Genomic DNA, 57,671 nt, shown 5'->3' with positions numbered 1-57,671 from the left:
CAAACCACGATCCCACCTTCTGCCCCAACGACGAATTCTGCCCTGACACGAAAGACCCACGCCCGTCGATAACCACAATGTCACCTCGGCCAATAGAACCTGTTAAAGCGTCAGGCCGCCACACAGCGATCCGCTGATCCACGGAAATCGTGGGCTCCATAGACTCACTGGGAACCGTGAAAGTCTGGACCACCAGCCCGCGCACCAACCCGGCTAGCACCAGCGCGGCCACAACAACTGCGGATAACAAAAACCACGGGCGTCGCCTCAAAGGCACACCCGTGGTTGTTTGTGTCATTCGACCAGAAATTAGCGCTTCTCGCGAATACGAGCAGCCTTACCGCGCAGATCGCGCATGTAGTAGAGCTTCGCACGACGGACAATACCGCGGCTCAGAACTTCAATCTTGTCGACAACAGGTGAGTGGATGGGGAAAACACGTTCTACCGCTACACCAAAGCTAATCTTGCGGACGGTGAAGGTTTCGGAAACGCCGTGGCCCTGGCGTCGGATAACGACACCTTTGAACACCTGGATACGTTCGCGGTTACCTTCAACAACGCGAACGTGAACGTTCACGGTGTCACCGGCGCGGAATTCCGGCAGGTCCGACTTCATTGACTTTGAGTCAAGAGCATCAAGCTTCTGCATTGTTTTTCTCCTACTTGCAGTGCCCCGGATCACTCAAGCACGATCAGTCTAGGTATTGGACCCTAGAGAGATGGAGTCGTCTGCTCACTGGGACTTTCTTGCCCTCCGAGGCAGGCGAAAGTCGGCAAACGCAAGGCACCAGTTTAGTCGCGGGTGGGCGCGGTGGCAAATGCGAGTGGACGCGCTGTTATGCGTCGCGACCGTCGTTCGCCTCGCGCTCCTCCCGTGCTTTCCGCACAACCTCCAGGTCGTGCGCGTCGAGGTCGTCCGGGCTCAACTGTTCGATCAAGTCCGGCCGTACCCGCAAGGTGCGTTCCAGACGCTGATCGCGTCGCCACCGTGCGATCGCCCCGTGGTTGCCTGACAGCAGAATCGGCGGCACCTCGTGCCCGCGCCATTGCGCCGGCTTGGTGTACACGGGGTATTCCAGCAGACCGTCTTCGTAGCTTTCCTCATCGAGTGACCCAGGGTTGCCAATGACTCCGGGAATCAGCCTGGCAATTGCTTCGACCATCACCATTGTGGCGACCTCACCGCCGTTGAGCACATAGTCGCCAATCGAGAACATCTGCACGCGCGCCTGCTCGCCGGCCCAGTCGATCACGCGCTGGTCGATCCCTTCGTACCGTCCGCACGCGAACACCAGGTGATCTTCTTCCGCAAGTGCCCGCGCGTGTGCTTGTGTGAAAGGGGTTCCAGCGGGGCTGGGAACAATGACCGTCGCCGAGGTGTCCCCCACCTGATTCTGTCCCTCGCCTTCGCGTGGTTCAGGGCGAGTGTTTAACACGGAATCGAGCGCTTCACCCCAGGGCTCCGGTTTCATGACCATGCCCGCTCCCCCGCCGTAGGGAGTGTCGTCTACTGTGCGGTGACGGTCGTATGTCCAGTCGCGCAGGTCGTGAACATTGACCTGCAACAGGCCGTCTACCTGCGCTTTGCCAATCAGGGAAAGCTGAAGTGGCGTGAGGTATTCGGGGAAAATCGAGAAAACGTCAATGCGCATGTCACATGTCCAGAAGGCCCGCGGGCGGATCGATCTCCACACGGTTGTTATCCAGATCCACCACAGGCACGATCTCTTCAACGAACGGGATCATCACTTCCCGGCCGGAATCTGCAAGCTCCACGTGGATGAGGTCTTGAGCCGCCCCTGGAGTCACCGCGCTCACAGTGCCAATGACAGATCCACTGTGGACAACCTCGGCGCCCACAAGGTCGTCAATGTACCACGCATCTTCGTCATCAGTTTCGCTCACGTCCACAGTGATCAGGGTGTTGCGGATTTCTTCAGCGCGGTTGCGGTCCGGCACTTCGTCGAACGTCAACATGAGGCGGTCGCGGTGCCAGCGAGCGCGCGTCAGCGTGAGGGTGCCAATGTCGGGGTCGGTGCCAAAGGTCGCGCCTGGCGTGAAGCGTTCGTCGGGGTCGTCGGTGCGGACCTCGACGGTCATCTCACCGCGGATTCCGTGGGGTTTGCCCAAACGGGCGACAACTTGGCTCATGGTCCTCTTTCACGTCCGGGAACAGTTAAAGGGTACTAAACGCCCTGACAGCTCTTTCGAAAGATAAACTAAATACACACAGTTAATTTTAAGAAAGACACGTCATGAGCCGGTTCAGCGCCTTCATGTCCACTTACACAGTAACCAGACGTCGCTATACACACGTGATGACAGCGTTAGCTGTGCCCTGACTGCATGCGCTGAGGGCTCAGGCGACTTTGGGGCATGGAAACTCACGGTAGCGGACAAGGCAAGGTGTGCATCCTCTAAAAGTACACTCGGCACCCGGGCGCCGATAACCAGACTAACCGTCGACTCGCACCCAACAACCCGCTCATCTTGGGGTGGTCATCGACCTTTGACACGGACGGACCATCCGAATGCTTCGGTGTATCGAACGCAGAAAAAGATGAAACTGCCATGAATTTTGGAATCGACCCTGCCACCGGTGAACAGCAGTGGGCGCTCAACGCTACACCAAACCTCTACTCATACAACGGCTATGCACCAGACCCGTTGGGTAGGTATCTATACATGTTCTGGGACCTGCGTGGACGAGCACATGTTTCGCGCATTGACATCACAACAGGTGACATGACAAACGACGCAGCACCTGGGCTGTCGCCCGATTACCTGTGGCCACTCGACTACCCCGCTTTCATCGCCGTGGGAATCAACGAGTTTGTCATCATCAATCAGGACGTGGCCGCGCGCGCACGAACACTAGAGTATGTCGACAATTATGAACGCGGAGAACTCAGGGTCCAGAAAGAGAAATCCCAGAACCCGTGGGGAACTCAGCATCACGCTGACCGGCACCGGAGTTGCGTATAACCTCCAGGAACCTGCAGCACCCGGAGAAGATTATGTTGCCAAGCTCATCGCCAAGCCAGGCGACGGAGAAGACGCGAAATACTCGGAGTGGAAAGCACCAGCACCTGACCTCACTGATAACGACGCAGAGGTCCCGCAACTTGCGTACTTTAAGTAACACCCAATAAGCGGGAAGCAAACAAAGTCCTACTGAAGCCGAAAACCCCATCTTGTAGTTTCAGTCACTACAGTTAGCCGTTTCCACTCGAGATAACTATCTGGTCCAGCAAGCCCGGAAACGCTTTCTCAAGATCAGCTCGACGCAGACGCGTCATACGCCCATTTCCCACGTCGCGCTGCCAGACCAAACCGGCATTACGCAGAACTTTGAAGTGATGCGTTCGCGTCGAAGGCGCCCATGGGGTACCAAATTCTGAACAGAATTGTTCAGTGCCATCCGGCTGTGCAGCCAGTTTTACAATTACTTTACGCCGGTTAGTATCCGACAACGCATGCAAAATCTTAGAGAGGTCAAACTCATCGACACTCGGGTGGCCATCCTGATCAGCCATAAAATCTCCTTTCAGAGCATAAAGCAACTAGTAAAATAGTAGCTGCTCAAAATCTTTCGGAACCATTCCAGGTTATATAAGCCATGCGAGTGAACTAACGAAAGGAAAAAGTTTAATCACAGGTAGCGACACGGGGCGATGCACCATCACTTCCGCATCCCACATGATGTTCTCAAGAGGTATTCTCAGGGATAACGTTGACAGCTGTTCAGTCAGCGCTCCCACCGGCCCGCCAATGACGATCCGCGCCAAGACACCCAGAAGCAGTATTCGCCTTGATGGCGACTGACGCAATCACGTCGGCCATCAAGTCAAAGCTCTCGGAATCATCGATTCGCTCCAGCTAAACACGGAAGATGTCGTGGACTCATGGCGCAAATTCATTCATGGAATTTGAACTACAAGAAGTTGCGACACAACGCTTAAGTCGACCATGAGCTGGGTGTTCAAGGTTATGAGGCATATCATTGGGCATGCCGCGGGAAGAAAACTCCGCATATCCTCTGCGCTTGTCGCACTTAGAATGAAGGAAGTGTCCATTGGAGATTTATGGACTTCCATGTATGAAGTGGGATGTATGGCGACATACCCGGTCGATAAAATCACCTGACCTAGACGCTCGGTAATTTACTAGGCATGGGTGTAGTCATCAAAATATGCGAGAGACCGGAAACGTCTCGGACATCAAAAGCCTGTTCAAGGGAGTGATTGGTTGTGTTCATTATTACTTACTCCTTCCCATTCTGCTGAGGGCTGGAACTACGCCTTGCGAGCAAGACAGACACAGTGACCAACGAGACAAGAAGCGTCAAAGTGAGCGCGGTTGTGCCGAAAGCGTCGGCATAGACATCTGGATAGCCCGGCTGCCCAGCCGCGGTACTTGTCGCAGCTTCGCCGGAAAGCTGTTGTCGAATTTGCATAGAAAGTATGACCGCGTATCCAGCTACGAACAATGCCTCACTACCCACACGGAAAAAATTGAGCACGCCAGCAGCTGTGCCAGTCCTTTCAGGAGGAACAACCTCCAGTGCGTGTCCATCTACAAGTCCAATGGGTAGGCCGAAGCCCAGTCCAAGCAAGATCATCGGAAAAATGACAAGCCCGGTTGAGCCTTCGGGTGTGAGCAACACAAGACCAAGGTCCCCGACAATAAGGCAGATCAGGCTAGAGTACACCACAAAGCCAACCGTGATCCACGAGACCTTTTCAACCAGTTTGGCCACCAGAACTGGTGCGGCAACAACAGGGATTGTCATCGCAAGCATGATCAGACCAGCTTTTCCCGCACCGATACCTTTAATGCCGCTGAAGGCAGAAGGTAGATATGTCAACATCGTGACGAAACCAATTGAACCCGCAACCGGAACCAGGCACATGGCGAGGAACTCTCTGTTTTTAAGAATGGAAAGATCTAGCAAGGGTGTCTTCGTCCTGTTTGTGACCTGCGTAACGTCGGCAGCTACAGGAAGGATTCTTGTATTCAATGTAACCAACGCAAGAATTGCACCATGAACAGCAAAAACTCCTCGCCATCCAAAGCCCGAAACCAACATTCCTGAGATAGTTGGGCCTAAAGTCAAGCCCAATCCGTTGATGGTTCCAAAGAGGGCGAATGCCCGGCCCCGCGCACTACCTTCATAGGCGTTAGAGAGAATAGAGCTAGCTCCAGTGAGGACGGCCGCCGCTCCAAAACCTGCAATAACTCGCATGAAATCAAGCAAAAGTAGCGACGGGCTAGCAGTGCTTATCAGACTGGACACCGAGAATAGCGCTGATCCGATAGCAAACGTCATGCGATAGCCAATACGGTCACTTACGGGCCCCCAGCCAAGGACACCCAGTGCAAACGCCACGTTGAAACCATTAACGACCCATTGAAGTGCTGTCGTGTTTGACCCAAGATCAGTGGAGATCTGTGGAAGGGCGATACCCGTTCCGGAAATTGACATCGGCGTAATGAACTGCGCCACAAGGACTATAGGCAAAGTCCACCGACTTGGAGAGGTATCCGTCTCTACCCTGCCTTCTGACGTAACTCTTTTCATTCTGCTCCCTCCATTAGTTACTATACATATAGTATCTACCAATACTTTAGTACCTACGCAAGTGGAGGACATCTTTTTATGAGGCGTCAGCAAGATTCATTCGATGTTGCGATTGTTGGCGGTGGCCCTGTCGGCATGCTCATGGCAGCTGAGCTGTCATTACAGGATCTAGAAGTAGTGCTCTTCGAGCCCCGACTAAGCGTAGACCGCCGTCCACGAGCCGGCACGATTCATGTGCGTTCGCTCTCACACCTAGTCCGACGTGGATATATTTCACTCACAGACCCCCGTCTACTTCGAAAACGTTCCGAGCAAAAGAACGTTGCAGGTTTTCAGCTAGCCGGAGGGATCCCACTACAGCTTTCAGCTCCTGCAACGGAACCTTTCCCCTTAGCCAGCATTCCGCAAGCAACCTTAGAATCCGCTTTTGAACAACGAGCACGCCAGCAAGGAGCTGAAGTGCTCAGAGGAACCCGAGTCACCGAACTACGCGGTAATAAGGATTCGATCACTGTAGAGTTTGAGCACAGCAATAAGACTCAGCTAACGATAAACGCTTCTTATGTCGTAGGTGCAGACGGAGCACGAAGCCTCGTGGCAAAGTATGGCGATTTCCCTACGGTAGAGACGCCTCCAACAATGCAAGCAATGTCTGCTCTCGCTCAAACCAATGATCCTCTCATCCCACCAGGCTGGAACCCCACCCAGCACGGCTGGACCATGCATAACCCAGGATTTGAAGCTCCGGGAAGAGTTATCGGAATGGATTTTTCCGGCCCTGTCATGAATCGAACGAGTCCAACTGAGGCAGAATACCGTGATCTCATCAAACGTGTTTTAGGTCGTGAGCCTGAGTTGTCGGACATCTCCCATATCACTCGTTTTAGCGACTTCTCTAGATACCGACTAATGATGCGCAGCAAAAGGCTGATCTTGGTTGGCGATGCCGCACACATCCACTATCCCTTAGGAGGACAGGGCCTGAATACGGGCATTCAGGATGCTTTCACTCTTTCCTGGAGACTGGCTCTAGTCATTAGGGAAGAACTACCCGAAAAAGTTCTCAACGAATGGTCGAAGGCTAGAGCAAAGGTGGCATCAAAGGTCGTCGCTAACACTCAGATTCAATCGAGGCTAATGGATCCCAGGAACAAATCACTACGGGAATCTTTCGCTGAACTCATGGAGCTTCCTAATTTTCACGAGGCCATAAGCAAACTGGTTTCAGGGCAGTTTCAAGATGGTTTTGTTAATGACCGACTTATCCGCCCATTCGACCCCTCGCTCAGAGAAACGAGTCTTTCCATGGAACTAGCGGAAGGGCGAATCGTTGAGCTGCGCACTACACCTATTCCCATAAAAAACGATCGTCCTTCTCTTAAGAAGAAAGTTGTTGCCGGATCCTTCTATCCGCCATTAGAAAGTGATGTTGTACTCATTCAGCCTGATGGTTACGCAGTTCCTCAAACAGATCACGCACTCTACCAATAGACTGTTGCGTGTCGATGTAAAGTTCAACAACGAATTGTCTCCGTTCGCGATTAGTCGCAGGGAGGTCTTACCATCATTGGCCGAAATAGCTTTCAGCCAATGATCTATCAACTTCTGGATACTACTTTGCGATGTACGTGTGTTGTCTTTCGACCCACTCTTCCTCGCGTAATAGTCTAGGTTCGATGGGTGCAAAAGTTAGAGTTGCCTTGCCTCTGAAGACAGCACGCTTTCAAAGTCAAACTAAATGAGAGTATCTCCACTACTCATTGGACCATCGCCCAGGTGTTCGCAGAACGAAAACTCAAGTGAACGTCACCCAGAGTAATATTCTGTGAATCTTGTGAATGCACAAACGATACAATCTCAACCCATACAACCATCACAGTCAAGTCCTGACCGGGCGAGGACTGTCAGAAAATGGCCAATGCTTAATATGTTTGCACCCCGAGCATTTGCCGACTCTATCTGCTGAACAGGCGCCTGACATCACTCGAACTGCTCGAGAGTATGGCCGGACGTACACCCCGCATGACCCGAACGCAGAACGGCACCATCGTGAACGAGAGCTGAATCGCACGGAAGAACATCCAAACACAGATCTGGTCCGTGGCGACGACTTTATTAAGGTCACTGCAGGCAGGTGTTGGTGCCGCATCCTGTGAAAAAGCAACACGCGCAAGAGGTGATTGCACTTTTGGAGTCATTTATAGGTCCTCACCAGAGGATCTGGTTGCTGGTCCTGGTATGGCTGTTTTCCCTTACCGGACGGCGGTGTGGTTGCCTGACTGAACTTAGGAGTGGAAATCCCCAGGCGAAAAGCCTGGCTCACGTCCGTCTTACTCCGCAAACCGGGCCATGTGAATACAAAAGTGCCACCTCATACGAGGTGGCACTTTTATTAGGCTTCGATCAGATCCACGCGAACGCGTTCGCCGTGACCAGCGAGCGCCCCGATGACCGTGCGCAACGCTTTTGCCGTGCGCCCAGAGCGTCCAATGACGCGCCCGAGGTCGTCCGGGTGAACGCGCACCTCCAGAGTCAGGCCCCGGTGAGTGTTGCGCTCACGCACACTGACATCTTCAGGGAAATCAACAATCCCGCGGACCAAGTGTTCCAAAGCCTGCTGCAACACGATTAGGCCTCAGTCTTTTCTTCTGCGTTGTCAGCTGGAGCTTCCTCAGCGGCCGCATCGTCAGCAGACTCTTCAGCTTTGTCTTCGCCACCCTTAGGAGTAATAGCTTCCTTGATGACGGACTTAGCTTCAGGAGCAACAAAAGCTTCCTTTTCAGGCTGTCCCTTAACAGTGTTTTCGGTCGAGCCTTCGCCCTTGAACTTGCCCCAGTCTCCGGTGAGCTTTAGCAGTGCCTTGACCTGGTCAGTGGGCTGTGCACCCACAGACAGCCAGTACTGAGCGCGTTCAGAGTCGATCTTGATAACCGAAGGGTTTTCGGTTGGGTGGTACACGCCGATCTCTTCGATTGCGCGGCCGTCACGACGAGTGCGTGAGTCAGCTACAACAACACGGTAGAACGGCTTACGGATCTTACCCATACGGGTCAGACGAATTTTGACTGCCACGGTGGTGGTGTCTCCTTTTTCACATCAATGTTTCGGAAGTTCTCATTCGTGGGGTTAAATCAGTTCTTCCGAATGAACTTCGGCCGGCTCGAGGTTGAGAGGGTCCTGTTCACCGGTCAAGTACAAGCCAATATTTTGCCAAACTTTTTGCGTTGTTTCCAATTAGAGCGGAAACGAGGTAAGTACCCCGTGCCCCAGCTTTAGCGGCCGAACCCGCCGCCGAACCCCTTAGGCAACTTTGAAAAGTCGATTTCGTCGTCATCGAGGTCGATTCCGCCAAAGGACGCGCCTTGCTTCTTAGGCAACTTGCCTTCGCGCCGCAGTTGCTCGTCGCGTTCTGCCTGCGCGCGCTTCGCCGGGTTACCTGATTTGGCTTTGCCCTTCTTTTTAGCCGGGCCCTTCTTGCGTCGGCTCGAACCTCCAGGCCCGCCACCGCCAGGCATTCCGGGCATGCCAGACATTCCGGGCATACCTCCACCTGGCATCCCAGGCATCCCTGGCATTCCACCGCCAGCACCTCCGCCACCTGGCATTGCGGGCATTCCCGGCATGCGACGCCCACCACCGAACTGCTTCATCATCTTCTGAGCTTGAGCGAAACGGTCCATGAGCTGGTTAATGGTGGTCACAGAGTTACCCGAACCGCGAGCAATACGCGCCCGGCGCGAACCGTTCAGAATCTTGGGGTTAGCGCGCTCTTGGGGAGTCATCGACCGAATGATTGCTTCAACACGGTCAATCTCACGGTCATCAAACGCGTCGATCGCTTCTTTGTACTGTCCCATGCCAGGCATCATGCGCAGCATTTTCTTCAGCGAGCCCATCTTCTTGATGGACTCCATCATGCTGAGGAAGTCGTTGAGGTCAAAGGACTCACCCGACTGCACCTTCTTAGCAAGCTTCTCTGACTGCTTCGCGTCAAAGGTCTTTTCAGCCTGCTCAATGAGGGTGAGAATGTCACCCATATCCAAGATGCGGTCGGCCATACGGTCCGGGTGGAACAGCTCAAAGTCTTTGAGCCCTTCACCCGTGGACGCGAACATGATGGGCTTCCCGGTGACTTCAGCAACCGAAAGCGCAGCACCACCTCGGGAGTCACCGTCAAGTTTCGACAGGACCACACCGGTGAAGTCGACACCTTCGTTGAACGCCTGAGCGGTAGTCACCGCGTCTTGACCAATCATGGCGTCGATGACGAAAAGAACTTCATCCGGGTTCACAGCCGCGCGAATATCGGAAGCCTGTTGCATGAGCTCTTCGTCAATACCCAAACGACCAGCCGTGTCGACGATCACCACGTCATACAGCTTGGACTTCGCAACCTCCATGGAGTCGCGAGCGACCTTAACCGGGTCACCAACACCGTTACCGGGTTCAGGCGCATACACATACGCACCCGCACGCGATCCCACAACCTCCAGCTGGTTCACCGCGTTGGGGCGCTGAAGGTCAGCTGCCACCAGCATGGGGCGGTGCCCGTCACTCTTGAGCCAGTGAGCCAACTTTCCAGCCAGCGTGGTCTTACCGGCACCCTGCAGACCCGCCAACATGATGACGGTAGGTGGCTTCTTCGCAAACTGGATCCGACGGGTCTTCCCACCCAGAATCTGCACCAGTTCGTCATTCACAATCTTGACGACCTGCTGGCCAGGGTTGAGCGCCTCGGACACTTCTGCCGACAACGCGCGCTCACGCACACGACCCGTAAACGCCCGCACAACGGGCAACGCGACGTCAGCGTCAAGAAGCGCCCGGCGGATTTCACGGATGGTTGCGTCCACGTCCGCTTCAGACAGGCGGCCTTTGCCGCGCAGGTTCTTAAAAGTGGACGTCAGCCTGTCAGACAGAGAGTTGAACACGTAGATTTGCTTTCGTCGGTGGTTTCGTCAGTCTCTTAGGATACCAACCAGGCAGACACGCCCGGAAATGCACGACCTCGGCTAGTCCTCAAGGAGCGCATCAACAAAGTCTTCAACAACGAACGGTGCGAGGTCGTCAGCCCCTTCACCCAGGCCAACCAGTTTGACGGGCACGCCCAGTTCGCGTTGCACCGCAACCACAATCCCACCCTTGGCAGTCCCGTCCAACTTGGTGAGAACGATCCCAGAAACATTTACGACCTCGGCGAAAACCTTGGCCTGCTGCATCCCGTTCTGCCCGGTGGTGGCGTCAAGAACCAGGAGCACTTCATCCAGTTCGTGCCCCTCCCCCAGCGGACGGGTGGCCACTTTTTTGACCTTGCCGAGTTCGTCCATGAGGCCCTTTTTGTTCTGCAGACGGCCCGCCGTGTCGATGAGCACGACGTCCACATTGTCCTTCAGGCCGCGTTCCACAGCACTGTAGGCAACGGATGCGGGGTCGGAGCCTTCGGGCCCGCGCACGGTTTCAACGCCCACGCGTTCACCCCACGTGGTGAGCTGTTCGGCGGCGGCAGCGCGGAATGTGTCAGCGGCACCCAGTAACACGGTCCTGTCCGAGGCGACCAGCACACGTGCGATCTTGCCCACCGTGGTGGTCTTACCTGCCCCGTTCACGCCAACAACCAGCACAACAGACGGTTCGTCGCCGCCGGTTTCGGTGCGCAGGGTGCGGTCCATGGTGGGGTCGACGACCTTGATGAGCTCTTCGCGCAGAAGTGCGCGCACGGTGGACAGGTCGCGGGTGCCCAAAACGCGGACGCGCTCACGCAGGTTGTCGACAAGTTCCGTTGCCGTGTCTACGCCTAAGTCCGCGACGATGAGGGTGTCTTCGATTTCTTCCCACGTGGCTTCATCCAGGGTGTCGCGCGAAAGCAGAGCCAGCAGACCACGGCCCATCGCGTTGTTTGATTTGGCGAGCCGGTTGCGCAGTTTGGCTAGGCGCGTTGTGGGTTCGGTGGGAACTTCCCGAGGTGGTTCGTCCTGGGCGGGTTCCTCAGGCGCGGGTGCGCCTTGGGTGCTGCCTGTGGTGTCATCAGGAAGCGTGTGTTCGGGTTTCTTTGGTTTCCGTGGGACCAGGAAAAACAGTCCCAGCGCAACAAGGACTACGAGCCCCAGAATCCCGTAAACAATCTGCGCCTGTAAATCCACAATCAACTCCTATTCGTGCTCACACACCACAATAAACGGTCATGTTGAGGATCAAGAATCAGGCGGCGCGATATAAAGCGTGCGGGCCCCACGCGGATGAGTTAGCGGAACAGCAGGTGGAAGGCGGTGCGCATGCCGGTTCCGGTTGCGGGTATTTTCCAGTGCCGGGTCCGAGGTCGCAGAGTGAAGATCGACGGGGCGGCATGGCGACGAGGTTGAGGGTGCAAAATGTAGGACTCGTCGCGCATCGCGGTGACGGCGGCCTGTTCGCGGGTGGCCAGGTGCGAGTGGTCGTCGTCATGGCCAAAGAACCCGTAAACGGATTTGTCGTGCCCTAAGAACTCCGCGGGTAGGCGAAAGCGTTGCGGTGTGTGTGCCTGTTTGTTTTGTCCAGAAGCGGACATGGCGACAAGGATCACGATGACAAGACCGATTCCAACGGTAATGCCGAGCCCCAAAAGGACGACGATGAAACCACTCATGTACGTCGCACCTGATTTCTCATTTCGAGGCAACCGCTCCCTTCGAATCTCTGACCACTCAAGTTTATAGGTTGACGTCTGTGTCACCTGGTAGGGGCGGTTAACAAATCTGTCACGAACTAACCCGTTTTATTACAACGGCTCAACATTTCGGTGTCGGAACAGCAGTGAGCGCGACCCAGGTCACACTCAGTATCAGTGGGCCGAGGTGGTTTCCCGGCTGAGCTTTTGCGAGATGACTTTCGAGATTCCGTCCCCACTCATGGTCACTCCGTAGAGAGCGTCTGCGATTTCCATGGTGCGCTTTTGGTGAGTGATGACGATGAGCTGCGACGCTTCTTGCAGTTCTTGGAACACGGTAAGGAGGCGCGAAAGGTTGACGTCGTCCAGGGCCGCTTCGACTTCGTCCATGACGTAGAACGGTGAAGGGCGGGCTTTGAAAATTGCTACCAGAATGGCCACGGCCACCAGCGAGCGCTCCCCACCTGAGAGCAGTGAGAGCCGTTTGACGCGTTTTCCAGCAGGCCGAGCAAAGACTTCTACCCCGGTGGTCAGCATGTCGTTCGGGTCGGTCAGAGTGAGTTCGCCTTCACCACCGGGGAACAGGCGTTGGAAGATGCGCTCAAATTCGCGCTTGGTGTCTGCGAAAGCTTCAGCGAAAACATCACGCACGTGCGCGTCAACTTCGTCAACGAGCTTCAGCAGTTCCGCGCGGGATTTCTCAATGTCGTTGATCTGGGCTTCTAAGTAGTCGTGCCGTTCTTTGAGCGCGTTGTATTCTTCAAGCGCCAGCGGGTTGACCGCACCAATTGCCGTGATTTCCTTCTTGGCTTGTTTGGCGATCTTTTGGATGTCCGCCCGCACATATGGCACGGGGTTCTCCCCCTCAACTGGCACGGGCACGTGGGGGCCAAACTGTTCGATGAGGTTCTCCACGCCTAGGCCCACTTCTTCATTGGCCCTGCGGGTGAGTTCTTCAAGTTGCAGCACGTGTCGTTCACGCGCGAGGTTCGCGGCGTGTTGAGCTTCTTTGAGTTGCGCCAGTTTCTCCATGGCTTGTGCGCGTTGCTCATATGCCTGGTCGAGTTCTTCACGGTGTGTGTGCCGTTGGTGTTTGAGCGCCGTGAGCTGTTCAGTGAGTCGTTCTTCCACACCTGAAAAGTGGTCGGCCAGCTGCGTCGCAGTTTCGCCAAGGGTTTTCGCCTCGTGGGCCATGCGTGCGCGCCGTTCCTTTTCTTCTTTGGCTTTTTCGCGCGCTTCACGTTCGCGTTCCGCCTGCCGGTTCAGTGCTTGAGCACGGTCGGTGAGGAACTTGACGCGGTCCCCTGCGGCTCGCACCGAAACTTTCAGTTCCATGACTGTTTCGTTGAGTTCACGGTGTTCAGCCGTAAGCGCCTCAACCACGCTGGTGTCCGGTTCAGTGTCGACGCTTTGCGTGTTGCTGTTGAGTTTTTCAGAAGCGTCGTGTGCCCGCTGGGTTGCGGTCGCGATGTGATCCTTCAGCACTTTCATCCGCGAATCACGGGCATTGATGCGTTCGTGGACGTCGTTAAGTGTCGTGGCCGCTTTTGTCACCTCAGCTTGTGCCGCCATGATTTTTGCATCGGACTCATACAGCGCATCCAGTGCTTCATTCTCAGCGGTTTGTGCCTTTTCGAACTCTGCCTGCGTGGTCTGTTCGTTTTTCTCCAAAGCCGCAACCGCCTCGGTCGCTTCCACCTGCGTGCGTTCTGCTTTCTCAAGCTCCGCTTTTGCTTGCATGCGGGCAGAATCTTCGCCACCTGCTCGCCGAATACGGTGTTGCGAGAACACTTCCCCGCGCGAAGTCACGAACGTACACGCGGGGTGCTCGTGCATCCACGTGTGGGCAGTCGTACTGTCTGGTGCTTCGTAAACTCCTGCAAGCGCATGGTCCAAGAGGTTGTTCATGACCGCGGAGTCAGACGTCACGTATTCCCTCACCGGGTGCTCGCCTGCCGGACCGCGCAGTGAGGTGCCGTCGGGGGCGGGGGTGGGAACGACCTCGGCGTCCTCTCCCAAAACCACCAAGTCAACGTCCCCGTCAAACTGCGTCAGCACCTGCTGGGCCGTGTCCATGGTCGACACCACCACTGCCGTCGCGAGGGACCCCAGCACCGCGGTCACGTGGGGTTCGTGGCCGGGGGTGATGGTGAGCGACTCGGCGACGGGGCCGCCCACTCCGTCGATTCCGCTTTCGCCGATGTCGTGTGACGCGAACGTGGCGGCCAGCGTGAGGGCTTCGATGCGGGCTTGGATTTGGCGCAGGTTGGTGCGGGCTTCGGCGAGGTTTTCGCGCACGTTGGTGAGGTGGTCGCGGGCCTTCTGGGTGGCTGCGCTGGCGGTTTCGTGCTGGGAGTCCAGGTCGGTTTCGCTGTGTTCGAGTTGGCGTGCGCGGGCCTGGGCTTCGGTGAGTGCTTTTTCCTCCGCCGAGGTGTCAGTCTGTTGGTCCTGTAGCGTCGCCAGTTCTTTTTTGGCTTCTTCGAGTGCACGGGTGGCGACGGTGGCTTCGGATTCGAGGCTGGCGCGTTCGCGGAGGTGGGTGCGGATGAGTTCGCGTTGTTGGGCGAGTTCCGCGTTGGCTGTGGCGAGTTCTTGTTCTGCCTGTTGGCACTTTTCAAGTGCGTCTTGGAGTTTCTGTTCGCGTTGCTCTAGGTCTTCGCGTGCGGTGTCGCGTTCGCGGAGGTAGTGGGCGGCGCGGTTTTCAAGTGCGCGTGGGTCTTCGCCGGTCTGGCTGGATGGTTGGACGGACAGGAGGAGTTCGTTGCGGTCTCGGGCACGTTCTGCCAGGGCTTTCGCTTTGCTCACGGCTTTTGTCACGCGTGCCAACATTTTTTCAGTCTGTTCAGTGTGGGCTTCGTGTTGGGACACGCGTGAGGTGAACTGTTCGATGTGGGTTGCCAGGGTGGCAACGGTGTTTTCGAGTTCCTGGCGGATTGTTTCGTCTTCAGTTGTGTGCGTGGCTTCGAGTTTCGCTTGGACGCGCACGATGTCGTCTGCCAGGAGTCGGGCTGTTGCGTCGCGGAGTTGGGCTTGCACCGTGGCTGCGCGTGTGGCGGCTTTGGCCTGGCGGGCTAGTGGCCCTAACTGTTTGGACAGTTCATGCCGCAGGTCCCCTACCCTGTCGAGGTTGGTCTGAAGGCCGGTGAGTTTGCGTAGGGCCTTGTCTTTGCGGCGACGGTGTTTGAGTACACCGGCGGCTTCTTCGATGAAGCCGCGTCGAGTTTCAGGGTCGGCGTGCAGGATTTCGTCGAGGCGTCCTTGCCCCACGATCACGTGCATTTCTTTGCCCAGGCCGGAGTCGTTGAGGAGTTCTTGAATGTCGAGGAGGCGGGCGGGTGCCCCGTTGACGGAGTATTCGCTTCCGCCGCTGCGGAAGAGGGTTCGGCTGATGGTGACTTCTGTGTAGTCGATGGGGATTGCGCCGTCGGTGTTGTCGATGGTGAGGCTGACTTCAGCGCGGCCCAGGCCCTGTTTTTTGGCAGTGCCTGCGAAGATGACGTCGTCCATTTTGCCGCCACGTAGGTTCTTGGCGCCTTGTTCGCCCATCACCCAGGCAAGGGCGTCGACCACATTGGACTTACCGGAACCGTTGGGTCCCACAACGCACGTGATACCGGGTTCGAGTTCAAGGGTCGTCGCATGAGCAAACGACTTAAACCCGCGCATCGTGAGTGTTTTGAGGAACATAGCCTTCTTATTTTATGTTGTGTGCGATCATCGAGGCATGAGGCCCGCGTTTACTGTGGTTCCGTTTCCATATTTGTTTCAAGCATCACCTACTATTTGGCATTCATTTTGCTGGCAGCGGCTTGTGTCATCTTCGTTGTAAAGGTGTCGCGCTTCTTCGGGTGGTTCGGTAGAAAACACGCTTAGATCACGAAAATTGTGTAGTGTGTGTTTCACACGACGAAGTGTTTTCTAGTGGTTTGGAATTGGCTGGTTCATCTGCACACTCCAGATTCGAATTCTCATAACATGCCCGACTACCTGGACGATCTACGTCCAGACCCTGACAAGGGCCGTGAAGTTGATTACAAGTCACCGGGTGAACGCGCAACCGGGATTCCCGCTAAGACGAACGCATTTCGCTGGGCGGGTTTTTCTATTGGACTCGTTATTGCTCTAGCCCTGTGGTTTCTTCTCCCTGAAACTGTGGGTCACAATGCACGTTTGACCGCTGCGATCGCAGGGCTCATGGCTACCTGGTGGATGACGGAAGCAATTCCAATTCCAGCAACTGCGTTGGTGCCACTCGTTGCGTTCCCGCTTTTCGCACAACCCATCGCTTCAGACGGCGCAGAGCCCAAGCCTCTCACGTTCAGCGAGGTTGGTGCCTCGTACGGAAACGCAACGATCTTCCTGTTCATGGGCGGATTCTTCATTGCGCTTGCCATGCAACGGTGGAATCTGCACCGGCGAATCGCGTTGGGTGTTTTGCGGATCATGCCTAACAGTCCCGGCGCGATGATCGCAGGGTTCATGATCGCGACCGCTTTCTTGTCCATGTGGGTGTCGAACACCGCAACGGCGGTCATGATGCTTCCCATCGGAATGTCAGTGCTCACGCTGGTAAATGAGGCCACCGGCAAGTCGTCAACCACCTCGGTGACGGATGTCGTTCAATCTAAATTTGGTACTGCGCTGATGCTCGGTATTGCATATGCCGCGTCGTTGGGATCGCTCGGGACGCTGATCGGCACTCCGCCTAACACGTTCCTAGCTGGATATATGGCGGAGACCCAAGGAGTGTCCATCAGCTTTGTGGGCTGGATGGCTGTCGGTGTTCCCGTTTCTGCTGCTTTCCTTGTCATTACGTGGTTTCTGCTAGTCAAGGTGCTGTTCAAACCAGAAATTTCTGAGATTCCCGGTGGCAACGAGCTTATTCGCAAAGAGCTAGACCGGCTGGGCCCTATTTCTTCTGGTGAAATACGAGTGCTGAGTGTCTTCATCCTGACAGCGCTCGCGTGGATTACCATTCCGCTTGTTTTCGAAAAACCGCCTATTGATGACGCAGGCATTGCTATGGCCAGTGGCCTGTTGCTGTTCTTACTTCCTGCGGGTGCGGCACGAGGCGTGAAGCTCCTTGACTGGCAGAGCGCTAAGGAACTGCCGTGGGATGTGCTGTTGTTGTTCGGTGGTGGACTTGCGTTGTCGAGCATGTTTGAAAAGTCCGGACTCACCAAGGTAATTGGAGACATGGCTACCGGAATGGCTGAGGTGCCACTGATCCTTGTCATTGCGGTGCTTGCGGGTGCAATTTTGTTCCTTACCGAGCTGACGTCAAACACTGCGACCGGGGCTACCTTCATTCCGGTGGCTGCTGGTATTGCGATGGGCATGGATGTCAATGTCTTGTTGTTCGCCGCTCCGGTTGCGTTGGCTGCGACGTGTGCGTTCATGTTGCCTGTGGCCACGCCGCCAAACGCTGTTGCGTATGGTTCTGGTTATGTGACAATCGGGCAAATGGTCCGAGGTGGTATCTGGCTCAACCTGATCGGTATCGTGCTCATTACGCTGGCGTCGATGACCTTGCTGACGTGGGTGTTCGGTTTGTGAGGTGTCTTGCCGAGGTGTCAGCTCCTTGCCTGGCGTGTGGGCTGGGTCTGGACCTCACTTTGGAATATAGATTTTGTGTTGGATTGCCCGGAGTATCAGCTGGCTGACGCTTTGAGCGTGTAGTTTGGTGCGGAGCCGTTCGGCATGTGTGCGAACGGTCGCCACGGAGCAGTGCTCTCTTTTGGCGATGTCTGCGTAGGTCAGTCCGTCGCATAGGAGAAGGAGGATCTCTTCTTCTTTTTGGGTGAGTTTTTCTGTCAGTGGCGCTGAAGGGTCTGGCCGGGTAAGGATCAGGTCTTCGCGCAGGGTGGCTAAGTAGCGGGCTGGTTCATCATGGACGATGTGCGTTAATACATCGACAAAGCGTTCAGGTGGAAGTGATTTGTTCATGACGGCGACTGCGCCGGATTCGAGCATGTGACGTATGCCTGGACCCGAGGCAGTGGTGGTCAGTGCCACCACAGTTTGGTTGGGGTTGTTTGCAAGGATCTGCGCGGTTGCGGTAATTCCGCTGATTCCCGGTGGCATGGAAATGTCCATGAGGACAATGTCCGGGCGCAATTCGCGGGCGAGGGCTACTGCATCCTCACCTTGTCTTGCCGAACCCACCACGGTGAAGCCTTGAGCCTCGCTAAGCACGTGTTCAAGACCTCTCAGCGCCCATGAATCGTCATCACACAGAAGTATGTCTGTCATGGCACGTGTGGTGAAACCGCTAAGGTCCAGTGTTGCCGTGTACGCGCCGTGATCGTGTCAAACCCTGGAACCTCCAATGTCCGAGTCAACGACCCGTCCTTTTTACTAAACGACTTAATCACGGTACCGTCATCACCCTCGTACAAATAATGAATGCCCTCAGGCGAGAAAGCAGCATTACCAACCGCGAAAAACTGTTCCGACTCCTGAATCTGAAACAACTTCTCGGTCACACCCGTATCAATACTCGTCTGCCAAAACGAACCGTTCACTGCAAGCCACCGAAATGATGAACCATCACGAGAACCAAGCTCATAATAGGGGCTCGTAAGAAACTGAAGATCTTCATAAACAAACGGCGAGCCGTCTGCATTCTTCATGGGGACGTCTTTATGTTTACCTGTCTTGGTGTCCCGAATACGCACAAAAGCCTTATACGTGTACCTAGGCTCACCCGACTTGGACTTCTGAACAATTTCAGTGTCCAACAGTTGAACAATTCTGCCGTTCACACACGGCAACGGCTCGCTCGAAGTCTCAGCCTCATGCGTTTGGGACATTTCAACAATCCGCTGTTTCCCATCAGAAGTGCCACTGGCCTGCACAAGAGCTGTCGCGTTATCACGTAGCTCCGGTGGAGCGTGCTTCACTGTTTCTCCAGTCGCATCACCTAGAGCGTAAAGGACCCCATCACACTCCGAACCAGTCAGAAAAATTCCATCAAGATCCGTAGTCGAATACCCCTGCGGAGTGATGGTTTCCGTATATGCGTGATACGACGACCCATCTTCATTCCATCCATGATTCATCAGCGCAAAAACTTCATCGGAAGTTGTACTCGGATACAAATACGTCGTCACTTCCGTCTTCGGATGATCAACCTTGAGCACCTTGTCCGTGACGAAATAGTCAAACTTCCGATCAATAGCAACAAGCGTGTCACCTTGCCACACAGGAACCGCTATCTCCATCGGTTCGATCTTTAACGCTTGAACAGACCCGTCCCTGTCAAACGTCACCAAATAACTCGTGTTAATGCCAGGAACTGTATCCATTTCCCGTGCAATAGGACTCAGCTGCGTAGCAAAAAGAGTATCTTCTGTGATGCGGAATTCGTCCTCACTGACCACCACACCCGAACGGTCAAACCACGAACACCCCGACAAACCAGCAGCAACAAGCCCCACAACACACACAGAGGCGATTAACTTCTTCATCACACAAGACTCCACTTTTACGGGACATTCGGTGAAACCGCTAGACCCCAGTGCTGCCGAGTACGCGCCGTGATCGTGTCAAACCCAGGAACCTCCAACGTCCGAATTAACGACCCATCCTCCTTACTAAACGACTTAATCACCGTGCCCTCTTCAAGCTCAGCAATAATATGAATACCCTCGGGAGAAAAGGCCACGTTACCAACCGCAAAAAACTGTTCCGACTCCTGAATCTGGAACAACTTCTCCGTCACACCCGTATCAACATTCGTCCGAAAAAATGAGCCATCACGATCCAACCAATTAAAGTTGCGCCCGGCAACACCAACCCGATCGTAATACGGACCATCGAACTTATGCTCAAGTTTGTTTCCATCAGGTTGTCGCAACGGTACGTCCTTGTAGGACCCTTCCCTGACATTTCTGACTCGTAAGTATCCAGTAAGTGGTTCAGGCTGACCAAGAGGAGCTTCATCAAGAATCAAGTTCACAATCGAATCGGAAAAACATGGTAAGGGCGATGAACCGCCTTCGTTGAAAAGGCCCTTCGTGTATGAAATGACGTGTTCCTGATGGTTAGCCGTTCCACTTGCCTGCACCAAAGCTGTTACGTGGTCCCCTAGTTCTTTCGACGCCTGCGCGGCAACACGACCTTCCGCATCACCAATGCCATACAAAACGCCGTCACATTCCGATGTCATGAGGTAAGCACCGTCAAGATTTGTTGTCGTATAACCCTGCGGCGTGATCGTTTCTGTCACAGAACGGTAACCGTCTTCAGTAGCACCATCATTCATCAGCGCAAAAACCTCATCCGTAGTGGAACTGGCGACGATATTCGTCATCACTTCTGTTTTTGGATGGTCAATCATGAGCACCTTATCCGTGACGAAATAGTCAAACTTCCTATCCACCGCGACAAGAGTGTCACCCTGCCAAATCGGCACACCAATTGCCATAGGGTGAATCTTCAACGCTTGAACAGAGCCATCCCGATCAAACGTCACCAAATAGCTTGTGTTAATTCCTGGAGCCGTGTCCATTTCCTGATAAATCGGACTCAGCTGCGTTGCAAAAAGAGTATCTTCTGTGATGCGGAATTCGTCCTCACTGACCACCACACCCGAACGGTCAAACCACGAACACCCCGACAAACCAGCAGCAACAAGCCCCACAACACACACAGAGGCGACTAGCTTCTTCATCACACAAGACTCCACTTTTACGGGACATTCGGTGAAACCGCTAGACCCCAGTGCTGCCGAGTACGCGCCGTGATCGTGTCAAACCCAGGAACCTCCAACGTCCGAATTAACGACCCATCCTCCTTACTAAACGACTTAATCACGGTACCGTCATCACCCTCATACAAATAATGAATACCCTCAGGCGAGAAAGCAGCGATACCAACCGCAAAAAACTGCTCCGACTCCTGAATCTGAAACAACTTCTCGGTCACACCCGTATCAATATTCGTCCGCCAGTAGACTCCGTCATTGTTCAGCCAGTTGAAGCTTCGCCCAGATACACTTTTCAAATCGTAGTTCGGCGCCTCAATGTAAGTTTCGTACCTTGTACCGTCGGGGTTGCGCAGAACTACATCGTGGTGGGACCCATCGCGAACGTTTCTCACACGCACAGATCCAGTAAGCGTAACCGGGCGGTCAGGTTCCGATACGTCTAATGCTAGGCTCGCAATCGAATCGGTGAAACACGGTAATGGGGTTGCCGACCCTTCACCTTCATGAGTCCGTTGATATGAAATGACGTGTTCCTGATGGTTAGCCGTTCCACTGGCCTGCACCAAAGCTGTTACGTGGTCCCCTAGTTCTTTCGGAGCCCGCGCGACGACGCGTCCTTCCGCATCACCAATGCCGTACAAAACGCCGTCACATTCCGACGTCATGAGGTAAGCACCGTCGAGTTTCGTGGTCGTGTGGCCTCCTTGAGTCAAAGTTTCGACGCTCGTCTTATACCCATCCTCAGTATCACCATCATTCATCAGCGCAAAAACCTCATCCGTAGTTGAACTGGCGACGATATTCGTCATCACTTCCACCTTCGGATGGTCAATCATGAGCACCTTGTCTGTGACGAAATAGTCAAACTTCCGATCCACCGCGACAAGAGTGTCACCCTGCCAAATCGGCACACCAATTGCCATAGGGTGAATCTTCAACGCTTGAACAGAGCCGTCCCGGTCAAACGTGACTAAATAACTTGTGTTAATTCCTGGAGCTGTGTCCATTTCCTGATAAATCGGACTCAGCTGCGTTGCAAAAAGAGTATCTTCTGTGATGTGGAATTCGTCCTCGCCGACCACCACACCCGAACGGTCAAACCACGAGCACCCCGACAAACCAGCAGCAACAAGCCCCACAACACATACAGAGGCGATCGACCTTTTCATAGTGCTTACTATCTTTCTAAATACGTGAGAACTGTGGCGCCAGAATAGCCATGACGCCACAGCCGGTTCAGAGGTCAGTAAGTTCTCCAAGTCTTGGTCTTAGTAGATTTAACTATGTCTTTAGGATAGACACCGGGACCGCCGTTACCATCAAGATCAACCTTCACACTGTTCTTATAAGCAGCCCAGACCAGTTGCGAGCAGTTCATCCGGTCAGCGTAGGGATCTTTATTTACTGCAAAGTTCTTTCTATATGGCTTTTTCTGAAGTTTATCTCGAGCATACTTTCCGGCACTCCGGCGCCGCGTTTCAGTGATTTTTACATATAGAAGTTGACTGGTCTTATACACTTTCACCGTACTGTGATGGACACGGTGGCTCAGCTTCCCTATGCCAGGCGCTTCGACGATATAATCATTTACCGCGTAAATCCCAACGTGGCCGTGTTGAATACCTACTGTGGATGCCGGGTTATAAAAAATGTCGCCCCCAACGTCCACTCTGGGTAGCTTTCCAACTGCTTTCGCAGCACGGGTTTCTCTATCGAACTCGTACTCTGCTTTATCTTTCTGCCACTGAGCTTCCTCTTCTTCAGCAGCCTGGAGCGCGTCATCAACGACTTGCTCATAGCTTTGACCGTTTTCTTCCGCATACTCGCGAAGCCCGGCACTCATTTCTTCTTCCGTGGTTCCCGGATTCAGTTCAACAAGACGTTCAACTGCTTCTTCTGTACTCATCGACGAGTCTTTTGTCGTTGCATGAGCCGGTCCACTAAAAACACTGCCAACAAGCAACGCGACTATGCTGGTGGACACGAGGAAAGGTGTTTTCTTCATGAGAGCTCCAAAGTGAAGTACTTACGTAACCTCTGAACAGGTCACACTTTGAAAGTACTGATCACGAAATGACTCTCACATCCGTCATTTAACGTATATTTTTTGATCACTTCCGGGGAGATTACATGAGTGCCACGACCCGCGCTTTGTGTGGCCCCAGAGTCATCGACCCCTACATACGTCTGGCGACTCTAATCGTAGGACTCTTCATTGGGGCACCATCTTCGTTCGAGCTTCTCACGGACCTCAACGCTCAGCTTGATATCGCTTTTGGCCTACTCATCATTGCCCTCCCATACTTTCCCCGCACGGTTGCACTCATCATCACCGCAGTTTCAATCACACTGACAGTGGGGCTCACAGCTAACGCAGTGATCAACGACCTAGCGCTATCAGTTGCCGGCGCCGTACTGCTCACCTACAAACGCTGGAAACTAACATCCCTGCCTTTCGCGTCCCTTGTCGCTCTCAACGCGTACCTGCTCATCGGGTCTGAGTACTATTCGTTCTTCCACTGCGCAATCTCAATAGGCACTTTCGTGTTAGCAAGCACCCTTGGCTGGGCTGCAGGAACCACAGAACAACGAATCACCCGGCTCATTGCAGACGCAGCCGCCCAAGCCGCGGAATCCGAACGTCGCGAAGCTGACCTACGCAACCAATTCGCGCTTGACGCACACGACACCGTGTCACACGGGCTCACAAAAGAAAACTTCATGCTCAGAAACGCTCTGAGCAAAACGGAACCAGGAAGCGAACTCAATCAAGACATCACAGAAATCCTGTTAGCCAACAGAACTAACCAACAAAACCTGCGCTCCTTGTTAGCAGGACTACACTCCACCACCACGAACACAGTCGCCCTCAGCCATGCTGTCGAAACCGTGTGCGACGACATCCGTGAAGCGTTCTCAGCGGCTCAACGTCCCATTCGCATCACCAGCGCAGTCACCGACCAGCCTTGCCCACCGCAGCTCACAGCGGGTGTAGGGCTACTGCTGACAGAACTCGCCACCAACATCCTCAAACACGGCGACATCAATGACCAATCGGCAACACTCGACGTCACATGCGACGGCCCCAACCTCCTGATCACGGCACAGAACACGCCCCGCCAGCTAACACCTCGGCCAGAAAAATACACGCCGCCTACCACCACGGCGTTCTCCGTTGAACGCCGCGTGACTATGCTCAACGGCACCGCCGACTTTCACACAACACCAGAGTCGTTCACCGTCACAGCCACCGTGCCGCTCAACACACCTGGGCAGTCGCCCACACCGTCTAACACACCCGCTGCGGTTTCTGACACTTCACACACACGTGCGTCGACCGCCCACCCAGCACAACCCGCGTAATGGGTGTCGAGCAGCGCACACACGGCTGGCCTTCCCGGCCATACACCTGTAGCGACCGCTCAAAATACCCAGACTCGCCGTTGACATTGACATACAGCGCGTCAAAACTGGTGCCACCCACCTCCAAGGCACGCGCCATCACATCACGGGCAGCCTCCAGCACCCGCTCAATCCGCGAAATCCGCAACCGCGAAGCCCGCGCCGCCGGGTGTACGCCCGCTTCGAACAACGCCTCGTCAGCGTAAATATTGCCCACACCACTGACCACGCGCTGGTCCAGCAGAGCCGATTTTATCGCCACATTCTTGCGCGCAATTGCGCGAGCCACCATCGGCACCGAAAAGCCAACCTCAAACGGATCCAGGCCCGCCCCACGCGCCGACTCCGCCACCAAGCGACGCTCACCGGCCGTACCAGTAGCGCCAGGCGTACCGGCAACACCAAGCACCAGACGCTCAACACCCAGGTGACCAAAAATACGCTGATCCACGAACCGTATCTGTCCCACCCCAGCTGGCCCAGCCACGTCAAACACCGCCCGCGTGTGCGGGTGCAACGGATCCTCCGCCTCGTGAATCCTGGCCTGCCCGCTCATCCCCAGGTGCATGGCAAGCGCCCACTCATCCACCTCGGCGGCCTCACCGTCGCGGGCCTCACCGTCACTAACCAGCCCGCCACCTACCAGCCCGCCAACAGCCAACGGCATCCACATGTACTTTCCGCGCCGCTCAACTGACACAATTCGCACGCCCTCCAGCGCGCGTTCAAAACTCGCCACCCGCTCTATGGGCACATTCCTAGCCGAGGTGGTCCCCAGTATCCGCGCGTCGAGCACCTGGGCACGGGTGATGGTGGCGTCTGTGAGCCAGACAGAAAGACCTTGGCGCACGGACTCTACTTCAGGAAGTTCAGGCATTCAGGCCCCGCTCCTTTGCGTGCCCAGCCACTAGTTCCGGTGCCACCCGGGGTACTTTTCGAGAATCTTTTTCACCGCAATTTCCGCGGCCACAAGTTCAGCGTTTTTCTTCGACGTGCCTTCACCGGAAGCCCACCGCGTTTCACCTAAATACGCCACAGCGGTGAACACTCGCGCGTGATCCGGGCCCTCACCGGTGACGTCGTAATGCACGGCACCCAGGCTCAGGTCCGCTGCAGCTTCCTGCAACGTGGTCTTGTAGTCCATGCCCGCGCCCAGGTTCACGGCGTCTTCAAGAAGCGGCCCAACCAGGCGCTCAACTAAAGCGTTCGCGGCATCAGGACCCTGTGACACATAGCAGGCACCAATGATGGCCTCAACGGTGTCGGCCAGGATCGAGTCCTTGTCGCGGCCACCGGTGCGTTCTTCACCGTTTCCCAAGAGCAGGAACTCGCCGATCCCATACGTGCGCGCAACCCCAGCTAAGGCACGCGAGTTCACAACCGCGGAACGCATCTTAGCCAACCGACCTTCAGAGGCCTCCGTGTTGTGGTCAAACAACCATTTGGTGGTCTTGAGCTGCAGAACCGCATCCCCTAAGAACTCAAGCCGCTCATTGGTGGGGATACCACCGTTTTCAAACGCATATGAACGGTGGGTCAGAGAAAGACGAAGCGTCTCGGGGTCAATGTCGACCCCGAGACGCTTGTTAAGTTCGCTCATAGGTAGTCGCTCAGGCGTCAGCTACCTTGCGTCCCTTGTACTCAAGGAACAGCGGGGTACCTGCGGAGTCTTCAACTACGCGGGCCTGGTGTGGGCGCGAGTACACAACGCGACCGTTCTCCACAGTCTTAACAAGGGCAGGTGCCTTTGCCTTCCACTGCGAACGACGGTGGCGGGTGTTGCTGCGCGACATCTTTCGCTTTGGAACAGCCACGTCTAGCTCTCTTTCTCTTCAGTCAACAAACTCTTTAGTGTAGACCATCGCGGATCGGTATCATCAACCGGTTCCTCCACGTCACCCACGGTGTAGTGAAACTCACCCTCTTCTCCAGACTTCAGTGGCCTGAAGGGCAAGCTCATCACCAGAGCATCGCGGACTGCCGGTTCAAGATCGAGCATTCCATTCTCAATCTCGTACGAGTCTTCGTCCTCTTGGGGCCGGTCGTACACGAAGAGTTCGGTTATATCCACGTTCAGTGGCAACGTCATGTCTTCGAGCGTCCGAGCGTCCTGTCCTTTGGCTGTTGCGCTCACGGTGCCGGTGACATAAATGCCTTCGTCGACACTTTCGAGTTGCAACTCAATGTCCAGGGGGTCACCCGTGGGGACTCCGATCATTTCGTTCCGCAGGTCTTCCGGGGCGCCTACCGTCATGGTGTGCTTGATCCACTCACCAGGTTTCTTGAAGAGCCCAAGCGAGCGAAGATCTAATACAAGCTCTTTCACGCCTCACCCTCCTGACGGAAGCGGTCCCGACTGACACGCGATTGACCAGTTTACCGAACGCATCCCTGCATATTCAACTTGGCTTACTTCTTTGCCCGTTCGTTGAGCGCTTCAAGCACAGCGGCGGGAACCAGGCCTTCAATGTCACCACCTAGCGAGTGAACTTCGCGCACGAGTGAACTGGAAATGTGTTCGTACAGAGGGTCACCAGGAATGAAGATGGTTTCGATGTTCTTCAAGTGCCGGTTCATGTGCGCCATGGGAAGTTCGTACGCGTAGTCGGTTCCTGACCGGATTCCCTTCACCACACCTACTGCCCCAATGGAATCGCAGTAGTCCACAAGAAGTCCGCCGGGGACGTCGTCAAATTCAATGTTGCCCGCCGAGGTGGTCCTCGGGTCTTCCTGTAACCCGGCTTTGACGAGTTCGAGCCTTTCGCTCACGCTGAACGTCCCGTTTTTGTTGGGGTTGTGAACGACAGCGATCACGACCTGGTCGAACAGGCGGGCCGCCCGCGCCACAATGTCGATGTGTCCGCGAGTAACAGGGTCATATGATCCAGGGCACACTACCTTCATGCCCTAAATCCTAGCCCGCTCGTACATCCAGATGGCAGTTTCCCCGTATGTTTTTGATTTATACAGGTTCAGAGTCTCCGGTGGTTCTGGTTGGGGCGAGCGCGCGGACCGTTCCACCACGATGAGCGACGAGTCGTCCTTGAGGAGCGCTTCTGCCCGTGTGAGCATCCGCGTAATAGCAGTTTCGTCCATGGGGTATGGAGGGTCAGCCAGGATCAGGTCAAACTCCCCGGCCACCGCAGGCGCGGTCGCATCCCCCTGCACAACCAGGCGCTTCTCCCCTATCGCTGCCAAGTTTTTCTTCACGGTGACCACAGCGCGGTGAGCCTTCTCAACAAACACAACGTCGCTGGCACCTCGGGAAAGCGCTTCTATTCCCAACGCACCGGACCCGGCAAACAAGTCCAGGACCAGTGCCCCGTCGATCATGCCCAGCATGTCCAGGGTTGCGAAGAGGGATTCGCGTACCCGGTCCGAGGTGGGTCGAGTGTCCGCTCCCTGCGGCGCGGTGAGTGCGTGGCTCTTATATTTTCCGGCTATGACGCGCAATTATTCCTCGATCTGCATAATGTCGGTGAGGTACAGCGCGAGCGCTGACCTTTGGGCGAGTTGCGGATCATCCTGAAGAGCACCTTGGGCTGCGTTTCGGGCGGTCATAATGAGGTTTTCGTCTTTGATGGACACAAAACGCAGGCGGGCCGCACCCCACTGGCTGGTGCCCAGAACGTCGCCCTCTTTGCGGGTTTTGAGGTCGTATTCTGCCAACGCGAATCCGTCCGTTGTCGAGGCGACGTATTCCAGCCGTTCTCTCGATTCGGAGTCTTCACGGTTCTGGGTGACAAAAAAGCACATGGCCGGTTTGCCGTCACGCCCTACACGCCCGCGGAGCTGGTGGAGCTGTGCCACCCCGAACCGGTCTGCGTCGAACACCACCATGACGCGGGCGTTGTGGACGTCTACTCCCACTTCGATCACCGTGGTGGCCACCAGCACGTCGAACTCGTGATCTTTGAACCGCTGCATGGCGGTTTCTTTCACGTCTTGTTCGGACTTCCCGTGCAGGGTTTCGATGCGCACGTCTTTTAACTCCGGGAGGGAACGCAGCTTGTCTGCAAGTTCTTCTACCCCTAAGAGCCGAGGTCGCCCTGGGTCCGAGCCCCCAGTCTCCCCAGCAACCCCGCCGTGCGCCCCTGATGACCTGCCTTCGTCCGTAGCATCTGGGTCTTCTTCGGAGTCGATCCGGCTGGTGACAACGAACGTTTGGTGCCCGCTTTGCACCTGTTCAGACACCACTTCCCACACGCGGTTAAACCACCGGGGCTTTTCGTACATCGGAACCACGTGGGTACTCACCTGTTTGGGGCCACCGGGCAGCTCCCGCAGGGTGCTCACGTCCAAGTCCGAATACACCGTCAACGCCACGGTGCGCGGAATGGGGGTTGCGGTCATGACCAGCGTGTGTGGAACCTTCCCGCCGCCTTTTTCTCGTAGCTGCTCGCGCTGTTCAACACCGAACCGGTGTTGCTCATCGATCACGACGAGCCCGAGTTTGTCGAAGATGGTGGTGTCGGACAGGAGCGTGTGTGTTCCCACGACAATGTCCACGATTCCCGCGGCGAGTTCGGTGGCCACGCGCTTGCGTTCGCGCCCGGACATGGAACCGGTGAGAAGTTCAATTCGCACTCCGTCGGTAAACCCGTCCGAGGCGAGCTCCCCTAAGAGCGAGCGCAGGCTTCCCACGTGTTGAGTGGCCAGAATTTCAGTAGGAGCTAAAAGGGCCGCTTGGTACCCAGAGTCCACCGCCTGCAACATGGCTCGCAGAGCCACGAGTGTTTTTCCGGAACCCACGTCACCGTGTAAAAGCCGGTTCATGGGCGTTGAGCGCACCAGGTCACGGGAGATCTCTGTGCCCGCTTGTTTTTGTGACCGGGTGAGTTCAAAAGTCTGGTGTTGGTCGAACTGATCCAGCTTGCCCATGGCCGCCCCGGCTAGCACGGGGGCGGCTTCCTTTTCATGAACCTGCTTGTTGCTGAGCATGTAGCTTTGGAGCGCGAATGCTTCTTCAAATGCGAACCATTCGCGGGCCTGCTGCAGCTGGGCTTTGTCGCGTGGCCGGTGGATACCTTCCAGTGCTTCTTTGTACGAGTACAGCCCCATCTCACTCCGCACGTGTTGCGGCATGGTGTCTTCAAACGCTTCTAAGGGCAAGCGGTCGAGCATCCGGTGGATCACACGTGTGACCGTAGACAGTTTGGCTTTTCCTTTGACGGAGTAGATGGGCATGGGTTTGGTCATCTGCATTTCCTGGTGCATGCTCACCGAGCCCTTGCCCCACTCACCGTCGTCTAACTCAAGGTTGCTGTCCAGGATTCTGGGTTGGTTAATTTGGCGCCCGTACTGGGTGTCAACGACTTTTCCGGAAACCGCGAGGTTCTGTCCGAGTTCCAGGTTCTTCGCCAACCACGGCATGTTGAAGAATGTCAGATGAACCGCCGTGTATCGACCCCCAAGCTTCACCTTGGTCAGCGAGCGTTTGCGATCCCTCAGCCTGATCAGGTCTACGGAGAGTACCTTGCCCAGAACGACAGCTGTAGTGTCCGGTTCGAGTTCTTCCATGGGGGTGAGCTCACCGGGGAACAGGTAGGTTCGGGGAACGTGCCTCAGCACCTGGTCGACTGTGCTCAGCCCCAGGTTTGAAAACGCAGTTTTCTGCTCACGTGTGTGAACGAAGTGGTCGAACAGGGTGTCTGCTGGTCCAGGCATCGTTATTCGCACCCAACAGCGACGATGCATTCGGGCACGTCACCTTCAATGACGTCAACCCGCACCCCGGGGTATTGCGTCTTCAATTGGGCGACCGTGGCCACCAACCCGGTGGCCTGAACGTCCCGGCCGGTCACAATCGTGATGATTTCCGCTTGCTGGCCGTGGTTTAAAGACTCCACGAGCGAAAGAACCGTTTCAGACAACGAATCAGAAGCGGCTCGCGTTTCACCATCCTCGGACAAGAAAGGTCCTTCTGGGCGTGGGCGGGTGATCACACCTTCCCGGGTTCCCTCGATCGCCTCCCGCATGTCGTCCCTACAGTCTTGAGCCTCCACCTCGGGGTCGAAAACGGCCATCGCCGCAAGCAAAGAGACCGGTCCCGGTGCAGTGAGAACAGTATCAACCGGTGCGGCTGTCAAAAGCTCATGAGTCACTGAAGGCACTCCACTGACAATGGTGTGGGCGCCGTCTTCGGTCAGTTCATCCACGTGATCCGCCCACCCAGGCACATTCGCGTTCACAGCGACCGCCTGGGTGAGGGCCGTCTGCATGAGAACACCCATTCCGCTGGCCAGCCCAACCACGTTGATGCGTGAACCGCCTTCTTCACTCAGATCTTCCATGCGTAACTGCACGATTCCTAACGGTTCGCACGCCGCCAAAACAGAACGGGCCGTTTCGTCATCAGCCACATGCACGTGAATCTTGGGCCATGACACCACAATGGACGTGCCCCCGAGCTTCGTAAGCGCACGCGTGACTTCCCGTGTTTTGTCTTTTTGCTCAGCACACCAAAACACCAGTTCAAGGCCAACCTCTGTACGCATTTCAATACCCTGAGCAGGCGCATACCGAATGCCATCAGAAGACGGCGCTCCCCCCGCCACAGTCAGGTAAAGCAGGTCAAACATTTCCACGATTCCGGTGGAGCCTGCGTCTACAACGTGCGCATCGGAAAGGACCGCAAGCTGCCCAGTGGTTTCCCCTAAGGCTTCGCGTGAACGTTTGCGGACCGCTTCTAGCTGGGTCAGCAGATCCGAACCCGCGTCAGCTTCTTCACGCGCTTTCTGGGCCATTTCGTGAAGCACGGTCACCATGGTTCCGTGAACAGGGGTTGCGATCGCTTGTTCAGCCCTAGACGCTGCGAGTTCCATCGCCCCGGCGAACGTATGTGCGTCGAGTTCAGCCACACCGTCTAGGGCGTCTGCCACCCCGCGCAAGGCCACAGACAGGATTAGCCCGGAATTACCTCGGGCGCCTCTCAGCGCTCCTGTCGCCATGGCGTCAACCACGCGGTGCATGGTGACGGTGCCCGTGAGTTCTTCGACCGCCCGGTACGCGGAACGGACCGTGTCATACATGTTGGTGCCGGTGTCACCGTCAGGAACTGGAAACACGTTGATTTCGTCGATGTCGTGACGGCGCCGTTTCATGCGTTCAACCGCGCGCCTGGCCCACCGTGCTGCGAGCCTCGCGTTGACGCGAGCCGAATCCTTCACTGTGCCTCCGAAAAGTGGGTGAACGCTCCGGGCTGAATATCTGTTCCGTCGAGCGTGAGTTTTCCCGTCCCGGTCACGCATGTTCCGATCCGGGTTAAGCCTACCGGAGCCATGTCCGCTGGCCCGGTAACCAGGTAGCCGTGGTCTTCGCCGCCGTGGAGCACCCATGTGAGCGCCAGGTCTGGATCCCCAAGGATGCGGGCGGCCGGGAGCACTTGTTGAGCTAGCCCCGCGATTGCCTCCGGGTCCAGTTCAATGTCTACGCCTGACTTCCGCGCGACCTTGCCCAAGTCACCACTGAGTCCGTCGCTGGCATCAATTCCAGCGTGCGCCCACCCTGGCAGCCGGGTTGCTGTGGTGTAATCCGGCCGAGGTGCCAGCTGGGTTTCGATGAAAGTGTCGGTGTCGCTGTTTCCGAGTCGGTGTCCAGCAAACAGCAGATCGAGTCCAGCTGCGGCGTGGCCTACCGTGCCAGCCAGGAACACCCCGTCGTTGGGGCGGGCGCCGGAACGCAGGATCGGTTCTGTGCGCAAGTACCCAACGGCAGTGATCGCTATTGTGATGAGGCCCCCGGTTGACAGGTCTCCCCCAATGATTGCGGCACCGGCCCGTTGGGCTTCGTCGTTGAGCCCGCGCGTGAACTCTTCGATCACGTCGATGTGGGTGTCGCTGGGGGCTGACAGTGACATAAGGAGCCCGTGGGGTGTGGCACCCATTGCGTAAATGTCGGAGATGTTTTGTGCTGCTGCTTTGATCCCTAACCTGTATGGGTCGAGCCACTCGCGTAGAAAGTCGCTTTCTTCTACCAGCATGTCGGTGGTGGTGACGGTGGGACCGGGCAGGGTGGAAACAGCTGCGTCATCACCGGGACCCACAGACACGTGATCGCCAGGGTCTATGTGTGACAGGATGCGTTCTAGGACGCGGTCTTCTCCCAGGGATCCTAACGTCTGTTGCATAGCCACCAGCTTACGCATTTTCAGAACGGCTATCCTGGGTCATATGCGTCGTGTTCTGTCGATCTGTTTTGTTGGCCTCACTCTTGCGGGTATCAGTGCGTGCACCCCAACTGTTGTGGTGGAACCGGCACCACAGGCGACTTCTGCCGCATGTGCCGATGTCATGCTACGACTCCCTGATGCGATCGGCGAATATCAGAACCGCAAAACATCCTCGCAAGCCACCGACGCGTGGGGAGACCCTACCGCGGTCATTCTTCGGTGTGGCATGGAACCGCCAGCGCCTACCACTGACCCATGCGTCCACGTGGATGGAGTGGACTGGATTTCGGTGGAAGAAAAAGACGACTCGTGGCGTTTCGTCGCTTATGGCCGCACGCCTTCAGTTGAGCTGCTTGTGGACCCCAAAAAGGTGTCCGGTGCGGATGTCCTCACGGCTGTTTCTGGAGCCGTGTCCACGCTGGAAAAAACTGGTGAGTGCGTGAGCGGAAAAGACGCCACGGTGGTTGATGAAAACAACAACCCGATCGCAACGGACTCCCCCACACCGTAAACACGCTACGGCTCCACGTTCTTACTCAGTCGCTGAACGTTTGTGGTCCTCGACGGCGATCTTCAGCAGTTCGGTAATGAGGTCCTTATACGGCAAGCCACTTTGTTCCCACATGAACGGGTACCCAGATGTCGGGGTAAACCCTGGGGACGTGTTAATTTCATTGACCAACACTTCACCGTTTGGCCTCACAAACGTGTCCACGCGAGTGAGCCCTGTGCAATCGAATGCTCGGAACGTTTGGCAAGCGATGTCGCGAACCCGTTCAGCCACGTCTGGTTCGACATCGGCTGGGCACGTAAGCGTGGTCGCGTCCAGGTCCAGGTATTTGGCGTCGAAGTCATAAAATTCGTGGTCGCCAGACACAATGATTTCGCCTGGCGAAGACGCTTTGAGTTCACGGTCGTTGACGGACCCCAGCACGGCACATTCGATTTCGCGGCCGTCAACAAAGGGCTCCACGATCACTTTGGTGTCGTGTGCAAAGGCATCGTCAAGCGCTGCTTTAAAGCCCGAGGTGTCACTCACCTTGCTAATGCCCACGGAGGACCCAGCGCGGGAGGGTTTCACAAAGGCGGGTAGCCCCAGTTCCTGCAGGGAATCGATGGTGGCTTGGGGGTCAGCCTGGTATTGGGTGAGCGAAACAGTTTTCCAATCCGCTGTTGGAATGCCTGCTGCACGTAGCACCATTTTAGTGAAGTGCTTGTCCATCCCGGCGGATGAGGAAAACACTCCGGGGCCCACGAACGGCACGTCCATGAGCGACAAAAGACCCTGCATGGTTCCGTCTTCCCCGTACTGTCCGTGAAGGAGCGGGAACACGATGTCCGGCGACCCTAAATCCGCAAACGCCCCCTGTGCGTCGCGCTCAATGAGGGAACCGTTTTTCGACGGTGACACGAACACTTCAGTCTGGTTGTCTTCGATGCGTGGCATGTTGTCTCGGTCAAAAGAAAACGATTTCCAGTCGTGGACAACCCGCCACTTTCCTTCTGGGGTAATTCCAATGGGAAGGAGACGAAAAGCGTTCGGATCGATTTCGTTCATCACTCCGGCTGCCGTCACGCAGCTGACTGAGTGTTCAGGGCTACGACCGCCAAAGAGCACGGCGACGAGGAGGCGTTGCGTCATTATCACTTCACTTCATATGTAGCTTGGATCCATGCGCGGCCAATCGAGGCGAAAAACATGTTGAATCCAACAAAGGCAGGGCTTGCGTCTGGTTCAAGACCAAGAGGCTTGGACAGGGCGTGAACAATGAAGTAGTACCGGTGTGGCCCGTGGCCTTCCGGTGGAGCAGCGCCCACGAAACGTGCAGAACCTGCGTCGTTACGCATCATGACCGCACCTTCTGGAAGCAGTCCAGCATCAGGGTCACCCGCGTTGGCTTCCAGGGATGTCACGTCTGCCGGGATGTCGGTGAGCACCCAGTGCCAGAACCCGGAACCAGTGGGCGCATCGGGGTCGAAGCATGTCACTGCATACGCCTGGGTACCTTCTGGGGCACCACTCCAAGACAGAGCAGGCGAACGGTCCTGTCCACCGTCGATCCCCATGATGCCCGAGGCCTGGGCAACTGCCAATGGTTGACCTTCAGTAATGTCAGGGCTGGTGAGATCGAAGCGAGGAACTTCGTTCATACGTGCAAACGGTGAGTTCAGATAGTCGGTTGATGTGGACATGTCTTCCTCCTCCTTTTGTGGTTCTTTCACACTAGCGAACTGGAGCTTCATCCTTACGTTTACGCGCCAAAAGAACACCAGAGAGATCTGAAACCGCTAATGATCCGTCCAAAGCAGCCGCCACGGCTTGAGTGATCGGCAACTCAACTCCATACGCGTCACCCAACGCCAAAACGGCGGGGGCAGTTTTCACACCTTCTGCAGTTTGCGTCATCTGGGCGGCAACTTCGTCAACCGTGTTGCCTTCTCCCAACAGACGACCAAAAGTGCGGTTACGCGACAGCGGGGACGCGCACGTGGCTACCAGGTCACCCAAACCAGCCAAGCCTGACAGCGTGTGCTGCTGGGCGCCCATGGCGACAGCTAGACGTGTCGTCTCTGCGAGACCTCGGGTAATGATCGAAGCTTTAGAGTTGTCTCCCAAACCTTGACCGTCTGCAATCCCCACTGCGAGCGCAATCACGTTCTTAATGGCACCGCCCAGCTCGATCCCCACCACGTCAGCGTTGGTGTAGGGACGGAAGTAGCTGTTGGCACACAAGTCGGAAAGCGCCTCGGCCGTGGTTGCCGACTCGCACCCAATCACCGTGGCCGTTGGCTGGGACTCCGCGATCTCCTTTGCCAAATTCGGCCCTGACACCACAGCTACGCGGGACAGTGGAACTTCTGCGACCTCGGCGATCACTTCAGTCATCCGCTTACCGGACGTACCTTCGATCCCCTTCATGAGACTCACCAGAACACAGTCTGCCTTCAGGTGGTCCTTCCACTGCGACAGGTTGGTGCGCATGCTCTGCGCGGGAATCGCCAGCACCACAACGTCTGCCTCAGAAACTGCCTGAACCGGGTCAGATGTACTGGTGATGAGGTCACTGAGCACAATGTCACCCAAGTATCGGGAGTTGGTGTGCTGCGTGTTGATTTCGTGGGCGACTTCTTCTTTGCGCGCCCACACCGTTACGGGGTTACCCGAATCAGCAATCACTTTGGCAAAGGTCGTTCCCCACGACCCGGCCCCCATGACCGCGATTTTCATAAGGACAGCTCCAATGCGTGTGTGTAGCGTTCGGGAAGTGGTTTGCCACTGAGCCGTGCGACATCGCGTGCGATCACGGCTTCAATGTGGCTGGTGACGGCGCGTAGGTTTTCGCGAGTAGGTTCAATACCTGTGACGTCAATTGGTTCACCGTAGGAGATGCGCACGATGTTGCCGGGTTTGAAGGCTGGTTTTTTAGCTCCCGGTGGCATGAGTGCGCTGGTCCCCCAGTGCGCGACTGGCACGATGGGCACTCCGCTTTCTAGTGCGATGCGGGCTGCCCCAGTTTTGAAGTTCTCAGGCCAGAGTTCGGGGTTCTTGGTCAGGGTTCCTTGCGGGTAGATAACCACGCATTCGCCTGCGTCGAGTGCCTTGCGTGCGTACTTCAAGGCGTCCGAGGCGGTCGCTGAGTCGCGGAGAACAGGGATCTGTCCCAGCGCGCGCATAGGGCGACCAATGATGCCGGTGAACAGTGAAGACTTGGCCATAAACCGAGGCAATCGCCCGTTCGACCACAGTGATAGTGCAACGAACACTGGGTCGAGCAGGCTCGCGTGGTACACCGCAAGGATCGCAGGGCCGTCTTTGGGGATGTTGTGTGGGTTTTCGTCTACCCAGCGGCCAAACACCCGGTATGAAGCTTTCAACGTGGGCGCAACCAGTCGGGCCAGTCGCTTAGTGCGCTTCTGATCTTCAGGCGTGAATGTCACGTCAGAGAGGCTCTGGGTCATGGAATCTCCATTCGCGCACCTAGCGACTCGAGTTTGTGGGTGAAGTCTTCGTACCCACGGTTCAGAAGCTGAAACCCCCGCACGTTGCTGGTGCCTTCAGCCGCCAACGCTGCGATGACGTGGGAGAAACCTCCACGCAGGTCCGGGATCTCGATGTCTTTTCCAGTGAGCGCGGTGGGCCCGGAGATCACAGCAGAATGGTTGAAGTTCATGCGACCGAATCGACATGGCGTACCACCCAGGCACTCACGGTAGAGCTGGATATTCGCCCCCATGCGCACAAGCGCATCCGTGAATCCGAACCGATTTTCATACACGGTTTCGTGGATGATGGACAGCCCTTTCGCCTGCGTGAGTGCTACCACCAGCGGCTGTTGCCAGTCGGTCATGAAGCCTGGGTGCACATCGGTTTCGAGGGCTACCGACTGCAGCTCGGTTCCTGGGTGAGCGAACAGGATGCCGTCTTCGCGGATATCGAACTCTCCCCCAATTTTTCTGAACACGTTGAGGAACGTGATCATGGGCTCTTGCTGAGCCCCTTCGACTAAAATCTTGCCACCCGTGGCCAGCGCTGCCGAGGCCCAAGATCCGGCTTCGATCCGGTCGGGAAGAGCACGGTGAGTGTAGCCGCGCAAGGAGTCAACTCCTTCAATGCGAATCACACGGTCAGTGTCGACAGAAATGATGGCGCCCATCTTTTGGAGTACAGCTACAAGGTCCATAATTTCCGGTTCAACAGCAGCGTTTTTCAGCTCCGTTGTTCCTTCTGCGCGGACTGCGGTGAGAAGGACCTGTTCGGTAGCTCCCACAGACGGGTAAGGCAGTTCAACTTTGGTGCCGGTGAGTCGCTGCGGTGCTTCAAGCTTGATACCGCCCGGCGTCTTATCGACGGTTGCGCCAAACTGGCGCAGAACGTCCAAGTGGAAGTTGATAGGACGGTCCCCGATCCGGCACCCACCAAGATCTGGGATAAATGCTTGACCCAGGCGGTGCAAAAGTGGACCACAGAAGAGGATCGGTACGCGCGAAGACCCCGCGTGTGCATCGATGTCAGGGATCGAACCGGACTCGATGTTGCTTGGGTCCATGTGAATTTCGCCGTCTGGCTGGTCACCGTCTGGCGCTGTATGGGTGCGAACACCGTGAAGTTCCAGAAGACCGGTCACGATCTCAACATCGCGAATACGCGGAACGCTCCGCAGAACCGACGGAGTCTCGCCCAACAGCGAGGCCACCATCGCTTTAGAGACCAAGTTTTTGGCTCCGCGTACGCGGACAGTGCCGGCCAGAGGTGTACCTCCGTGCACGATCAGCATCGGAATCCTTTCTTTTGGGCAACTAGAGCAATGCTAGCCCAGGCAGGGTTCCAAAGTTTTCAGTTTGCTCACTCTGGGATTGGAAGCGTGGTGGGTTTGAAGCCTGGTCGCTGAGCTTCATACGTGTCGATATCGCCTTCGTGCTGGAGTGTCAGGCTAATGTCGTCCAGACCCTCCATGAGGCGGTAGCGCGTGAAGTCGTCAATGTCGAACGGCAGGGTTAGATCGTCACATTGGACCGTGCGTGTCTCCAGGTCGACCGTGACTTCGATTCCAGGCTGGTTTTCAATCCGCTTGAGAAGGAGATCAATGTCACCTTGTTCAAGCTGGGCGACAACAAGGCCGTTCTTGCCGGCGTTCCCACGGAAAATGTCGGCAAAGCGGGATGACAGAACGGCTTTGAATCCGTAGTCGCGAAGTGCCCACACTGCGTGTTCACGCGAAGAGCCTGTCCCAAAGTCTGGCCCAGCAACCAGCACGGACCCGTTTGCATACGGTTCGCGGTTGAGAACAAACTCAGGGTCTTTGCGCCAGCGCGCAAACAACGCGTCGTCAAAACCGGTCTTGGTTACGCGTTTGAGGTACACAGCCGGAATGATCTGGTCAGTGTCAACGGCTGAACGGTTCAATGGGACACCCACGCCGGTGTGTGAAGTGAACTTTTCCACGATGACTCCTATGTGCTCTTCGCTTCGAGGCTTTATGCCAGGTCTGCTGGGGTTGACAGGGTTCCATTCACTGCCGTGGCCGCTGCCACCACGGGGCTCACCAAGTGGGTGCGCCCACCTTTTCCTTGACGCCCTTCGAAGTTTCGGTTCGAGGTGGATGCGCACCGTTCGCCTTCAGAAAGCTGGTCTGGGTTCATTCCCAGGCACATGGAGCATCCGGCAAAACGCCATTCGGCACCGAAGTCCGTGAAGACCTTGTCAAGACCCTCTTCTTCAGCCTGCAGGCGCACTTTAGCCGACCCAGGGACAACCAGCATGCGTACATTGGGAGCCTTTAAACGACCTCGGAGAACGCTTGCTGCGCTACGCAGGTCCTCGATTCTGGCGTTCGTGCACGAACCTAAAAACACGGTATCCACCGCGATGCCTTTTAGTGGGGTGCCGGGGGTTAAGCCCATATACGCCAGGGCATTTTCTGCCGCGATTCGTTCGTTCTCATCAACAATCTTGGCGGGGTCAGGAACCGACTGCGAAAGTGGCAAACCTTGACCAGGGTTGGTCCCCCACGTGACATAAGGTTCGATGTCCGCGGCATCCAGAACGACCTCGGCGTCGAATTCCGCGTTCTCATCCGTACGCAAGGTCTTCCAGTACGCAACCGCTTGGTCCCATGCGTCGCCCGTGGGCGCGTGAGGGCGACCCCGCAAGTACTCGAAGGTGATGTCGTCGGGTGCGACCATGCCGGCGCGGGCACCTGCTTCAATCGACATGTTGCACAGGGTCATGCGTGCTTCCATGGACAGGTTGCGGATCGCGTCACCGCGGAACTCAAGCACGTGGCCGGAACCCCCGTTGGTGCCGATTTTTGCGATGACAGCCAGGATGATGTCCTTAGCCGAAGAGTGCTCAGGCAGGGTTCCGTTGACCGTAATGGCCATGGTCTTAAACGGCTTGAGAGAAAGCGTTTGGGTGGCCAGCACGTGTTCGACTTCGCTGGTGCCGATCCCGAACGCGAGCGCACCGAACGCGCCGTGGGTCGAAGTGTGGGAGTCACCACACACCACAGTGGTTCCCGGCTGCGTCAGGCCCAGCTGAGGGCCCACCACGTGTACGATTCCCTGTTCCACATCACCCAGCGAGTGCAAACGGATGCCGAACTCTTTCGCGTTCTTACGCAGAGTGTCGATCTGAGTGCGGCTGGTGAGATCGGCAATAGGCTTGTCGATATCAAGCGTGGGAGTGTTGTGGTCCTCCGTTGCGATTGTGAGGTCCGGGCGGCGGACTTTGCGGCCCGCGAGACGTAGACCTTCGAATGCCTGAGGGCTGGTCACTTCGTGGACGAGGTGGAGGTCAATGTAGATGAGGTCAGGTTCGTTGTTTTGACCGGCTGTGACAACATGGTCAGCCCAGACCTTCTCTGCAAGTGTGGTTCCCACGGTAGATCTCCTTCGTGACGCGCAACCTGCGCCTGTTATTAGGCACGGGCACTCTCACTGCGATTTTTCGAGACTCACACTAGCCAGATGTACCACCATCCGAACTTGCATCTTAGATGGTGAGACCTACAATTGAGGGTATGAGCAACCAAAATGGAAGCGGCGTTGGAGTTATCGACAAAGCCGCACTCGTCTTATCCGCACTTGAAGCCGGACCTGCTTCGCTGGCTGAACTTGTGAGCCTCACCGGCCTGGCTCGCCCCACCGCACACCGCTTGGCGGTTGCTCTTGAGTATCACCGGTTGGTTGGGCGCGACATTCAAGGGCGCTTCGTATTAGGCCCACGCCTGTCCGAACTTTCCTCCGCAGCCGGAGAAGACCGCCTTCTGGCAGCCGCTGGCCCTGTTTTGAACCAGTTGCGTGATCGCACAGGCGAGTCCGCTCAGCTGTTCCGTCGCCAGGGTGACCTGCGCTTGTGCGTCGCCGCCGCTGAACGGCCCGTGGGTCTGCGTGACTCCGTTCCTATTGGCGCCACTTTGAGTATGCGCGCGGGTTCCGCTGCGCAGGTGTTGCTCGCATGGGAGGAGCCAGACCGCATGCACACGGGTCTGCGTGGCGCACGCTTTTCTGCCACGATTCTTTCTGGTGTCCGCCGCCGAGGTTGGGCACAGTCGATCGCGGAACGCGAACGTGGCGTGGCGTCAGTTTCCGCTCCCGTCCGTGGCCCGAGTTCGCGGGTTGTTGCGGCCGTGTCGATTTCCGGTCCGGTGGAGCGTCTGACTCGGCAGCCTGGCCGTTTGCACGCACAGTCGGTTCTTGAGGCTGCGAAAGCTCTTACGGATGCGCTGAACCGGGCCTGAGGTTCGCGGAAGTGCCGGGCCCTGTCTGGCAGGAGTTACTCTGCCGTCTAGGCAAATAAACGAGGGAGTCTGCGCGGTGGATTCAAGTGGTGGTTGCAACACCTTTGTGTTGTCTTAGTTGTGAAGCATCCTGGGTTTAGCGCCGAGTCTCAGTAAGGTCGAGCTGGCGACAATGAGCTGGGTCCACTGGTGGAACACCACCCGACTCCACGAAGCGCTCGACTACCGCACCCCAGCAGCAGTCGAAGTGGCCTACACTCACACCATGACGACCGCGCCCGTGGCCGTCTAACCACGGAACAAAAACCCAAGCGCGCTTCAGGTATTCGTCTCATGAGGCAACGAAACCGTTTCGCAGCATTTCTTGTGAGTCAACGCCCCCCGCGACGAGCACACTTGCAGCAACAGCGCCCCGCCACGATCAGGAGAACCATGCCGTACACCAACTACGAGACTAAAGTTGAGAATCCCAGACACCAGCACAACATCATGGCCATTGTCGGCAATGGATTTGACATACAAGCACTCAGCGACCTCGGCGTCCGCGGCGACACCAAGTACACGTCGTTCTACTACTTTCTCAAATCTCGAAGCTTCAAAACCGACAACCTCATCTTCGAGCAGATGAGCGAACTTGAAACAAACGGAGCCGAAAACTGGAGCGACGTCGAAGGCGCCATCGACCGGCTATACAGGGCAGGAACAGCCGTAGCGGAGATAAGCGACGCCATGCATGAGATCCAAGGCGAGTTCGCCACTTTCCTTGACCAACTCGTAAACCCATCCACTCTCACGAAACTCAACGAGCAAACTGTCACCCACAGAATGACCCTCGCTAGCCTCATGGAGTTCCTCGGCGACCTCAGCGACCCAGACGAGTACTCAAGAATGTCCTTCCCAGCAACTACCGATATTGGGGATATCTACAACTTCCTCTTCATTAACTTCAACTACACCAGCCTGCTCGACAACTACCTCTACCTCGACAAAACTCAATTTGAGCCACACCCCTTTATCAGCTCAGACCGCCAGACTTACTTCCACCCCAACCCCCGCGGGCACAATGTCCTCCTTCCGGGACCGCGAAAGAGCTGCGAGCGTCAGGAGTTCTCCGCGGCCACCTACCTAGCCACAGATATCATTCACCCCCACGGCACACAGTCCACCCCACGTTCCCTCCTCTTCGGCATCGATCCGCACGAAGGAGATGAGGTTGGGCGCGTGCTATCCAAGCCATACTGGGCACAGAACGAACGCGAGTACGCCGATCTGTTCCCCAATACCAACCTCTTCATTATCTTCGGTACATCTCTCGGCAGCACCGACCGCTGGTGGTGGCACAACATCCTCGCTACCCTTCAACGCCAAGACGCACAGCGACCTGACATCCTCATTTACTGGTATGACGACATCGGGGAAGCCACCCCAGATTCCGTCAAAGCCCGGCTCGTCGAAGCCAGCGGCCTCGCAGTCACCGACGAGCTCCGCCAAGCCGTCAACGCCCACACCCGTGTAATCCTGTACGACAACACCACGCCCCGCGCCTTCCTCAACACCAACCCCGACCACATCCCCCTCTGGATCCACCGAAACAATCAAGCGATGCCATGATTTCTTACTACCTGGGTCGACACGAACGCGCATACCGGCCCAAGCACCTTCGTAATCACTGAGATCAAGCCACACGCATGGCAAGCAGCACCAGCATTTCCGTGTCCCGCGTCAAGTAGTTGGCAGAATCTCCGTGGGTTGAAATGTCGGGACGGTGGGGCCGACTAGTCCCAGGTGTACCTCCTTTGGCCCGTTCCATGAGATGACCTCAAGAGGGCGGATCTCTTTGTACCCGATCTAGTAATCCTCGGCCCGCTCGGCCGCCGTCGATGTCGGCATAGCCCAAGTATTCGTTACGCCACTGGTTCGGTGTCTGGGCGAGACGCTTGATGTCCGGGATCGGGCAGGTCGGGAAGGACGGGAGAATCTTGTCGGCGATCGCTCTGCCGGCGGAGGGTGCGTCCTTGTGGTAGACGTCGCGCCCCTGCTGGGCACGGCGGCGAACGTCGTCGATGACGGCGGTAGCGAACGTGACGACGTGGACGTCGTCCAGGGCCGGGCGGGGCGTCCTCGAGCAAGTCATCGATGGCGTTCATGCACCCATGGAACGGGTCCAGCGGTGCCACCGAGCCGCCCACGCCGTGAGCTTCGCGCGAGGCACCGCGACATACTAGTCTTGCTCGACGAACGACTCGACAGTACAGCCTGCATCCGTGCACAGCCAGAGGCGCTTACGCCCGAGGATCCGCACCGTCCGACCGAACGTCGGCACTTCGGCGCGTCGCACGCCCCCACACTCGACAGCAAAGATCCATCAAATCTCGCACGGGGTTCTGTCTTCATCGTGAGCGCACCAAGGTGGATTGTGCCGAGAACATCCCTCAGCGAAAATTTTATCCCCTGGAGCGATGCGCCTTATCAGTGATTTCAAGGACCGCGGACACCAGATCTGTGATGCCGGGTTCCTCGATGGGGAAGTGCCCGCACTCGCGAAGCATAATCACCTTATCGGGTGAAGCGAGACGACGGAAAACACGCATGCTCAATTCGACGGGAGTCCACGCGTCCCTGCTGGGATGAAGAAGCGCGATCGGGGTCGTCACCTGCTCAGGCGAGGTATGACGGTATCGCATGTATGAGGCCAGGAACCCGAGAGGAACTTTCGCGCCACCACCACGAGGGTCGGTCGCACACAGGTTAGAGAGCCCTGGATTTCGGCTCATCTTCGAGAGATTCGCCACCCAGCGCATCGAGATCATCGCCGATGCGACCCGGCCACGCGCCAAAGCAGACAGCACCCCGCCCAAGGCACCCAGCGGCCCGAAACGGGTCATATGGGTCCGGGAGCGCCAATCCCGGGGATCGAGGAGGCAGGTAGCCGCGACGGTCGTCACGAGGGAAGTCTGCGCGGCGACTTCGTAGGCGAGCATGCCCCCGATGCTGGCGCCGAGCAGGGTCAGGGGCCGCCCATCATGTTCTGCCTCAACAAGATTAATCAGGAGCTGCACCCAGTCTTCGTAGCGCACCGTCTCGGGGTTGGGCGAGACTGTGCGGCCGTACAGTGGCAGATCGACAGCAGCTATATCCAGGCCGCGTTCAGCCAGCTGTGCGGCCAGCGGCCACAGGGCAGCGCTATTACCTCCCGCGCCATGGATCACCAGTATGCGTGCCGGAGCGTCAGAACGGCGCGCTCGTGCAATGTGAATGCTGTGACCACGCCAAGCCCACCAGGTCTCTTCTGGTTCCCGTTTGCCAGCAGCTCTCCTTCCGGCTGGCAAAAACGCTGCGTAAGGATAGAGGGCCATTCCCCGAGGATATCGAACGAGTCTGCGATACTCGTTATTTCGAACTTTGCTGTTGAGTGCAGGGCGCGCTTTTCGGCCACGATTCTTTCTGGTGTCCGCCGCCGAGGTTGGGCACAGTCGATCGCAGAACGCGAACGCGGCGTGGCGTGGCGTCAGTTTCCGCTCCCGTCCGTGGCCCCAGTTCGCGGGTTGTTGCGGCCGTGTCGATTTCCGGACCGGTTGAGCATTTGACCCGGCAGTCTGGCCGTTTGCACGCACAGTCGGTTCTTGAGGCTGCGAAAGCTCTTACGGATGCACTGAACCGCGCATAAGACCTGAGCGCAGGCCGGGGCTGCCCTTTCTTGAGTGACCCCAGTTTTTATGTGCGAATTGCGTAACATATTTGATGTAGCACCATGAACAAAGGCGTCCAGAATGACTGACAACTACCCTTCAAGCGGCGCACCCAACAGCTCAACGCCACCTTCTAACGTTCCCAACTCCTCTAACGCTTACGGCTCGGGCCCATACGGATCCGGCCTTCAGGTAGCGGCGGGAAGTGCCCCGCAGGGGTCTGCCCAAACCGGCCCTGTTGCACCGCAACAGCAGTATGCTTCAGCCACTGTTCAACCTACTGCCGGGCAACCTGTTGCAAGCCAGCCTGCCGCTGGGCAGCCGTATCCAGCTGCCAACTACAACACCGGTGAGGTTTCCCAGACAACTGGCCAGCTTCAAGCGCAGGCTCCTAAAGGAAACGGGTTTACGCGCTTCTTCAAGGCATTGTTTGATCTGAAGTTCGAAAACTTTGTGACGATCAACTTTGCAAGTGTTTTGTACACGCTTTCGATCGTCACTGCGGTGGGAACGTGGCTTCTGTGGATCGTCATCACTGCGCTTGCTTCTGCAGCCGCTAGCGGTCTCAGCTACGCCCTGTCTGGCTCAGGCGGTGGGATGTTGGGCATGATGTTCCTGCCCACTATTTTCCTGGGGTGGATTCCTGCTCTTGCGCAGATCATTTTGTCGCGTATTGCGCTCGAATTCATGGTTGCCAGTATCCGTACGGCGCAAAACACCACGGAAATGCGGAGGGCTCTGACCGACTAATCTCCGGGCTCGCAACCGGAACCGCACGCATGAGGGGCGCATCTAAGACAGATGCGCCCCTCATGTGTATGAAGTTTTGGAATGTGTACCCCCGAGCAGGTTCGAACTGCCGTTTCCGCCTTGAGAGGGCGGCGTCCTAGGCCACTAGACGACGGGGGCTTGTGCTGAAATAGCGCTGGGGTACCAGGACTCGAACCTAGACTAAATGAACCAGAATCACTCGTGCTGCCAATTACACCATACCCCAATGCAAGACTCGGGCTTGAAGCCCGCGTCGGCAACGAAAGACTACTTTACATACCTCGGCGCTCTTGTGCAAAACCGGCACGAATTTGTGTTGCCCATCAGAGGGGGCGCTATCATCAAACGAACTCATTGGTTGTTTCACAGGAGGCGAAAATGCTCCTACCAACTGTGGTCTTTTCTTCGACGCTGGCGACCGGCCCGCAGGTTCCGTTTTATGCCGACGCCGGTGTTGTGGCCATGATGTTCGTGGCTCCTGTTTCGCTCATTTTGCTGGTCACTGCGATAGTCCTGGTGGTTTTCGCTCGGCTCCAACCGTTACACACGACACTGCTGATTCTGTTAGCAGTATTCGTGCCCATTCTGGGTTCGATCATCGCGATCATCATCGCTACCGTGCTCAAACGGCGGAACTAAGCTGTGAGCTAACAGCCCCACGCGCCATCACACTTCGCCGCGGGTCATGGCCAGCAGGCGGTCCAGTACCCGCTCCCCTGACGCACGCAGTCCGTTGTGCTCATATTCGTTAGTCACCCACGGTTCAACCCCCGCGAGCTTCGCAGTAGCCAAGGAATGTTTGCACGGCACATACGCATCGTCGAAGTACACCGCAGCCGCCGCAGGAACCTTGCCTCGCACCTGAGCAAGTTTGTCCGCGTCCCACATGACCGGCCATTCGTGGTCGGCTAGCACATGCGCCACGTCCTTCCACGCTTCCAGAGGCCCGGACTCAAAGTGGTCCTGCGTCACGTGCTCACCCGCCAGGGCGAACGGCGACTGCCCTTCTGGGCGGGCACGTTCGGCAGCCCAACGTGTAGCGGTGCTAGAAGCCCAGCAACTTTCGTGCAACACCGCATAGATGGGGTTGCGCGCGCCAAAGGTCAAAGCGTCCTGCAGGTCGTGACGCCCGGCCATCGAGTCACCCAGCGCCAACAGGTAGTTCAGGCGTTCCGCTCCCCCGCTGGCCCCCAGGAACTGCCCTAAGCCACGCACGTGCGCCTGCGTGGCCACGGTGCCATCCGGTAGCTCAATCCCATCGGCCGCACGCTCAAACAGACGCTCATACGCTTCGCGCGTGTGCGGGTAGCGCTTGAAGAACCGATCCGACTTCCCCGCCATGATTTCCCACGTATCGCGGTACACAATGGCCGGATCAGCGTCAGCCTCACCGCCGTCCGCACCTGGCACCCGTGGCAGCCCGCCGGTGAACATGACGCGCTCCAAGGACACCGGGTGTTCTGCCAAGTACCGCAACGCGGTGAACCCGCCGAACGACTGCCCCAACACCGCCCAGGTGGAAGCACCCAGGGACTCGCGAACGACCTCGGCGTCCTCCACAATGGCATCCGCCCGGAAATGCGTCAGATAGTCCGCCACTGCGGTCGGCGTCTGGTTCTCGCCCGTGCCCACGAAGTGCCCGTCAACAAATCCAACGGGACTGGACTGCCCGGTGCCCCGCTGGTCCAACATGACCACGTTGTATTCGCGAAGTGCGCGCCCAACCCACCCCGACGGCTCGGTCACTCGCTGGGCTTCAAAGCCCGGCCCACCCTGCAGGTACACCAGGTACGGCTTCTCCGTAGAACCCGGCAGGGAGTACACGCGCGCAAACACCTCGAGCTCCCCTGGGGTATCCCCAAAGTGATCGAGCGGCACCGTGACGGTGTGTTCGTCAACAGTGAGTCCGGGAATCGTGTACGTGCGGGTGAGCATGGGTCTCCTTGTCGTTGTTCGCCGAGGTGGTTGCCGGGTTTTCGCCGGTCAGGCGGGTTTCCCCGCCCAGGGCGGGCTGGCGGGTTACTCAGCCAGGTGTTCGCGCAGTTTGTTGAGGCGGAACATGGACGATTCCTTGCCCAGAATCTCCATGGACTCGAACAGAGGTGGCGAAATACGGCGCCCAGAAACTGCCACGCGAAGCGGTCCGAACGCCAGGCGCGGCTTGATTCCGGCCTTGTCCACCAGGGTTTCTTGTAGTGCCGTGTGGAGCGTGTCGGTGGTCCAGTCGGTGATGGGTTCCAGCGTTGCAATTGCCTGGTCCAGCACCTCAGGGGCAGTGTCTTTCAGAGTCTTCAGGCCGTCTTCGTAGAACTCAAAGTTGTCATCTGACACGAAGAGGAAACGCAGAAGGTCAGGGGCTTCGCTGAGCAGGTTCATACGAGTCTGCACAAGCGGAGCCGCTTCCTTCAACACTGCCAACTGTGCGTCGCTCGGTTCCTGGGGCAACACCTCGGCCGTCTGCAGGTACGGCACCAGACGCTGCGCAAAGTCCTCAACGTCCAACATGCGAATGTGGTCAGCGTTGATAGCGGTGGCCTTCTTCACGTCGAAACGCGCCGGGTTAGGCAACACGTCGTGGATATCGAATGCCTCGATGAGTTCATCAACGGTGAAAATGTCGCGGTCAGCAGCGATCGACCAGCCCAGGAGGGCAAGGTAGTTGATGAAACCTTCGGGGATGAACCCGTTGTCGCGGTGGTGGAACAGGTTCGATTCGGGGTCACGCTTGGACAGCTTCTTGTTGCCTTCACCCATCACATAGGGCAGGTGACCAAACTCTGGGGTGCGCTCAGCAACACCGATCGCCTTGAGGTGTTCGTACAGAACAATCTGGCGTGGGGTTGAACTCAACAGGTCTTCACCACGCAGCACGTGGGTGATCCCCATGAGCGCGTCATCAACCGGGTTGACCAGCGTGTATAGCGGCTGGCCGTTTGCACGCACAACCACGAAGTCGGGAACGGAACCGGCCTTGAACGTGATGTCGCCACGCACCATGTCTGTGAACGTGATGTCTTCATCCGGCATGCGCACACGCCACACAGGTTCACGGCCCTGTGCCTTGAACTCTGCGATCTGTTCCTGGGTCAGGTCACGGTCGAACCCGTCGTAGCCCAATTTGGGGTCACGGCCTGCAGCCCGGTGACGGGCTTCGATTTCTTCTGCGTTGGAGTACGACTCGTAAATGTGGCCGCCGGCCTTGAGCTTCTCAATGATCTCAGCGTAGATGTCGCCGCGCTGTGACTGGCGGTAAGGGCCGTGTGGTCCGCCCACATCGATACCTTCGTCCCAGTCCAACCCCAGCCACTTCATCGCTTCGATGATTTGGCCGTAGGACTCTTCTGAGTCACGGGCGGCGTCGGTGTCTTCGATACGGAAAACAAAGGTTCCGCCGGTGTGCTTGGCGTACGCCCAGTTGAACAGGGCGGTACGTACCATTCCCACGTGCGGGGTTCCGGTTGGTGACGGGCAAAAGCGGACTCGTACAGTCACGGTGTTCCTTCTTTGTATAGGTGTTCGTGTGTGTAAGTGTGTTCGTGCAACGACGCCAGACGCTAAACGCTAGACGTCCATGACAGGGTTGGACAGAATTCCCAGCCCGTCAATCGCAATGTCAACGCGGTTACCCGCCTCAATGCGACCCACTCCCGCAGGTGTTCCCGTCAAGATGACGTCACCTGGGAGTAGGGTCATGACTTCGGTGAGGTGGGCAATGACGGTGGGAATGTCGAAGATGAAGTCTTCAGTGTTCCCGTCTTGTTTGAGTTCGCCGTCAACCCACGACCGAATACGCACATTTTCTGGGTCGTATTCGGTTTCGATCCACGGCCCCAGAGGACAGCTGGAGTCGAAGCCTTTGGCTCGCGACCATTGTTTGTCGATCCGCTGGATGTCGCGCAGTGTCACGTCGTTTGCCGCGGTATATCCCAAAACATAGGAGTACGCGTTTTCTGGCGTAACGTTCTTGGCGATCTTGGAAATGACCACGGCCAGTTCAGCTTCGTAAGACACTTCTTCACTGATGGCGGGGAGGCGAATAGGCTCACCTGGCCCCACCACCGAGGTGTTGGGTTTGAAGAAGGTCAGCGGGCTGACCGGAACGTCGTTTCCGAGTTCGCGGGCGTGGTCGGCAAAGTTCCGACCCACCCCAATGACTTTTGAGCGGGGCAGGATCGGGGCCAACATCCGCACTTCGTCATAGGGCAGGCGTTCGCCGGTCGATTGCGCAGGGCTAAAGAATGGGTCAGAACTTAAGACCGCCACCTCCAGTTCCGAGGTGTCAAGAGTTCCGTCGTCGCTAACTTCAGGGAGATTTCCTTCAACTACGCCGTAATGTGGCGCGTCGTTGTGAACAAAACGAACGATTCGCATGGGCACTAGTCTAGTAGCCATGGAAACCCTCGCTTCGAATCCTGCGTATTCCCCTGTCACCGAATACTTGCAATCGATCCATGAAACCGGTTTGAGGAAAACCGGTGGAGCGTTGGCAGATTACATTCCCGAACTCGCCAATCAGGACCCCACTCTGTTTGGGCTGTCCCTGTGCACCCCGGAAGGAATAGTCTATTCCGTGGGAGACTCCGACACACAGTTTTCTATCCAGTCGGTATCGAAGCCGTTCGTGTATGCAATGGCGCTTGCCGACCGCGGCCTAGAACGTGTCAACCAGTCTGTTGGTGAGGAACCGTCTGGCGACCCGTTTAACTCGATCAGCTTGGATGAAGAGACCGGACGGCCAGACAACCCCATGATCAACATTGGTGCGGTCACTACCCACGCCTTGGTGCATTCAAAAGGAGCCAGCAGGGAAGTACGCGAAAATCGGATTCTCGCCGGAATGAGCGCTTTTGCTGGACGGGAGTTGTCCTATGACGACGCCGTGTACGAGTCTGAGATCGACAAGGCGTGGCGTAATCTAGCACTGGCTGCGCTGGTGCGTGCGAATGACCTCATCATCAGTGATCCCGCCGAGGTGGTGCGCGGCTACACGCGTCAGTGTTCCGCTTTGGTGACCACCAAGGACCTGGCAGTCATGGGGATGACGTTGGCCTCCGGTGGAGTGAACCCCCAGACAGGCGAGCGCGTGGTTCCCGAATGGGTGGCCCAGCAGGTGTTGTCCGTGATGACTACGTGCGGCATGTATGACGCGGCTGGTGACTGGCTCACCAATGTGGGGATCCCTGCCAAGTCCGGGGTCTCTGGTGGCATCATGGGCTCGCTGCCCGGCCAGATGGGGGCGGCCGCGTTTTCGCCTCCGATTGATAAGTTCGGCAACTCGGTACGCGGCGTGGACGCGTTTGAACGCATGAGCGAAGACTTGGGCCTTCACATGATGAAGCCACCCAGCCCGATCCTGTCGTCTGTTCTGGAAAAAGAAACGGACAGCTCGGGTCGCCTGCACATTCACATTCAGGGAAGTATGGACTTCTCGCTGGCTGAAAAAGCCTTGCGGTCCATTCTCGAGACCCCGCAAAACAGCCAGCCCATCGTTATCGACTTCAGGAGTGTGCCGTCGGTGTCCCTGGTGGGGTACAAGCTGCTTCACGCTGGAATCTTTGAGCTTAAGCGCCGTGGCCACACGGTCACCATCCTCGATCCCAATGAGCACTTTGCGGACCTACGCGAAGAGGTCTACACGTCGCTGTCTGACATCGAACCGACCGAAGAACCCGTCGATTCGAGCTGGTTCGCTAAGTGATGTTCGACCTCGGCCGGATTTCTGCCAACCTGCCTGCAGCCTCGCTGGTGGCCCAGATTGCGGATCAACGACCTCGGGTAGCTGTTATCCAGGCACCCCCGGGTTCCGGTAAGACCACTGTGGTCCCTCCCGCGGTTGCCAATCTGGGTTCAGGGCGCGTGGTGGTCACGCAGCCTCGCCGCATTGCCGCTCAGGCGGCGGCTGCCCGGTTGCGGGAACTGTCCGGGGTGCCGGTGGGGTACACCGTCCGAGGTGACCGTGACGTCCCAGCGGATGCGAAGGTTGAGTTCGTGACGACTGGGGTGTTGATCCGCCGGTTGTTGCGGGACCCGGAGTTGGCCGGGGTTTCGGCCGTCATTTTGGACGAGGTCCATGAGCGGTCGATCGATTCGGACCTGGCGTGTGCGTTCGTGGCGCAGGTCGCGGCGATGCGGGATGACCTGCGGGTGTATGCGATGTCGGCCACGTTGGAAAGTGACATGTGGATGGGCCTTCTCACGCAAGCCACGAGCGAAGAGGCGACGCTGTTGTCCGCTCACGTGCCCACGTTTGAGTGTGAGACCGTGTGGGAGCCCGGACTGCGTCCGCTCACTGAACGTGGCGTGGACTGGGGCTTCTTGGACCACGTGGCAAGTGTCGCTGCCTGCGAGGCTCAGCACCGCAGCGAGCGCGGTGGCGACGTCTTGGTGTTTGTGCCCGGTGCGCGCGAAATTGAGCGCGTGGCAGCCAGTGTGCGCCGTGACTTCCCCACCGAGGAGCTGTCCGGCCGGCTTAGTGTTGCGGCCCAGCAGCAGATTGTGCGCGGTCACGTACCTGGGAGCACTCGGGTGATTGTGGCGACCAACATCGCCGAATCGGCGATCACGGTTCCAGGGGTGCGCTCTGTAGTCGATGCTGGACTGGATCGTCAGGCGCGTTTTGATTCCGTGCGCGGGATGTCCGGCCTGGTCACCGTGGGCGCGTCAAAAGCGGCCATGGTGCAGCGTGCGGGCCGTGCGCACCGTGAAGCCCCGGGCCGGGTCATCAGGTGTATGAGCCAAGCGGATTTCGCGTCCCGGCCGGCCCACACTCCCCCAGAGATCACAACGTCAGACCTTACGTCTACTGTGCTTGATTTAGCGGTGTGGGGAACCCCGCTGGGAGTCGGGCTGGACATGCCAACGGAGCTGCCGCCTCGGGCAACGGAGCGAGCGGTGCAGGCACTCACTGCACTGGGAGCGTTGGACCAGGACGGGGAGGCGACCCCGGTTGGGCACAGGCTTGCGAGCGTCCCGGCCGATCCGCATGTGGCTCGCGCGCTGTTTGACGGGGTGGAAAAGGTGGGGCCTCAGGCGGTGCGAGTCGCGTGCGCGCTGGCCACTGATGAGCGGGCGCGTGATGTGCCGGAGTTGGTGTCGAAGCTTTCGGGCACGGCGACGTTTGAGCGCGAGGTGGCCCGGCTTTCCCGGATTGCTGGCGTGGATGCGCCCCAGGGTTCCGTGCCACGTTCTGTTGTGGGGTTGGTGACTGCGTTGGCGCGCCCGGAGTGGATTGCCCGCCGCCGAGGTGACACCTACCTGACCGCGTCCGGGACCGGTGTGCGTGCGGATGGGTTCGATGACTGGATCGCGATTGCAAGCATGGCACGGGCGGGAAGTAAGGCGCGTGCGCAGCTGGCCGTGTCGATCGATGAAGCGACTGCGCTAGAGGCCGCCGGTGCGTTACACCGCACGGTTGAGCGTGCTGAGTTTACAGACGGCAAAGTGCGGGCCCGGAAGGTGGAGGAACTGGGTGCGATTGAGCTCGCATCCACCCCGGTGCAGCCGTCAGCTCAGGCGGTTGTGGACGCTGCGCGGGCTGCGTGTGAGACACGTGGATTGCACGCCGTGGTGCCGGGGATTTCCGAACAGCCGGGTGAGGGCGATCCCGCATTTGAGGCCTTGCGCGCAAGGTTGGGTTATGTGCGCGCCGTCGTAGGTGACCCGTGGCCCAATGTCACCCTGGATGCCCTGCAGGACCTCACGTGGCTCGAACCTGATCTGGAGGCACTGGGCCGCGGGCACAAGATTGACCTGGTTGCGGCCTTGCAGCGCGTACTGCCGTGGCCGGAAGCGGCCCGGCTCAACGAGCTGGTTCCTGAACGGCTCGAGGTTCCCAGCGGTGCCAAAATCCGGGTCACCTACCCCACGCCTGAGTCTCACGGGGATCAGCCGGAAGCGCCCGTGTTAGCGGTGAAACTCCAAGAGTGCTTTGGTCTGGCCGACACACCTTCAATTCTGGGCCGCCCAGTCCTCATGCACTTGTTGTCACCAGCCCGCAGGCCCTTGGCGGTCACGGATGATCTGCGCAGTTTTTGGAATGGGGCGTATGCGCACGTGCGGGCCGAAAACCGGGGCAAGTACTCCAAGCACCCGTGGCCCGAAGACCCGTGGAACGCGGTACCCACGGCGCGCACTAACCGGTCAGCACCTCGGTGAACTACCCGCACCTGGCCGATAGAATAATTCCAGACTTCAGAAAGGGGCGCTCATGAAAATCGTCGCTGTTTCAGGTGCTGCAGGAAATATCGGATACAACGTTTTGGGCCGTCTCGCTGACGGCTACGTCTACGGAGACGAACCCATCGAGTTGAGGCTCCTTGAAGTCCCGCAGGCGGTTCAGGCTCTAGACGGGGTCATTATGGAGCTCGTGGACCACGCCTCCCCGCGCATCGCAAACATCGTGGCCACCGATGATCCCGAGGTTGCCTTCGACGGCGCTCACGCAGCCTTGCTCATTGGTTCCGCACCCCGCAAGGACGGCATGACCCGTGGCGATCTTCTTGAAGTCAACGCAGGCATTTTCTCCACTCAAGGCCGCGTTCTGGGACAGGTCGCCCACCCGGACTGCAAAGTCGTGGTCACCGGAAACCCTGCCAACACGAACGCGCTGGTGGCCGCCCACCACGCAGAAAAAGAAGGCTTCAACCCCGCAAACATCACCGCGCTGACCCGCCTGGACCACAACCGCTTGATTGGACAAGTGGCCCAGCGCGCCCGCGTAAGTGCCGGTGACATCGCTCAGGTGGCCGTGTGGGGTAACCACTCCAACACGCAGTTCCCTGACCTCACGTTCGCAACCGTGGGTGGCACTCCCGCCCTGGACGTCATTGACAGGGACACCTGGTTGGACACCATCGTGCCTACCGTCGCTACCCGCGGTGGTGCCGTTATTCAAGCCCGAGGTGGTTCCTCGGTGGTGTCTGCAGCGTCAGCGACCCTGGATCACCTCCGCGACTGGGAACAGGGAACGGACGGCCGTTGGGTTTCCATGGCGGTCCCCACGCAGGCGCTACCTGAGGAGGCGCGCTACGGGGTTCCTGCCGGTGTGGTCTACTCCTACCCGGTGACCATTGAAAACGGCACCTACACAGTGGTTCCCCAGCTGGAACTGGACGACCTTCAGCGGGAGCGGATTACCGCCTCGGCCAACGAACTCCTTGACGAACGCTCCACCGCAGCGGGCAAAGGACACCTCGACTAAACCGTGCACGTTCTTTCACCCCGCGAATGGCGGGAACTTCGTGACGCTCATGAACAGGCCGTTCATGAGCGCACCGCTTCCCACCTGGAACGCCGGTCCCGCGGCGAAAAGCACCCGGTTGAGGACTTCCTTTTCACCTACTACCCGTTCAAACCCGGCAAACTCGCCACATGGCACCCGGGTGCGGGAACAGCAGTGATGGTTGAGACCTCGGCGGATGAGGCCTACTTCAACCGGCGCTGGTACACACGTAGCCAGCACGCCGGGCACACGGTGGCCCACGTTGACGTGGGCGCGTGGGAAGCCGACCGTGGCCAGGGAGCAACGTTTATCCGGCAACTGTTGGAAGCGACCGTGGACCGGGAAGCGTCGTTCGGATGTTTTGGGTTGCACGAATGGGCCATGGTGTACAAGCAGACGACGCAGGAACACCGCCACTCGCACGTGCCTTTGCGGTTGAGCCAAGAAGAGACGGACCGCGTGGTCGAAAATCACCGCATCCAGTGCAGCCACTACGACGCGTTCAGGTTTTTCACTCCCCCGGCGCGCCCGCTGAACACGTTGCAACCCACGCGGCAAGGGATGCGCGCGAACGAACAACCTGGTTGTCTGCACGCCGGAATGGACTTGTACAAGTGGGCGATGAAGCTGGAGCCGATCGTGGAATCGGCGACGGTGTTGGACGCGTTCGACCTGGCGCGTGCGATTCGCACACTCGACATGGAAGCCTCACCCTATGATGTGCGCGCGTGGGGGTATGGGGTCGTGGCGATTGAAACCGCGCAGGGGAAAGCCGAATACATGCGCAGGCAAGAGGAGTTTTCCCGGCAGGCTCAAGCCTTGAGACGTCGTCTCATCACCCAGATTGACCAGGCACAAAACCTGATCCAGTAGTCACGCTGATGCTAGACTCCCAGGCATGGGTCGGTTTAGTTTCTTGCAGTGGCCGGTGGTGCGGCAGCTCACCACTGGTGACGCGTTTGGTCGCGGTCCTTCCGTGACCAGTACAAAGACCCAGAACACTGAACCGCGCACGGTGACCGCTGACAAAGTCGTTCAGTCGGTGTGCCCCTATTGCGCGGTGGGATGTGGTCAACGAATCTTCGTGAAAGACAACAAGGTTGTACAGATCGAAGGTGACCCGGACTCCCCTATTTCACGTGGACGTTTGTGCCCTAAGGGTGCAGCCTCAGAACAGTTGGTCAACGCGCCTGGACGTGTCACGGATGTCCTGTACCGTGCTCCCCACTCCACGGATTGGGAAAAGATCAGCTTAGACACCGCGATGGACATGATCGCGGAACGTTTCATTGAAGCGCGTCGCGCTCACTGGCAAGACACTGACGAACACGGTCGTCCGCTCAACCGCACCATGGGAATCGCGTCCCTGGGTGGAGCCACGATCGACAACGAAGAAAACTACCTGGCCAAGAAGCTGTTCACCGCCGCAGGCGCTGTTCAGATGGAGAACCAGGCGCGTATTTGACACTCTGCCACGGTCCCCAGTTTGGGGTCCTCATTTGGGCGAGGAGGCGCCACCCAGTACCTCCAGGACATGGCCAATGCCGATTGCATTGTGATCCAAGGTTCTAACATGGCTGAAGCTCACCCCGTTGGGTTCCAATGGGTGACGGAAGCTAAAAAGCGTGGGGCACGCGTCATTCACATCGACCCTCGCTTTAGTCGCACCTCGGCACTTGCTGACAAGTACGTGCCTATCCGGGCGGGTTCAGACATTGTGTTCTTGGGAGCGCTCATCCGGTGGGTCATCGAAAACGACGCGTACTTTGCTGAGTACGTGCAGGCCTACACCAACGCCGCCACGATCATCAACGAGGACTACCGCGACACGGAGGACCTTGACGGTCTGTTCTCTGGGTTCGACAAGGACTCCAAGACCTACGACCAGACCAGTTGGGCATACGAGATCGACCCTGAAACGGGTCGCCCAGCCACCGACCCCACATATGAACACCCCAGGACTGTCTTCCAGATCCTTAAACGCCACTACTCGCGTTACACCCCTGAGCTGGTGGAACAGATGTGTGGCATTAAGCGCGAAGACTTTGAGTATGTAGCGCGCTCCATCACGCAGAACTCCGGGCGGGAACGCACCACGTGCTTTGCCTACGCAGTGGGCTGGACACAGCACTCCATGGGAACGCAGTTCATCCGCACGGCAGCCATCCTCCAGCTTCTGCTTGGAAACATGGGACGCCCAGGCGGTGGAATCATGGCGCTACGCGGGCACGCCACCATTCAAGGTGCGTCCGACATCCCAACCCTGTTCCACCTGCTTCCCGGTTACCTGCCCATGCCCAAAGCCGGAACGCACGACACCCTGGACCAATACCTCGGTGCCGTGGGTGACAAAAAGAAGAAGGGCTTCTGGGCCAATGGAGACGCGTATGCGGTGAGCCTGTTGAAGTCGTGGTGGGGTGACAAGGCCACGCCAGAAAACGACTTCGCGTACGACTACCTCCCCCGTATCAACGGACCGCACGGCACGTACCAGTCGTGCATGTTGATGCTTGAAGACAAGGTTGACGGGTACTTCTTGCTGGGGCAGAACCCGGCGGTGGGGTCTGCGAACGGTCGCATGCAACGTATGGCCATGTCGCACCTCAAGTGGCTGGTTGTGCGCGACTTCAACATGATCGAATCGGCGACCTGGTGGAAAGAGGGGCCCGAAATCGATACGGGCGAACTCCGCACAGAGGACATCGGTACGGAAATCTTCTTCATGCCGGCGGCCAACCACACGGAAAAAGCTGGTACGTTCACCCAAACCCAGCGCCTTGTACAGTGGCGTCACCAGGCCATCACCCCGCCCGGGGATGCCACCTCGGACCTGGAGTTCCTCTACGACCTCGGAAACCGGATCCGCGCAAAGCTCGCCGACTCCACAGACCCGCGTGACCGTCCGCTCTTGGACCTCACCTGGGACTACCCGGTCGATGAACACGGCGAGCCCGACGCCTCAGCGGTCCTTGCTGAGATCAACGGATTCCACCTCGACGGCCCTAACAAGGGTGAGCCACTCGCCAACTTCAATGAAATGCGGGCGGACGGAACCACCTCGGGCGGTTGCTGGATCTACACCGGAGTGTTTGCCGACGGAATCAACCACGCCGCCAACCGCAAACCCGGGCAGGAACAGGACACCGCGGCCCGCGAATGGGGTTGGGCATGGCCAGCCAACAGGCGCATGCTCTACAACCGCGCATCCGCAGACCCGCAAGGAAAGCCGTGGTCAGAGCGCAA

General features: G+C 57.4%; 52 protein-coding genes, 2 tRNA genes and 2 pseudogenes (1 of these 56 running past the window's edge). 16 read left to right on the top strand and 40 right to left on the bottom strand.

Translation table 11 applies throughout. The features are described from left to right. The 4 genes from lepB to rimM form a co-directional block, all read right to left on the bottom strand. Positions 1–298, bottom strand: partial view of a signal peptidase I gene (gene lepB, locus HMPREF0183_RS08505; protein WP_005885020.1) — the beginning only. Its footprint begins 395 nt before the window's first position; only the first 298 of its 693 coding nucleotides appear in the window; its start codon is at positions 296–298; the stop codon falls past the left edge of the window. Between the two features lie 11 nt (positions 299–309). Further along, a complete protein-coding gene (gene rplS / locus HMPREF0183_RS08500) occupies positions 310–651 on the bottom strand; it encodes a 50S ribosomal protein L19 (RefSeq protein WP_005885019.1) in 342 nt (113 codons plus the stop codon). A gap of 187 nt (positions 652–838) precedes the next feature. After that, complete coding sequence (gene trmD, locus HMPREF0183_RS08495) at positions 839–1,654, bottom strand: tRNA (guanosine(37)-N1)-methyltransferase TrmD (protein ID WP_005885018.1); 816 nt, start codon at positions 1,652–1,654, stop codon at positions 839–841. A 1-nt stretch (position 1,655) separates the two neighbouring features. Beyond that, positions 1,656–2,153 carry a ribosome maturation factor RimM gene (gene rimM / locus HMPREF0183_RS08490; protein WP_005885017.1) on the bottom strand — a complete coding sequence of 166 codons (498 nt, stop codon included), beginning with the start codon at positions 2,151–2,153 and terminating at the stop codon, positions 1,656–1,658. A 420-nt stretch (positions 2,154–2,573) separates the two neighbouring features. On the opposite strand from rimM, the gene HMPREF0183_RS08485 reads away from it, so the two are divergent. Beyond that, the gene (locus HMPREF0183_RS08485) at positions 2,574–2,987 is read left to right on the top strand and encodes a hypothetical protein (RefSeq protein WP_005885016.1); all 414 of its coding nucleotides are present in this window, start codon (positions 2,574–2,576) and stop codon (positions 2,985–2,987) included. 230 nt (positions 2,988–3,217) lie between these two features. Here the strand turns inward: HMPREF0183_RS08485 and HMPREF0183_RS08480 are convergent, their stop codons facing one another. Together HMPREF0183_RS08480 and HMPREF0183_RS08475 are read right to left on the bottom strand one after the other, a co-directional pair. Continuing rightward, positions 3,218–3,538, bottom strand: coding sequence for an ArsR/SmtB family transcription factor (locus HMPREF0183_RS08480; protein ID WP_005885014.1), 321 nt, complete (start codon positions 3,536–3,538; stop codon positions 3,218–3,220). Between the two features lie 728 nt (positions 3,539–4,266). Further along, a complete protein-coding gene (locus tag HMPREF0183_RS08475) occupies positions 4,267–5,508 on the bottom strand; it encodes an MFS transporter (RefSeq protein ID WP_211205334.1) in 1,242 nt (413 codons plus the stop codon). 153 nt (positions 5,509–5,661) lie between these two features. Between HMPREF0183_RS08475 and HMPREF0183_RS12195 the strand changes: the two genes are divergently transcribed. Further along, positions 5,662–7,074, top strand: coding sequence for an FAD-dependent monooxygenase (locus HMPREF0183_RS12195; RefSeq protein WP_005885008.1), 1,413 nt, complete (start codon positions 5,662–5,664; stop codon positions 7,072–7,074). A gap of 901 nt (positions 7,075–7,975) precedes the next feature. Here HMPREF0183_RS12195 and HMPREF0183_RS08465 read toward each other — a convergent pair. From HMPREF0183_RS08465 to smc, 6 genes are all read right to left on the bottom strand, one after another. Further along, entirely contained in the window at positions 7,976–8,209 is a 234-nt protein-coding gene (locus HMPREF0183_RS08465) for an RNA-binding protein (protein ID WP_005885005.1), read from the bottom strand. A 2-nt stretch (positions 8,210–8,211) separates the two neighbouring features. Further along, positions 8,212–8,655 carry a 30S ribosomal protein S16 gene (gene rpsP, locus HMPREF0183_RS08460; RefSeq protein ID WP_005885003.1) on the bottom strand — a complete coding sequence of 148 codons (444 nt, stop codon included), beginning with the start codon at positions 8,653–8,655 and terminating at the stop codon, positions 8,212–8,214. 200 nt (positions 8,656–8,855) lie between these two features. Continuing rightward, positions 8,856–10,514 carry a signal recognition particle protein gene (ffh, locus tag HMPREF0183_RS08455; RefSeq protein WP_005884999.1) on the bottom strand — a complete coding sequence of 553 codons (1,659 nt, stop codon included), beginning with the start codon at positions 10,512–10,514 and terminating at the stop codon, positions 8,856–8,858. Positions 10,515–10,595: 81 nt separating this feature from the next. Then, positions 10,596–11,729, bottom strand: coding sequence for a signal recognition particle-docking protein FtsY (ftsY, locus tag HMPREF0183_RS08450; RefSeq protein ID WP_005884997.1), 1,134 nt, complete (start codon positions 11,727–11,729; stop codon positions 10,596–10,598). Positions 11,730–11,824: 95 nt separating this feature from the next. Beyond that, positions 11,825–12,205: a hypothetical protein gene (locus HMPREF0183_RS08445; RefSeq protein ID WP_005884996.1), complete on the bottom strand. Its 381-nt coding sequence runs from the start codon at positions 12,203–12,205 to the stop codon at positions 11,825–11,827. A gap of 195 nt (positions 12,206–12,400) precedes the next feature. Next, positions 12,401–15,913: a chromosome segregation protein SMC gene (gene smc / locus HMPREF0183_RS08440; RefSeq protein ID WP_005884994.1), complete on the bottom strand. Its 3,513-nt coding sequence runs from the start codon at positions 15,911–15,913 to the stop codon at positions 12,401–12,403. A gap of 288 nt (positions 15,914–16,201) precedes the next feature. Here smc and HMPREF0183_RS08435 point away from each other — a divergent pair, with 288 nt between their 5' ends. Next, the gene (locus HMPREF0183_RS08435) at positions 16,202–17,782 is read left to right on the top strand and encodes an SLC13 family permease (protein WP_005884992.1); all 1,581 of its coding nucleotides are present in this window, start codon (positions 16,202–16,204) and stop codon (positions 17,780–17,782) included. A gap of 54 nt (positions 17,783–17,836) precedes the next feature. Here the strand turns inward: HMPREF0183_RS08435 and HMPREF0183_RS08430 are convergent, their stop codons facing one another. From HMPREF0183_RS08430 to HMPREF0183_RS12190, 5 genes are all read right to left on the bottom strand, one after another. Next, positions 17,837–18,478, bottom strand: a complete 642-nt coding sequence (locus tag HMPREF0183_RS08430; protein WP_005884989.1) for a response regulator transcription factor — start codon at positions 18,476–18,478, stop codon at positions 17,837–17,839. Beyond that, on the bottom strand, positions 18,475–19,695 hold the full coding sequence (locus HMPREF0183_RS08425) for a hypothetical protein (protein ID WP_005884987.1): 1,221 nt from the start codon (positions 19,693–19,695) through the stop codon (positions 18,475–18,477). Before HMPREF0183_RS08425 ends, HMPREF0183_RS08430 begins: the two co-directional genes overlap by 4 nt. A 17-nt stretch (positions 19,696–19,712) precedes the next feature. After that, on the bottom strand, positions 19,713–20,900 hold the full coding sequence (locus HMPREF0183_RS08420) for a hypothetical protein (protein ID WP_005884985.1): 1,188 nt from the start codon (positions 20,898–20,900) through the stop codon (positions 19,713–19,715). 17 nt (positions 20,901–20,917) lie between these two features. Further along, positions 20,918–22,105 (bottom strand): hypothetical protein, encoded by a 1,188-nt coding sequence (locus HMPREF0183_RS08415; protein WP_005884983.1) that lies wholly within the window; start codon positions 22,103–22,105, stop codon positions 20,918–20,920. A gap of 74 nt (positions 22,106–22,179) precedes the next feature. Continuing rightward, the gene (locus HMPREF0183_RS12190) at positions 22,180–22,941 is read right to left on the bottom strand and encodes a hypothetical protein (RefSeq protein WP_005884981.1); all 762 of its coding nucleotides are present in this window, start codon (positions 22,939–22,941) and stop codon (positions 22,180–22,182) included. Between the two features lie 125 nt (positions 22,942–23,066). Here HMPREF0183_RS12190 and HMPREF0183_RS08405 point away from each other — a divergent pair, with 125 nt between their 5' ends. Further along, complete coding sequence (locus tag HMPREF0183_RS08405) at positions 23,067–24,299, top strand: sensor histidine kinase (protein ID WP_005884979.1); 1,233 nt, start codon at positions 23,067–23,069, stop codon at positions 24,297–24,299. On the opposite strand, the gene mutM is transcribed toward HMPREF0183_RS08405, so the two are convergent. The 9 genes from mutM to thiL all read right to left on the bottom strand — a co-directional run bounded on the left by mutM (position 24,226) and on the right by thiL (position 32,466). Continuing rightward, positions 24,226–25,215, bottom strand: coding sequence for a bifunctional DNA-formamidopyrimidine glycosylase/DNA-(apurinic or apyrimidinic site) lyase (mutM, locus tag HMPREF0183_RS08400; RefSeq protein ID WP_005884977.1), 990 nt, complete (start codon positions 25,213–25,215; stop codon positions 24,226–24,228). The genes HMPREF0183_RS08405 and mutM overlap by 74 nt on opposite strands. Before the next feature lie 30 nt (positions 25,216–25,245). After that, a complete protein-coding gene (gene rnc, locus HMPREF0183_RS08395) occupies positions 25,246–25,938 on the bottom strand; it encodes a ribonuclease III (RefSeq protein WP_005884976.1) in 693 nt (230 codons plus the stop codon). Positions 25,939–25,948: 10 nt separating this feature from the next. Next, on the bottom strand, positions 25,949–26,152 hold the full coding sequence (rpmF, locus tag HMPREF0183_RS08390) for a 50S ribosomal protein L32 (protein ID WP_040348679.1): 204 nt from the start codon (positions 26,150–26,152) through the stop codon (positions 25,949–25,951). A gap of 2 nt (positions 26,153–26,154) precedes the next feature. Beyond that, on the bottom strand, positions 26,155–26,664 hold the full coding sequence (locus tag HMPREF0183_RS08385; protein WP_005884974.1) for a YceD family protein: 510 nt from the start codon (positions 26,662–26,664) through the stop codon (positions 26,155–26,157). Between the two features lie 83 nt (positions 26,665–26,747). Then, a complete protein-coding gene (coaD, locus tag HMPREF0183_RS08380) occupies positions 26,748–27,242 on the bottom strand; it encodes a pantetheine-phosphate adenylyltransferase (protein ID WP_005884971.1) in 495 nt (164 codons plus the stop codon). A gap of 3 nt (positions 27,243–27,245) precedes the next feature. Next, a complete protein-coding gene (gene rsmD, locus HMPREF0183_RS08375; RefSeq protein WP_005884970.1) occupies positions 27,246–27,791 on the bottom strand; it encodes a 16S rRNA (guanine(966)-N(2))-methyltransferase RsmD in 546 nt (181 codons plus the stop codon). Then, positions 27,792–30,005 (bottom strand): ATP-dependent DNA helicase RecG, encoded by a 2,214-nt coding sequence (locus HMPREF0183_RS08370; RefSeq protein ID WP_005884968.1) that lies wholly within the window; start codon positions 30,003–30,005, stop codon positions 27,792–27,794. A 2-nt stretch (positions 30,006–30,007) separates the two neighbouring features. Continuing rightward, positions 30,008–31,507: a DAK2 domain-containing protein gene (locus HMPREF0183_RS08365; RefSeq protein WP_005884966.1), complete on the bottom strand. Its 1,500-nt coding sequence runs from the start codon at positions 31,505–31,507 to the stop codon at positions 30,008–30,010. Further along, a complete protein-coding gene (gene thiL, locus HMPREF0183_RS08360) occupies positions 31,504–32,466 on the bottom strand; it encodes a thiamine-phosphate kinase (protein ID WP_040348685.1) in 963 nt (320 codons plus the stop codon). The genes HMPREF0183_RS08365 and thiL overlap by 4 nt, the downstream gene beginning before the upstream one ends. Positions 32,467–32,509: 43 nt before the next feature. On the opposite strand from thiL, the gene HMPREF0183_RS08355 reads away from it, so the two are divergent. Continuing rightward, positions 32,510–33,019 (top strand): DUF3515 domain-containing protein, encoded by a 510-nt coding sequence (locus tag HMPREF0183_RS08355; protein WP_005884963.1) that lies wholly within the window; start codon positions 32,510–32,512, stop codon positions 33,017–33,019. A 21-nt stretch (positions 33,020–33,040) separates the two neighbouring features. On the opposite strand, the gene HMPREF0183_RS08350 is transcribed toward HMPREF0183_RS08355, so the two are convergent. The 7 genes from HMPREF0183_RS08350 to leuC form a co-directional block, all read right to left on the bottom strand. Beyond that, a complete protein-coding gene (locus HMPREF0183_RS08350) occupies positions 33,041–34,150 on the bottom strand; it encodes a D-alanine--D-alanine ligase family protein (RefSeq protein WP_005884961.1) in 1,110 nt (369 codons plus the stop codon). A 2-nt stretch (positions 34,151–34,152) separates the two neighbouring features. Next, complete coding sequence (locus HMPREF0183_RS08345) at positions 34,153–34,701, bottom strand: YbhB/YbcL family Raf kinase inhibitor-like protein (RefSeq protein ID WP_040348683.1); 549 nt, start codon at positions 34,699–34,701, stop codon at positions 34,153–34,155. Positions 34,702–34,732: 31 nt separating this feature from the next. Beyond that, positions 34,733–35,737, bottom strand: a complete 1,005-nt coding sequence (locus tag HMPREF0183_RS08340; RefSeq protein ID WP_005884956.1) for an NAD(P)H-dependent glycerol-3-phosphate dehydrogenase — start codon at positions 35,735–35,737, stop codon at positions 34,733–34,735. Next, a complete protein-coding gene (locus tag HMPREF0183_RS08335; protein ID WP_005884954.1) occupies positions 35,734–36,468 on the bottom strand; it encodes a lysophospholipid acyltransferase family protein in 735 nt (244 codons plus the stop codon). The genes HMPREF0183_RS08340 and HMPREF0183_RS08335 overlap by 4 nt, the downstream gene beginning before the upstream one ends. Beyond that, positions 36,465–37,784, bottom strand: a complete 1,320-nt coding sequence (murA, locus tag HMPREF0183_RS08330) for a UDP-N-acetylglucosamine 1-carboxyvinyltransferase (protein WP_005884951.1) — start codon at positions 37,782–37,784, stop codon at positions 36,465–36,467. The genes HMPREF0183_RS08335 and murA overlap by 4 nt, the downstream gene beginning before the upstream one ends. Before the next feature lie 68 nt (positions 37,785–37,852). Further along, the gene (gene leuD, locus HMPREF0183_RS08325; RefSeq protein WP_005884949.1) at positions 37,853–38,452 is read right to left on the bottom strand and encodes a 3-isopropylmalate dehydratase small subunit; all 600 of its coding nucleotides are present in this window, start codon (positions 38,450–38,452) and stop codon (positions 37,853–37,855) included. A 32-nt stretch (positions 38,453–38,484) separates the two neighbouring features. Next, positions 38,485–39,888 (bottom strand): 3-isopropylmalate dehydratase large subunit, encoded by a 1,404-nt coding sequence (leuC, locus tag HMPREF0183_RS08320; RefSeq protein ID WP_005884947.1) that lies wholly within the window; start codon positions 39,886–39,888, stop codon positions 38,485–38,487. 140 nt (positions 39,889–40,028) lie between these two features. Between leuC and HMPREF0183_RS08315 the strand changes: the two genes are divergently transcribed. The 3 genes and pseudogenes from HMPREF0183_RS08315 (at position 40,029) to HMPREF0183_RS08305 (ending at position 42,359) form a co-directional block, all read left to right on the top strand. After that, positions 40,029–40,748, top strand: a complete 720-nt coding sequence (locus tag HMPREF0183_RS08315; protein ID WP_040348678.1) for an IclR family transcriptional regulator — start codon at positions 40,029–40,031, stop codon at positions 40,746–40,748. 145 nt (positions 40,749–40,893) lie between these two features. Next, positions 40,894–41,040 (top strand): annotated as a pseudogene (locus tag HMPREF0183_RS08310) (integrase core domain-containing protein); the annotation flags it as partial. A gap of 140 nt (positions 41,041–41,180) precedes the next feature. Next, the gene (locus HMPREF0183_RS08305) at positions 41,181–42,359 is read left to right on the top strand and encodes an AbiH family protein (protein ID WP_005884940.1); all 1,179 of its coding nucleotides are present in this window, start codon (positions 41,181–41,183) and stop codon (positions 42,357–42,359) included. 208 nt (positions 42,360–42,567) lie between these two features. Here the strand turns inward: HMPREF0183_RS08305 and HMPREF0183_RS12965 are convergent, their stop codons facing one another. Both HMPREF0183_RS12965 and HMPREF0183_RS08295 read right to left on the bottom strand, forming a co-directional pair. After that, complete coding sequence (locus tag HMPREF0183_RS12965) at positions 42,568–42,882, bottom strand: hypothetical protein (RefSeq protein ID WP_005884938.1); 315 nt, start codon at positions 42,880–42,882, stop codon at positions 42,568–42,570. A gap of 310 nt (positions 42,883–43,192) precedes the next feature. Then, positions 43,193–44,104: an alpha/beta hydrolase gene (locus HMPREF0183_RS08295; protein WP_040348677.1), complete on the bottom strand. Its 912-nt coding sequence runs from the start codon at positions 44,102–44,104 to the stop codon at positions 43,193–43,195. 63 nt (positions 44,105–44,167) lie between these two features. Here HMPREF0183_RS08295 and HMPREF0183_RS12845 point away from each other — a divergent pair. Next, positions 44,168–44,415, top strand: a pseudogene (locus tag HMPREF0183_RS12845) (IclR family transcriptional regulator domain-containing protein); the annotation flags it as partial. Positions 44,416–44,518: 103 nt separating this feature from the next. Beyond that, on the top strand, positions 44,519–45,187 hold the full coding sequence (locus HMPREF0183_RS08290) for a DUF4282 domain-containing protein (RefSeq protein WP_005884935.1): 669 nt from the start codon (positions 44,519–44,521) through the stop codon (positions 45,185–45,187). 86 nt (positions 45,188–45,273) lie between these two features. Here the strand turns inward: HMPREF0183_RS08290 and HMPREF0183_RS08285 are convergent. Both HMPREF0183_RS08285 and HMPREF0183_RS08280 read right to left on the bottom strand, forming a co-directional pair. Continuing rightward, positions 45,274–45,346 (bottom strand) — tRNA-Glu (locus HMPREF0183_RS08285). A gap of 16 nt (positions 45,347–45,362) precedes the next feature. After that, positions 45,363–45,434 (bottom strand) — tRNA-Gln (locus HMPREF0183_RS08280). A gap of 152 nt (positions 45,435–45,586) precedes the next feature. On the opposite strand from HMPREF0183_RS08280, the gene HMPREF0183_RS08275 reads away from it, so the two are divergent. Then, positions 45,587–45,847, top strand: coding sequence for a hypothetical protein (locus HMPREF0183_RS08275; protein WP_005884933.1), 261 nt, complete (start codon positions 45,587–45,589; stop codon positions 45,845–45,847). A gap of 27 nt (positions 45,848–45,874) precedes the next feature. Here the strand turns inward: HMPREF0183_RS08275 and HMPREF0183_RS08270 are convergent, their stop codons facing one another. From HMPREF0183_RS08270 to HMPREF0183_RS08260, 3 genes are all read right to left on the bottom strand, one after another. Then, on the bottom strand, positions 45,875–47,143 hold the full coding sequence (locus HMPREF0183_RS08270) for an alpha/beta fold hydrolase (protein WP_005884931.1): 1,269 nt from the start codon (positions 47,141–47,143) through the stop codon (positions 45,875–45,877). An 84-nt stretch (positions 47,144–47,227) separates the two neighbouring features. Continuing rightward, a complete protein-coding gene (gene gltX / locus HMPREF0183_RS08265; protein WP_005884928.1) occupies positions 47,228–48,700 on the bottom strand; it encodes a glutamate--tRNA ligase in 1,473 nt (490 codons plus the stop codon). Positions 48,701–48,769: 69 nt separating this feature from the next. Then, entirely contained in the window at positions 48,770–49,579 is an 810-nt protein-coding gene (locus HMPREF0183_RS08260; RefSeq protein ID WP_040348676.1) for a fumarylacetoacetate hydrolase family protein, read from the bottom strand. Between the two features lie 19 nt (positions 49,580–49,598). On the opposite strand from HMPREF0183_RS08260, the gene glsA reads away from it, so the two are divergent. The 5 genes from glsA to HMPREF0183_RS08230 all read left to right on the top strand — a co-directional run. Then, on the top strand, positions 49,599–50,906 hold the full coding sequence (glsA, locus tag HMPREF0183_RS08255) for a glutaminase A (RefSeq protein ID WP_156798214.1): 1,308 nt from the start codon (positions 49,599–49,601) through the stop codon (positions 50,904–50,906). Continuing rightward, entirely contained in the window at positions 50,906–53,362 is a 2,457-nt protein-coding gene (locus HMPREF0183_RS08250) for an ATP-dependent RNA helicase (RefSeq protein ID WP_005884921.1), read from the top strand. Before glsA ends, HMPREF0183_RS08250 begins: the two co-directional genes overlap by 1 nt. Positions 53,363–53,414: 52 nt before the next feature. Continuing rightward, the gene (locus HMPREF0183_RS08245; RefSeq protein WP_005884919.1) at positions 53,415–54,407 is read left to right on the top strand and encodes a malate dehydrogenase; all 993 of its coding nucleotides are present in this window, start codon (positions 53,415–53,417) and stop codon (positions 54,405–54,407) included. Positions 54,408–54,410: 3 nt separating this feature from the next. Beyond that, the gene (locus tag HMPREF0183_RS08240; protein ID WP_005884917.1) at positions 54,411–55,301 is read left to right on the top strand and encodes a hypothetical protein; all 891 of its coding nucleotides are present in this window, start codon (positions 54,411–54,413) and stop codon (positions 55,299–55,301) included. Positions 55,302–55,326: 25 nt separating this feature from the next. Then, a partial coding sequence (locus HMPREF0183_RS08230; RefSeq protein ID WP_245527142.1) for a molybdopterin-dependent oxidoreductase occupies positions 55,327–57,671 on the top strand: 2,345 nt, incomplete at its 3' end.

Source organism: Brevibacterium mcbrellneri ATCC 49030, assembly GCF_000178455.1.
GTDB lineage: Bacteria > Actinomycetota > Actinomycetes > Actinomycetales > Brevibacteriaceae > Brevibacterium > Brevibacterium mcbrellneri.
The sequence above is the reverse complement of the archived record's forward strand: the minus strand, read 5'-3'. Positions and strand labels throughout refer to the sequence as shown.

What these genes read in the sequence shown, in the direction of transcription:
- trmD (WP_005885018.1), bottom strand. Translation starts at nt 1,654, where the DNA reads ATGCGCATTGACGTTTTCTCGATTTTCCCCGAATACCTCACGCCACTT.
- HMPREF0183_RS08445 (WP_005884996.1), bottom strand. Translation starts at nt 12,205, where the DNA reads ATGAGTGGTTTCATCGTCGTCCTTTTGGGGCTCGGCATTACCGTTGGA.
- HMPREF0183_RS08430 (WP_005884989.1), bottom strand. Translation starts at nt 18,478, where the DNA reads ATGACAGACATACTTCTGTGTGATGACGATTCATGGGCGCTGAGAGGT.
- murA (WP_005884951.1), bottom strand. Translation starts at nt 37,784, where the DNA reads ATGCTGATCGTGCACGGAGGTACACCTCTGGCCGGCACTGTCCGCGTA.
- rplS (WP_005885019.1), bottom strand. Translation starts at nt 651, where the DNA reads ATGCAGAAGCTTGATGCTCTTGACTCAAAGTCAATGAAGTCGGACCTG.
- rimM (WP_005885017.1), bottom strand. Translation starts at nt 2,153, where the DNA reads ATGAGCCAAGTTGTCGCCCGTTTGGGCAAACCCCACGGAATCCGCGGT.
- coaD (WP_005884971.1), bottom strand. Translation starts at nt 27,242, where the DNA reads ATGAAGGTAGTGTGCCCTGGATCATATGACCCTGTTACTCGCGGACAC.
- HMPREF0183_RS08405 (WP_005884979.1), top strand. Translation starts at nt 23,067, where the DNA reads ATGAGTGCCACGACCCGCGCTTTGTGTGGCCCCAGAGTCATCGACCCC.
- smc (WP_005884994.1), bottom strand. Translation starts at nt 15,913, where the DNA reads ATGTTCCTCAAAACACTCACGATGCGCGGGTTTAAGTCGTTTGCTCAT.
- glsA (WP_156798214.1), top strand. Translation starts at nt 49,599, where the DNA reads ATGGAAACCCTCGCTTCGAATCCTGCGTATTCCCCTGTCACCGAATAC.
- rnc (WP_005884976.1), bottom strand. Translation starts at nt 25,938, where the DNA reads ATGAGCGAACTTAACAAGCGTCTCGGGGTCGACATTGACCCCGAGACG.
- mutM (WP_005884977.1), bottom strand. Translation starts at nt 25,215, where the DNA reads ATGCCTGAACTTCCTGAAGTAGAGTCCGTGCGCCAAGGTCTTTCTGTC.
- HMPREF0183_RS08315 (WP_040348678.1), top strand. Translation starts at nt 40,029, where the DNA reads ATGAGCAACCAAAATGGAAGCGGCGTTGGAGTTATCGACAAAGCCGCA.
- HMPREF0183_RS08345 (WP_040348683.1), bottom strand. Translation starts at nt 34,701, where the DNA reads ATGTCCACATCAACCGACTATCTGAACTCACCGTTTGCACGTATGAAC.
- HMPREF0183_RS08250 (WP_005884921.1), top strand. Translation starts at nt 50,906, where the DNA reads ATGTTCGACCTCGGCCGGATTTCTGCCAACCTGCCTGCAGCCTCGCTG.
- HMPREF0183_RS08480 (WP_005885014.1), bottom strand. Translation starts at nt 3,538, where the DNA reads ATGGCTGATCAGGATGGCCACCCGAGTGTCGATGAGTTTGACCTCTCT.
- HMPREF0183_RS08420 (WP_005884985.1), bottom strand. Translation starts at nt 20,900, where the DNA reads ATGAAGAAGCTAGTCGCCTCTGTGTGTGTTGTGGGGCTTGTTGCTGCT.
- HMPREF0183_RS08485 (WP_005885016.1), top strand. Translation starts at nt 2,574, where the DNA reads ATGAATTTTGGAATCGACCCTGCCACCGGTGAACAGCAGTGGGCGCTC.
- HMPREF0183_RS08355 (WP_005884963.1), top strand. Translation starts at nt 32,510, where the DNA reads ATGCGTCGTGTTCTGTCGATCTGTTTTGTTGGCCTCACTCTTGCGGGT.
- HMPREF0183_RS08275 (WP_005884933.1), top strand. Translation starts at nt 45,587, where the DNA reads ATGCTCCTACCAACTGTGGTCTTTTCTTCGACGCTGGCGACCGGCCCG.
- HMPREF0183_RS12965 (WP_005884938.1), bottom strand. Translation starts at nt 42,882, where the DNA reads ATGACTTGCTCGAGGACGCCCCGCCCGGCCCTGGACGACGTCCACGTC.
- HMPREF0183_RS08435 (WP_005884992.1), top strand. Translation starts at nt 16,202, where the DNA reads ATGCCCGACTACCTGGACGATCTACGTCCAGACCCTGACAAGGGCCGT.
- thiL (WP_040348685.1), bottom strand. Translation starts at nt 32,466, where the DNA reads ATGCAACAGACGTTAGGATCCCTGGGAGAAGACCGCGTCCTAGAACGC.
- HMPREF0183_RS08290 (WP_005884935.1), top strand. Translation starts at nt 44,519, where the DNA reads ATGACTGACAACTACCCTTCAAGCGGCGCACCCAACAGCTCAACGCCA.
- HMPREF0183_RS08370 (WP_005884968.1), bottom strand. Translation starts at nt 30,005, where the DNA reads ATGCCTGGACCAGCAGACACCCTGTTCGACCACTTCGTTCACACACGT.
- HMPREF0183_RS08350 (WP_005884961.1), bottom strand. Translation starts at nt 34,150, where the DNA reads ATGACGCAACGCCTCCTCGTCGCCGTGCTCTTTGGCGGTCGTAGCCCT.
- HMPREF0183_RS08270 (WP_005884931.1), bottom strand. Translation starts at nt 47,143, where the DNA reads ATGCTCACCCGCACGTACACGATTCCCGGACTCACTGTTGACGAACAC.
- HMPREF0183_RS08415 (WP_005884983.1), bottom strand. Translation starts at nt 22,105, where the DNA reads ATGAAAAGGTCGATCGCCTCTGTATGTGTTGTGGGGCTTGTTGCTGCT.
- HMPREF0183_RS12190 (WP_005884981.1), bottom strand. Translation starts at nt 22,941, where the DNA reads ATGAAGAAAACACCTTTCCTCGTGTCCACCAGCATAGTCGCGTTGCTT.
- HMPREF0183_RS08245 (WP_005884919.1), top strand. Translation starts at nt 53,415, where the DNA reads ATGAAAATCGTCGCTGTTTCAGGTGCTGCAGGAAATATCGGATACAAC.
- HMPREF0183_RS08335 (WP_005884954.1), bottom strand. Translation starts at nt 36,468, where the DNA reads ATGACCCAGAGCCTCTCTGACGTGACATTCACGCCTGAAGATCAGAAG.
- HMPREF0183_RS08260 (WP_040348676.1), bottom strand. Translation starts at nt 49,579, where the DNA reads ATGCGAATCGTTCGTTTTGTTCACAACGACGCGCCACATTACGGCGTA.
- HMPREF0183_RS08425 (WP_005884987.1), bottom strand. Translation starts at nt 19,695, where the DNA reads ATGAAGAAGTTAATCGCCTCTGTGTGTGTTGTGGGGCTTGTTGCTGCT.
- HMPREF0183_RS08295 (WP_040348677.1), bottom strand. Translation starts at nt 44,104, where the DNA reads ATGGCCCTCTATCCTTACGCAGCGTTTTTGCCAGCCGGAAGGAGAGCT.
- HMPREF0183_RS12195 (WP_005885008.1), top strand. Translation starts at nt 5,662, where the DNA reads ATGAGGCGTCAGCAAGATTCATTCGATGTTGCGATTGTTGGCGGTGGC.
- HMPREF0183_RS08340 (WP_005884956.1), bottom strand. Translation starts at nt 35,737, where the DNA reads ATGAAAATCGCGGTCATGGGGGCCGGGTCGTGGGGAACGACCTTTGCC.
- HMPREF0183_RS08305 (WP_005884940.1), top strand. Translation starts at nt 41,181, where the DNA reads ATGCCGTACACCAACTACGAGACTAAAGTTGAGAATCCCAGACACCAG.